Here is a 56,624-nt window from a genome sequence, read left to right as displayed (position 1 = left end):
CATCGGTGAAGTTCGAGCCGATATTGAGGTTCGAGCCGGCGATCGCGATCAGCTTGGGCCGTGCCGTGTTGTTGCCACCGACTGCGGCCGTCCAGTAGGACTGGCCGTCGCCGTCGATCGCGCCGGTGCCGGTGATCGTGACGTTGCTCAGGCCGCTGCCGGTCAACATCGCGCTGTCGGCGGACTGGTTCGGCGAGCCTTTCAGCGTGAAGCCCTTCTCCAGCTTCAGCACGATATTGCTGGCGAGCGTCACGCTCGTGATGACCGCCGTCGACACGCCGTTGTTGGCGGTCAGGTCGACCAGCCCGGGGCTGCTGCTGGTGCCGCTGGCCGAGCAGCTCTTGATGGCGGCCTGCAGGTTGCTGGTGTTGCTGCTTGCCGAACTGCTCCACTGCGGCGTGCAGGTGCCGGCCTGCGCCGGGCTCTGTGCTGCGAGCGCGGCGAAGGTGGACAGCGCCAGTGCCGCGCGCATGCTGAGTTTCCCTTTCATAACAGTTTTCCTTTTTGTAGGCATTGACGAGGGAGAAACCAGGTTCGGCCGGCCGGTGGCGGCAAATCTCGACGCATCGGCGCCGGCAAACGCTGGCCGGAGTTCGCTCCGGACTTCGGGTGCTGCTCGGTAGCACGGCTCGCGCGAATCCACGCGGATCGGCGCGGGCCGGCGGTGATGGCGCTGTCGAACGGTTCAGCAAGCGTGACTGCCGAAGCAACACGCCGCCGGCGTTCCCGGCTCAGGTCGGCCGCGGCGATGGGATGGTGGGAGGCGCCAGCGCGGCAGCGCGCCGGCATCGCGGCGCGGGCTCGCCGGCCGTGGCCGCACCCGAGCCGGAAGCGGTGGCCGCCGACACGTCGGCGCCGCCAAACCCCACGCTGGCAGTGCCATCGCCAAGGCAAGGCCGCCGGATGGTCCGAGCCGCCGTGAGCCATTCGACGACGTCGGTTTTCACACCGTGCTCAGCTGCTGTCATTGCTGACTCCGCTCTGATTTTGCTTGTGCCGAAATCGCTTAAATATCAGTTGTCATACAACACGGCGCGATGATACGCGCATGAGATTGACTCTCCTGTCGGTGTCTACCCTAGGGCAAGCTTTTCGAAATCTATCTATTCAATGCCTATTTCGTGATTTTTTTGGTTTTAATAAGATTTCCTCGATCAAGGCACCAATGCCACCGCTCCTAGAAGCATCGCGAATACCATAACTTAAAGATAGGATGTCTGATGTGAATTGCCGACGATTGCCAAGCCGCGCTCGCGGCCGCTCGCCAGATGGGGAAGACCGTGTCGGTGCGCCACGGCCCATCGAAGCGCCCGATCCCGATGTCGGCGAGCCCAGCGCACGGCGGGCCTCGTCGGGCTTCACGGCAGCCTCCGGGTTCGCGGCAATGCCGCCGCTCCCGCCGCTCTCGCTCGGCCGGGGCAGGCAGGGCATGCGTGATTCGGACGATTCGAAGCGCGCCTTCGGCGCATTCATCATGTCGAAATGACTTCGCGCCTTTGTCTCTTGTCGGCGTCAATCGGCATGCGTCGCCTGCCTGAAATGGCAAATGCCTGCGCCAGCCGGTTTCATCCGTCAGGCTGGTCGAAAACGTATCGAGGCGCTGTCGGCGCCGCGTGGCGGCTGCTCATTGGGCCTAGCGGCGGCGGCGCGCGGCTCGAAAGGCGCGCGAGGTCCGCGCCGGCCGTGGCGTTTGAGGGGAACGAGACGCGGCCGACTCCATGTGCTGGCGCCAGTCTTCGCAGCGTCGAAGATCGGGCGCGCCGCTTCTAGCCGGCGCGCCATCCGATATCGCGGCGGCCGGCCAGGCAAGCCTTGCGGCTCGCATCGGCGAGCGCCTCACGCCGCCGGCCTAGCGGCCAGCATCGATGGCGGCGGCGCTGTCTGCCGCGGCCCGGCGCGGCGGCTCAGGCGGACAGCCCCGCGTCGCCGTGCGGCTCGCCCGTCTCCGCCTCGCCGAGGCGGCCGTAGGCCGGGCCGTCGGACCCGTAATCCGCTTCGAGCGCTGCGACCAGGATCTCGTCCACGTAGCCCTGGCCCGTCCGGCGGACCGTTCCCATGTCGTCGATCTCCACCTCGTTACCCTCGTTGCCCTCGTAGTCGGGGCGCGTCGCGAAGTCGGCCTGCTCGGCGCTGTCGTAGGGGTCCATCGTCATGCTCCTTTGCGGTTGGCGGCGCCGGGACGGCTCGCGGTGGAAGAATGCATGGCGCATGCAACTCGCGTGCCATGGGCGTGAACCGCCCGCCGCGCCGTCAGCCGTGCCGCCGGCCATGGATCCGGCCCTGCGGCCAGTGCTTTCTTTCTCTCGCTTTTGAAATTTTCGCGAGGCGGCCCAGACGTCCGCCGGGCGAAGCGCGCGGTACGGGTACGCCATCAGCGGCTGCGCTGGCGTCACCCGCCCCGGGTCGCCCGAGCATCCGATAGACGGCCAGCACCCTAACGACCCTGTCGCCCATCCCGCCAATCATTACAAAAATATTTCTCTATTGTTACGCAATCCAAACCGATCTCGCCTCCGCCACGCCCGCCCCGTAGCGGTCGAGCGTGACGGCGGCGCTTCGATGCGTCCAATCGCGCCCGACGCTCGGGGCTCATCGTCGGCTGCGATGTCCACCGCCGCCTGCGGCCCGTGCAACGCCCGTCACGCGGCGCACCTCAGCGCCAGCTTGCCGTACAGGTGCCCGGCCTCGAGCCGCGCGAACGCCTCGGGCAGCGCGTCGAAGCCGAAACTGTCGACGAGCGTCATGGCGACCTCCCCCTCGTCGAGCCAGGCACCGATCTGCGCCAGCGCGGCGCCGTCCGGCCGCGTGAGGTAGCGGATCGCCCGGGCGCCATGCTGGGCCGCCCGCTCCTCGCTCGGCTGCGTCAGGGTCGAGACCAGCGTGCCGCCCTGGCGGAGCACCTTCCACGAGCGCGCCTGCGTTTCGCCTCCCAACAGGTCGTAGACGAGATCGACGTCGTGCACCACGTCCTCGAAACGCTGCCGGCGATAATCGATTACCTCGTCGGCGCCGAGCCCGCGCACGAAAGCGGCGCCGTCGCCCGACGCGGTCGCGATCACGTGCGCGCCCAGACGTCGCGCGAACTGGACCGCCAGATGGCCGACCCCGCCCGACGCCGCGTGAATCAGCACGCGCTGGCCAGGCATCAGCCGGCCATGCTCGACGAGTCCCTGCCATGCCGTCAGCGCGGCGAGCGGCAGCGCACCGGCCACCGGCAGATCCGCCTTCGCGGGACGCCGGGCCAGCGCGTCGGCGGCCACGCAGACCTGCCCGGCGAAGGTGCCCTCGCGCTGGCCGACAAAGCCCATCACCTCGTCGCCGGGCCGCCAGCCGGTGACGGCCGAGCCGACCTGGTCGACCACGCCCGCGCAATCGCGGCCAAGCGTGTGGGGCAGCGCGTCCTCCTTCACCAACGGATAGTGCCCCTTGCTGGTTTTCAGGTCGACCGGATTCAGGCCGGCCGCGCTCACGCGCACCCGCACGTCGGTCGGCATGGGCACCGGCAGTTCGACCTCGTCGCACTGCAAGGCCGCGCGGCCACCGAAACGGTGGATCCGCCATGCTTTCATCCCATCCATCGCGAACTCCTCGGAAATGACGCGTCACGCACGCGAGCGGGACGCGGGACACCGCGCCCGATAGGGCAGCCGCAAGCGACGTACCGGCGAGGCCGCTCGACGGCGGCGTGCGAGCGCTGCGGCCAGCGATGCATGACTGCACGAGCATGCAAAAAAGCGCGGCACCGGCCGCGCCGCGCAACGGCTGGAGCTGCACGGTTGCGACTCTCCCCGGCATCGGGCCGGTAGCGCCGCGCACGAAATGGCGGCCCGGCTGCGATGCCCGTTTCGCGGCATGCACCGTGCTAGGTGGACACGTACGGCGCCCACCGGGCGGCCGCCCTCTTTCCCCTTTTCCGGAGTCGTGATGAAAGCACTGGTCTACCAAGGTCCCAAGCAGGTCGAAATCCTCGACATGCCCGATGCGCGCATCGAAAAACCCACCGACGTGCTGGTCAAGATCACCACCACCAACATCTGCGGATCGGATCTGCACATGTACGAAGGCAGGACCAACATGGAACCGGGCCGCATCCTCGGCCACGAGAACCTGGGCGTGGTGGTGGAGGCCGGCCGCGGCGTCGAGCGCATCAAGGTGGGCGACCGCGTCTGCCTGCCGTTCAACATCGGCTGCGGCTTCTGCAAGAACTGCGAGCGCGGGCTGACCGGCTTTTGCCTGACGGCAAACCCCGGCACCGCCGGGGCCGCTTACGGCTTCGCCGGCATGGGCCCTTACAGCGGCGGCCAGGCGGAGCTGCTGCGCGTGCCGTTCGGCGACTTCAACTGCCTGTTGCTGCCGCCCGATGCCGAGGAAAAGGAAAACGACTACGTGATGCTCTCGGACATCTTTCCGACCGGCTATCACGCGACGCAGCTGGCGGGCCTGGAGGCCGGCGACAGCGTGGTGATCTACGGCGCCGGCCCGGTCGGGCTGATGGCGGCCATGTCGGCGCAACTGCGCGGCGCGAGCCGGATCATGGTGGTGGACACCCATGCCGACCGGCTCGCGCTGGCGGAACGGCTCGGCGCGATCGCGATCGACGACTCGGACGGCGGTGCCGTGGAGCGCGTGCTCGAACTGACCGGCGGCGAAGGCGCCGACCGCGGCTGCGAATGCGTGGGCTACCAGTGCAGCTGCCACGGCCGCGAGGTCCCGCACGCCACCATGAACGCGCTCGTGAAATCGGTACGGCCCACCGGCGGCATCGGCGTGGTGGGGGTGTTCGTCGCCGAGGACCCTCATTCACCGGACGCGCTGGCGCGCGAGGGCAAGCTCGCTTTCGACTTCGGCTCGTTCTGGATGAAGGGGCAGCGCATCGCCACCGGTCAGGCGAACGTCAAGGCCTACAACCGCAAGCTGCGCGACCTGATCGCGGCCGGGCGCGCCCGGCCTTCGCAGATCGTCTCGCACGAGCTGCCGCTGACGCGCGCGCCCGAAGGCTACCGGCACTTCGATGCGCGCGACGAAGGCTGGACCAAGGTGGTGTTGAAGGCGGCCGCCTAGCGCATCCGGGCGCGCGCTGCCGGCGCATCGCCGAGCCGGCGCGCGCGGCACGGCGCTTGCTGAAAACGGGGATCCGCGGGCCTGCAGGCCCGTCGTCCCATCCACGAAAAGGAGCTCCCCCATGCCCGGTGAATTCGATCAAACCACGATGCGTGACCCGCTCACGCAATACCCGCGTCCCGACTTCGACAAGCAGCCCCAGCCCGCTCCGGGCCTGGCCGGCCAGATGCGCCCGCGCCCCGACCACGGCGAAACCTCCTATCGCGGCATGGGCCGCCTGAGCGGCCGGCGCGCGCTGATCACCGGCGCCGACAGCGGCATCGGCCGCGCCGTGGCGATCGCCTTCGCACGCGAAGGCGCCAATCTCGCCCTGAACTATTTACACAGCGAGCAAGCCGATGCCCGCGAGGTGCTCGCCCTCGTCGAGGACGCCGGCCGCCAGGCACTCGCGCTGCCCGGCGACATCGCCGACGAATCGTTCTGCCAGCAGCTCGTCGCCGACGCCGTCGAGGGCCTCGGCGGCCTCGACATCCTCGTCAACGTCGCCGGCAAGCAGGTCTACGTCGAGCAGATCGCCGAGCTCACCACCGCGCAGCTGGAAGCCACCTTCCGCACCAACGTGTTCGCCATGTTCTGGCTTTGCAAGGCCGCGCTGCCGCACCTGCCGCCCGGCGCCAGCATCATCAACACCACCTCGATCCAGAGCTACCAGCCCAGCCCCGGCCTGCTCGACTACGCCGCCACCAAGGCCGCCATCACCGCCTTCACCCACGCCTTCGCCAAGCAGGTGGCCGGCCGCGGCGTGCGCGTGAACGCCGTGGCGCCCGGGCCGGTCTGGACGCCCCTGCAGCCCAGCGGCGGCCAGCCCCAGGAAAAGGTCGAGGTGTTCGGCTCCGAGACGCCGATGAAGCGCCCCGGCCAGCCGGCCGAACTCGCGCCCGTCTACGTGCTGCTGGCCTCCCAGGAGTCCAGCTTCGTCACCGGCGAGATCTACGGCGTCACGGGCGGCCACCACCTGCCATGAGGCGAACCGCCACCGAAGGTCGCCTGCTCGTCGTCTCTCCGCATCTGGACGACGCCGTGCTCAGTTGCGGCCACGTGCTGGCGCGGCATCCCGGCGCGACCGTCTGCACGGTCCTGAGCGCGCCGCCGGAACGGAACATGGCGACGGACTGGGATCGTGCCTCGGGGTTTGCCGACGCTTTCGAGGCCATGCGCGCGCGCAGGCAGGAGGACCGGCAGGCGCTGGCACGGCTCGGCGCGTGTGCGCTGCACCTGCCGTTCTGCGACGCCCAGTACGCGTCGCCGCCCGATCGCGAGCGGCTGCACACGGCGCTGCGCCACACGCTCGCCGCGGTCCGCCCGGATTTGCTGCTGATGCCGCTCGGGCTGTTCCATTCCGATCACACGCTGGTGGCCGACGCCATGCTCGCCTGCCTCGCCGCGCTGCGCCAGCAGGCATCCGGCGACGCGCCGGCGGCCGTCTACGCCTATGAAGACGTGCCGTATCGCATGATGGACGGCCTCGTCGAGGCGCGCCTGGCGCTGCTCGCGGCGAACCGTTGCCGAGTGGAGCGGGCCGAGCTGGCGAGCGCCAACGGCGACCCGCGGCTCGGCCGGCTGAAGCCGGCCGCGATCGCGGCCTATCGCAGCCAGCTCCACGCGTTCGGTCCCGACGGTCAGGCCAACCTGCACGCCGCCGAGCGTTACTGGCGCGTTCGCGAGGCGGCCGCCATCGCCGCGAACGGCGAGCCCGGCGCCGCGCGCCCCGCGCCGGACGCCCGCACGACTCAACCGTCATGAGACTCGGGAGGATCGAAGCAATGCAAGCGATGCCGACTGCGCAACGCATCTCCGTGGTGGTGCTGACCTGGAACCGCGCCGACGAACTGGCGGCCACCCTCGGCCGTCTGCTGGCACTGCCCGAAAGCCCGCCGATCTTCGTGGCGGACAACGGCTCCGACGACAACACGGTGGCGCTCGTCAAGGCGCGATTCCCGACGGTGTGCGTGGTGGCATGCGGCGAGAACCGCGGCGCCGCCGGACGCAACCTGGCGGCGGCCTGCGTGGCGACCGACTATGTCGCGTTCTGCGACGACGACACCTGGTGGGAGCCGGGCGCGCTCGCGCGCGCCGTGCAGGTGCTCGACGCCTGGCCGAAGGTCGGTGTGCTGAGCGCGCGCGTGGTGGTGGGCGACGCGGCCGCCGCCGATCCCACCTGCCTGGCGATGCGCGCCAGCCCGCTCGGCAGCGACGGCCTGCCCGGCCCCGCGCTGGTGGGCTACATGGCGGGCGCCTGCGTGTTCCGCACGGCCCTGTTCCGCCGCGTCGGGGGCTACGAGCCGAGGCTGTTCATCGGCGGCGAGGAGGAACTGGTCGCGCTCGACGTGCTCGCCGACGGCCACGCGATCGTCTACTGCGAGCAGCTCACCGTGCATCATCATCCGTCGGCGCAGCGCGACAGCAGCCTGCGCCGACGCATGCTGGCACGCAACGCCGCCTGGGTCGGCTGGCTGCGCCTGCCCTGGCCCGAGGCCTGCCGCGCCACGCTGCGCGCCCTCGCCACCTTCGCGCGCGAGGGCCGCCTGTTGCGCGACGGCATCGCGCTGCTGGGCGGGCTCGCGTGGATTCTGCCGCGCCGCAGGGTGGTGCCGCCGAGCCTGGTGGCGCTGCGCCGGCGCGTGGCGCAGGCCGAGCGGCGCCACGCCGCGCCCGCGCCCGCCGCGGCGGTGGCGAGGGCGAAAGCCGCGGCCGAGGCCGAAGCGGCGACACGGCAGCCGGCCGGCAAGGTCGACGTCAGTTCCTGAGCCGGTCAGCGCCTTTCGCGAGCGCGGCGATCTCGGCGATCAGCCGAGCCGGCTCCACCGGCTTGCTCAAGTGGACCGCGAACCCGGCCTGCTGCGAGCGCATGCGGTCTTGCTCGTCGAGGTGCCCGGTCAACGCGATGGCCGGCAGCCGCGCATCGGCCGGCAGCTCGCGCGCGTCCTCCAGCGCGCGCACGCGGCGCAGCACCTCGTAGCCGTCCTCGCCGGCCAGCACGATGTCGCAGAGCAGCACCTGCGGCCAATCCGCGGCGCCGGCCTGCTCGAGCCAGCCGAGCACCTCGTCGCCCGCCGCCGCCAGCTTCACGCGCGCGCCGTGGGCAAGCAGCACCGCCTCCAGCGCGTCACGCGCGGCTTCCTGGTCGTCCACGGCCAGCACGCGGCAGCCGTGCAGCAGCGGCTCGCCGGCGGCGGCCGGCCGTGATGCATCGGGCTCGCCGTCGGCCAGCGGGCGCAGCGGCAGCATCGCCACGTAGGCCAGCCTGCCGTTCAACGGGGTGAGCGTGAAATGGCCGCCCGCGGCCGTGAGCGCGCCTTCCAGCCATTGCGCGAGCGCCTGCGAAAGCTCGGCGGGCCGCTCGTCCATGCCGTGCACGCTGACCCAGGCATGGTTCTGATGGCGCGCCACGCGCAGCGTGATGCGCTCGCCGGGGCGCGCCCGCGCGAGCTCGGTACGGCACAGCTCGGCGACGAGCGGCAGCAGCACGCCCGGGTCGCCCGTCACGCGCAGGTCGCGCTCGCCGAGCTCGGCGCACATGCTCGCGCGCCGTGCCGCGAGCTCGTCATGCAGCGCGTCGATCACGCCCGCGGCCAGCGCGGCGATGCTGACCGACTGGGCGGTCAGCCTGCGCTGCGCGTGCTCGAGCTCGCCCTGCTGCCATTGCAGCGACCACATCCGCGCATACACGCCGTCGCGCGCCAGCAGTTCGCGGTGCGTGCCCTGCTCCACCACGCTGCCGTGCTCCATGACGAGAATCCAGTCGGCGTCCACCACGGTCGAGAGCCGGTGCGCGACCACGATCGAGGTGCGCCCCTCGGCCAGCCGCGCCAGCTCGGTCTGGATCGCGCGCTCGGTGCGCGTGTCGAGCGCAGAAGTTGCCTCGTCGAACACGATGATGCGCGGGTCCTTGAGGATCGCGCGCGCGATCGCGATGCGCTGCCGCTCGCCCCCCGACAGCCGCACGCCGCGCTCCCCCACGCGCGTGTCGTAGTGGTCGGGCAAGCGCTCGACGAACGCGTCGAGCTGGGCCGCGCGCGCGGCGCGCACGACGTCGGCGCGCGTGGCCGAGGCGCGCCCGTAGGCGATGTTGTAGGCGATCGTCTCGTTGAACAGCACGGTATCCTGCGGCACGATGCCGATCGCCTCGCGCAGGCTGTGCTGGGTCACGCCGCCGAGGTCCTGCCCGTCGATGCGGATCGCCCCGGCGCCGGGCTGGTAGAGCCGGAACAGCAGCTTGACGAGCGTGGACTTGCCCGAGCCGCTGCCGCCCACCACCGCCAGCGTCCGGCCCGGATAGGCGTGGAACGTGACGCCGCGCAGGATCGGCCGCGCCGGCTCGTAGCCGAACTCGACCGCGTCGAATTCGATGTGGCCGGCGCCGACCACCAGCGCGCGCGCGGCGGGATGGTCCAGGTCCTCGCCCACGCGGCCCTGCGTGTCGAGGATCGCAAACATGCGCTCGACGTTGACGAGCGCGTCGTTGGTCTCGCGAAACACGAAGCCGAGCGCGTTCAGCGGCGCGCAGGCCTGGATCAGGTAAGCGTTCACGAGGATCAGGTCGCCCACGCTCAGGGCACCGGCCACCACGCGCTGCGCGGCCAGCAGCATGATCGCCGCGATGCCGAGCGCGATCACGGCGCTCTGTCCCACGTGCAGCGCGCTCAACGCGCGCTGGTTGGCCAGCCGCGCGGCGATCCACTGGTCGAGCAGGTCGCGCAGCCGCCGCGTCTCGGTAGGTTCGGTGGCGAAATACTTGACGGTGTCGTAGTTGAGCAGGCTGTCCACCAGCCGGCCGTCCGACTGCGCCTCGATGCGGTTCACCGCGCGCTGGTACGCCACGCGCCGGCGCGTGAAGACCAGGGTCCAGGCCGCGTAGCCCGCGAAGGTCGCGACCAGCACGAACAGGAACGCGCGGGGGTAGCCGCGCACCATGATCGCCGCGATCGCGGCGATCTCGAGCAGCGTCGGCACGATCGCGAACAGCGCGGTGCCGAGCAGGAAGCCGATGCCGTCGGCGCCCTTCTGCACGTCGCGCACGATGCCGCCCGTCTCGCGCCGCGCGTGGAAACGCGCGCCCATCCGATGCAGATGCGCGAAGGTGCGCTCGGTGAAGTCGGCCACGGTGTGCTGCGCGACGCCGCTGAACACCACGTCGCGCGCCTCGTTGAGCGCGTCGCCGAGGAAGCGCAGCAGCGCGTAGGCCAGCACCAGGAACACCGGAAACAGCGCGCGGGAAGTGTCGCGGCCGAGCTCGTCGACGATCTGCTTGAGCACCAGCGGAATCAGCACGATGGCGAGCCTGGCCGCCACCAGCAGCGAGAACGCGAGCACGGTCGGCCGGCGGTGGCGCCACACGGCGCGCGCGAGCTCGCCGGCGATCCGGCCGGTCAGGCGTGAGCGTGGCGGTGCGGCGGCATTCTGCATCGGACTCCCGGCTTGGGCCCGCGCGTGGGGCGCGGTGATGAACGGCGGTCGCAAGCGGCGACGGCGAATCGGCGGCGGCGCATCGGCCCGCCGCTGCCGTCGCGCACCGCCTGCATGCGCCATCGCACGCACCTCTCAGGAGCCGAGCAAACGGCACGCCAGGCCCGGCTGCCCGCCCGAGCCGCCGCCCCGGGGCCGCCGCACGAGGCCGTTCCGGCCGTTTTCACACGCCTTCGATAGATCGGACTCCGGACGATTTCGCTGCGCTGCTGCGTTACAAGCGTTTGTAAAAAACCGTGGCAAGCCCCCCCGCCATCGCGGCCTGTCACGCCCGCCCATCAAGCGTTTCGCCAGTGTCTCGAAGCGCCTCGCGGCGCCGGTCGCCCAACTGGGCACGGCCCATGCTCGAACGGCAGTGACGCCGCCTCACCCGTGCTCCCCCCCAAGGGCAGGGATCGGCGCCGTCGCCGACCGTCCCCCCTTCATCGAACCCCGCAAAGGATCGTCATGAAAATAGCGCTCATCAGTGAACATGCCTCGCCGCTGGCCATGGCCGGCGGCGTGGACAGCGGCGGACAGAACATCTATGTCGCGAACGTGGCGCGGCAGCTCGTGGAGGCGGGTCACCGCGTGGACGTCTTCACGCGGCGCGACCGCTCGCTGCTGCCGCGCATCTCGAACATGGACGGCGCGCGCGTGATCCACGTGCCCGCAGGCCCGCCGAAGCAGCTGCCGAAGGAGCAGCTGCTGCCGTTCATGGATGAATTCGCCGCATTCCTGATCGCGTTCTTCCGGCACGAGCCCGAGCCGTATCAGGTGATGCACGCGAACTTCTTCATGTCGGGCCTGGCCGCGCTGAAGGTGAAGGCCGCGCTCGGCATCCCGCTGGTCACCACCTTCCATGCGCTCGGCCGCGTGCGCCGGCTCCATCAGGGCGCCGACGACGGCTTTCCCGACGCGCGCTTCGCGATCGAGGAGGCGCTGGTAGCCGGCTCGGACCGCGTCGTCGCCGAATGCCCGCAGGATCGGTCCGACCTGCTCGAACACTATCGCGCCGACGCGGCGCGCATCGAGATCGTGCCGTGCGGCTTCGACGCCGCCGAGTTCCATCCGCTCGAGCGCGCCGCCGCGCGCGACGCGCTCGGCTGGCGCCATGACGAATTCGTCGTGCTGCAGTTGGGCCGGCTCGTGCAGCGCAAGGGCATCGACAACGTGATCCGCGGCGTGGGCGTGCTGCGCCGGGAGCATCGCGCCGAGGCGCGGCTGATGGTGGTGGGCGGCAACTCGGATGCGCCCAACGAGCAGGCCACGCCCGAGATCGCGCGGCTGCGCGGCGTCGCGCGCGAGGCCGGCGTGGCCGACCTGACCCGCTTCCTCGGCCGCCGCGGACGCGCGGATCTGCGCTACTTCTACAGCGCCGCCGACGTGTTCGTGACCACGCCCTGGTACGAGCCGTTCGGCATCACGCCGGTGGAGGCGATGGCCTGCGCCACGCCGGTGATCGGCGCGGACGTGGGCGGCATCCGCCATTCGGTGGCCGACGGCGTGACGGGCTTCCTGGTGCCGCCGCGCGACCCCGCCGCGCTCGCCGCGCGGCTGGCGCAGTTGCGCGCCGATCGCGCGCTCGCGCGGCGCATGGGCGCGGCCGGGCTCGCCCGCGCGCGCGCGGAATTCACCTGGCGGGGCGTCGGCGACGCGCTCGCGCGGATCTACGCGCGCGTCGCCCGCCTCGCGCCGCAACAGGCGGCACCGGTGGCGCCGGCCGCGCGCGCCGCGGCCCGCGCCTCGGCCGGTTGAACGCCGTGCCGCGGCTTCCTCCCTTCCCCGACGCTCGCCACCCGACGCCCATGAACTCGACCGCCGTGTTTCTCGACAAGGACGGCACCCTGCTCGACGACGTTCCCTACAACGTCGATCCGGCGCGCATGCGCTTCGCGCCGGGCGCGCGCGCGGCGCTGACGCTGCTGGCCGCGCGCCGCGTCGCGCTGATCGTCGTCAGCAACCAGTCGGGCGTCGCGCTCGGGCGATTCGCGCCCGATGCGCTCGACGCGGTCGCCGCGCGGCTGCGCGCGATGTTCGCCGAGTGCGGCGCGACCCTGGCCGGTGCGTACTGGTGCCCGCATCACCCGCGCGGCAGCGTCGCCGCCTACGCGCGCGCCTGCGGCTGCCGCAAGCCGGCGCCCGGCATGCTGCTGCAGGCCGCGCGCGAGCATGGGCTAGACCTCGCGCGCAGCTGGTTCGTCGGCGACATCCTCGACGACGTGGAAGCGGGCAACCGCGCCGGCTGCCGCACCGTGCTGCTCGACAACGGCCACGAGACCGAGTGGCTGCCCGGCGCGTTGCGCGTGCCCACCGCCCGCGCGGCCGATCTGCACGGAGCCGCCCGCCTGATCGCGGCGCACGACGGCGGGGCGCCTGCCGGCGCAGGCTCGGCGGACGCGGAGGCGGCACGATGACCTCGCCGCTGTCGATCCTCCAGCCGACGCTGCCGCACGCACGCGTGCCCGACACGGCGCCGCTCGCCCCGTGGGGGGAGAACGTGCGCCGCATTCTCTGCGTGCGCCCCGACAATCTCGGCGACGTGCTGATGACCACGCCGGCGCTGCATGCGCTGCGCCACGCGGCTCCCGGCCGCCGCCTCACGCTGCTGGCCTCGGGCAGCGGCGCCGCGCTCGCGCCGTTTCTCGAGGATGTCGACGAGGTGATCCGCTACGACGCGCCGTGGGTCGCGCAGCCGGCCGGCGCGGTGCGCACCGGGCAGGACGATCAGCGAATGATCACGGCGCTGCGCGAGCGGCGTTTCGACGCCGCCGTGATCTTCACCGTCTACAGCCAGAGCCCGCTGCCGGCCGCCATGCTGTGCCGGCTGGCCGGCATTGCGCGGCGCCTCGCGCACTGCCGCGAGAATCCGTATGGCCTGCTGACCGACTGGGTGCGCGAATCCGAGCCGCAGCAGCACACGCGCCACGAGGTGGCGCGCCAGCTCGACCTGGTACGGCAGACCGGCGCGCTCACGGCCGACACGCGCATGCGCTTTCGGCTCGCCAGGCACGACCGCCTGGCGCTCGACGCGACCCTGGCGGCGCGCGGCGTCGCCCACCCGGCCGGCTGCATCGTGCTGCATCCCGGCGCGACGGCCGCCTCGCGGCGCTACCCGGCCGAACGCTTCGGCGAGGTGGCCGCGCGTCTCGCGCGCGAGACCGACGTGCCGCTGCTGGTCACCGGCGGCGCCAGCGAAGGCCCGCTCGCCGCGGCGGTGATCGAGGCGGCCGGGCCTGCCGCGCGCGCGCGGCTGCACGACCTGAGCGGCGCGCTCACGCTCGGGGAGCTCGGCGCGCTGCTCGAGCGTGCCGGCCTGCTGGTTTCGAACAACAGCGGGCCGGTGCATCTGGCCTCGGCGCTCGGCACGCCGGTCGTCGACCTCTACGCGCTGACCAACCCGCAGCATGCGCCGTGGCAGACGCCGCACCGCGTGCTGTTCCGCGACGTCGAATGCCGCTGGTGCCATCGCGGCGTCTGTCCGCAGCAACACCACGCCTGCCTGCTCGGCGTGACGGCCGACGAAGTCGTGGCGGCCGCGCTCGAACTGCACGCGCCGGCTGCCGCCCGCCGGCTGCAGCCGGACGCCGGCCCGGCCGTGGCCCCCTGAACCCTTCCCTTCCTGCGAACGCCCATGTACACACTCGGAATCAACGCCGTCTATCACGACAGTGCCGCGGCCCTGCTGCGCGACGGCGTGGTGCTCGCCGCCGCCGAAGACGAGCGCTTCACCCACGTCAAGCATGCCAAGCGCCCGGTGCCGTTTTCCACCTGGCAGTTGCCGTTCGACGCGATCGACTATTGCCTGAAGGCCGCGGACATCACGCTCGCGGAGGTGGACCACGTCGCCTATTCCTACGATCCGGCGCGCTTCGGCGGCATGCCCACGGATGCCGGCGCCACCATCGAGCTGCCGCTGCGGCCCGGCGCGGCGCCGCTCGCGGACCCCTCGGCCTCGCCGTGGGACCCGCTGTTCCTCAGCTACATCACCAACGCCAAGGCGCAGTTGCTCGACGGCGCGCCGCATCACCTGCGCAAGCGCTTCCAGGGCGTCGATCGCGAGCGCGGCTTCCAGTGGCACTTCGTCGAGCACCATCTGGCGCACGAGGCCAGCGCGTTCCTGGCCGCGCCGCTCGGCGACACGGCGGTGCTGACCATGGACGGCCGCGGCGAGGGCGTGACCACCAGCATGGGGCAGTTCGTCGGCGGCCGCTACGAGCGGCTCAGGCAGGTGGAGCTGCCGCACTCGCTCGGCCTGCTCTACGAGGCCGTGACCGACTGGCTCGGCTTCCTGCGCTCGTCCGACGAGTACAAGGTGATGGCGCTCGCCTCCTACGGCGAGCCGGCCTACCTCGACGCCTTCCGCGACATCGTTCGCTACCGCAACGACGGCAGCTACACGGTGGAGGCGCCGCGCCTGGTCGAACGCTTCGGGCCGCCACGCGAACGCGGCGGCCCGCTCGAGCCGCGCCATTTCGACATCGCGCACTCGCTGCAGCGCGTGCTCGAGGAGACGGTGCTGCAGCTCGCGGCCTGGCTGCACCGGCGCACCGGCCTGGACCGGCTCTGCCTGGCGGGCGGCGTCGCGCTGAACTGCGTGATGAACGCGAAACTGCGCGACGCGGGGCCGTTCTCCGAGGTCTGGGTGCAGCCGGCCGCGGGCGACGCCGGCACGGCGCTGGGCGCGGCGCTCTGGATCGATCATCGCGAGCGCGCCGCGCAGGGCGACCGCGAGCGGCGCTGGACCATGGAGCACGCCTACCTCGGGCCGCAATACGGCGAGGACGAGATCGAGCGCTTCCTGCGCTGGTCGAAGCTGCCCTACCGGCGGCTGGCCGACGTCGCCGGCGACACCGCCGCGCTGCTGGCCGACGGCAAGGTGATCGGCTGGTATCAGGGACGCACGGAGTTCGGGCCGCGCGCGCTCGGCGCGCGATCGATCCTCGCCTCGCCGATCGACCCCGGCATGCAGGCCCGGCTCAACGAGATCAAGGACCGCGAGGATTTCCGCCCGGTCGCGCCGGTGGTGATGGAGGAGCACGCGGGCGACTGGTTCGTGGGCGGCCGCGCGGCGCCGTTCATGCTGTTCGTGTTCGACGTGCGCGCCGACCAGGCCGAACGGATTCCGGCCGTGCGCCACGTGGACGGCACGGCGCGGGTGCAGACCGTCAGGCGCGCGCAGCATCCGCTCTATTACGATCTGCTGGAGGCGTTCCGCATCCGCACCGGCGTGCCGATCCTCGTCAACACCTCGTTCAACACGCGCGGCGAGCCGATGGTGAATTCGCCGCGCGACGCCGTCGAATCGTTCTGGACCTCGCCGCTCGACGCGCTCGTGATCGGCCCGTTCCTGATCGAAAAAACCGGGGCGGCGCGATGAGCACCTCGGCGTTCGACCGGTTCGAGGCAGGCCCGGTCACCGACCGCGGGCACCGCGTCGACGCGCGCGCCGCGGGCGACGCCGCGCAGGTGCCGCCCGCCGGGCTCGACGTCTCGGTGGTGGTGCCCACCTATGGCCGGCCGGACCTGCTGGCCACCTGCCTCGCGGCGCTCTGCGCGCAGGATTTCGCAGCCGGCCGTTACGAGATCATCGTCTGCGACGACGGCCCCGACGCGGCCACGCATGCCTGCGTGGCGCACGCGGCCGCGCAGCACGCCGCGCGCGGGCTCGCCGTGCGCTATCTGCCGGTGACGCGCACGCAGGGGCCGGCGGGCGCCCGCAACGCCGGCTGGCAAGCCGCCCGCGCCCCGCTGGTGGCCTTCACCGACGACGACACGCGGCCCGACCGAGGCTGGCTGGCGGCCGGCGCCGCCGCGCTGCGGCACGGCGCGGCGGCCGCGGCCGGCACCATCGTCGTGCCGCTGCCGGCCCGGCCGACCGACTACGAGGCCGACGCGAGCGGCCTGGCACGCGCCGAATTCGCCACCGCCAACGTGTTCGTGGCGCGCTGCTTCCTCGCCGCCACCGGCGGCTTCGACGAGCGCTTCACGGCCGCCTGGCGGGAAGATTCCGACCTGCAGTTCTCGCTGCTGCGCGCGGGCGGCGAGATCGTGCGCGCGCCCGATGCCGTGGTCGTGCACCCGGTGCGCCCGGCGCGCTGGGGCGTGAGCATCGCGCAGCAGCGCAAGAGCCAGTTCGACGCGCTGCTGTACCGCAAGCACCCCGTGCTGTATCGCGCGCGCATCGGCGCGCGGCCGCCGCTGCATTACTACGCGATCCTCGCGGCGGCGCTGGCGGCGGGCGGCGCGGCGCTGGCGGGTGCCGCCGCCGCGGCGCTGGCGCTGCTCGCGCTCTGGTTCGCGCTGACCGCGCGCTTCTGCCTGATGCGCCTGCGCGGCCGCGACCGCAGCTGGCGGCACATCGCCGAGATGGCCTGGACCTCGGTGCCGATCCCGTTTCTTTCCGTGTACTGGCGACTCTACGGCGCCGTCCGCTTCAAGGTGTTCTTCCTATGAGCGCATCCCCGTTCCCGATGGCCCCGGCGCCGCGCCGCATCGCCGTGTTCCGCGCCTTGCAGCTGGGCGACATGCTGTGCGCCGTGCCGGCCCTGCGCGCGTTGCGCCGTGCCGCGCCCGCGGCCCGGATCGCACTGATCGGCCTGCCGTGGGCGCAGGCGTTCGTCGAGCGCTACGCCGACCTGCTCGACGAGCTGATCGTGTTTCCCGGCGCGCCCGGCTTCCCCGAACAGCCCGAGACCGACGCCGGCCTGCCCGGCTTCTTCGCCGCCATGCGCGCGCGGCACTTCGATCTGGCGATCCAACTGCACGGCAGCGGCGGCGTGGCCAACACGCTGCTGCTCGAACTCGGCGCGCGGGCCAATGCCGGCTTCGTGCAGCCCGGCGAGGCGGCGCGGCGCGGCACCTTCGTCGACTGGCCCGATACGCTGCCCGAGCCCGAGCGCTACCTGCGGCTGATGGAGGCGCTCGGCGCGCCGGCCGTGGACCGCCGGCTCGCGTTCCCGCTGCAGCCGCGCGACCACGACGAATGCACAGCCCTGATCGCCGAGCACGGCCTCGAACCGGCGCGGCTGGTGCTGGTGCACCCGGGCGCGCAGCTGCCCTCGCGCCGCTGGCCGCCCGAGCGCTTCGCGGCGCTGGCCGACCGGCTGGCCGCCGACGGCTGGCAGATCGCGATCACCGGCACCGCCGCCGAGGCGGCGCTGGCGGACGCCGTCTGCGGCGCGATGCAGGCCCCCGCGCGGCATCTGGCCGGCGCCACCTCGCTCGGCGGCCTGGCCGCGCTGGTCGCGCGCTCGCGCCTCGTGGTCTGCAACGACACCGGCATCTCGCACGTCGCGGCGGCCCTGCGCACCGCCTCGGTGGTGGTGGCCTCGGGCAGCGACACGCGCCGCTGGGCGCCGCTCGACCGCGTGCTGCACCGCGTGCTGGCCGACTATCCGCCGTGCCGCCCCTGCCTGTTCCGCGACTGCCCCTACGGCCACGTCTGCGCGCTCAACGTCAGCGTCGAACAGGCCGCGGGCGCGGCGCGCAGGCAGCTCGAACACGTCCACGGCGCCCACCGGGCCCCGCCCGCCGGCGCCGCCGGCCCCGCCAAGGAGACCCATCATGCTGCCTGAGCGCCGCCGGCTGCGCGTGCTGACCTGGCACGTCCACGGCAACTACCTCTACTACCTGAGCCAGACGCCGCACGAGTTCCATCTGGTCACGCGGCCGGGCAATCCGCCCGGCTACGCCGGCAAGGTCGGCGTGCTGCCGTGGGGCGACAACGTCCACGAAATTCCCGCCGAGCGGGTGCGCCACGAGGATTTCGACGTGATCCTGTACCAGCACCGCACGCACTGGGAGCACGACCGCGAGCAGGTGCTGAGCGCCGCGCAGCAGCGCCTGCCGCGCGTGGTCGTCGAGCACGATCCGCCGCAGGAAAGCCCGTTCGCGCAGCGGCACTGGGTGGACGATCGCGACACGCTGCTGGTTCACGTCACGCATTTCAACCGCGTGATGTGGGATGGCGGCGCCACCCCGACCGCGGTGATCGAGCACGGCGTGGTGGTGCCGGCCGGCGTGCGCCACAGCGGCGAGCTCGAGCGCGGCATCGTGGTGGTCAATCACCTCGCGCAGCGCGGGCGCCGGCTCGGCGCCGACCTGTTCGAGGCCGCGCGCGAGCAGGTGCCGCTCGACCTGGTCGGCATGGACGCCGAACGGCTCGGCGGCCTGGGGGAGATCGGCAACCTCGAGCTGGCCGCGTTCTGCGCGCGCTACCGCTTCTTCTTCAATCCGATCCGCTGGACCAGCCTGGGCCTCGCGATCGTCGAGGCGATGACGATCGGCATGCCGATCGTGGGCCTTGCCGCCACCGAGCTTGCCACCGTGATCCGCAACGGCGAGAACGGCTTCATCCACACCGATCCCGCCGCGCTGACGGACGCCATGCGCGCCCTGCTGCGCGATCCCGCCGAGGCGCGGCGGCTCGGCGACGGCGCGCGGCGCACCGCGCTCGAACGGTTCGGCATCGGCCGCTTCGTCGACGACTGGCACCGCACGCTGCTGCAGGTTGCCGCATGACGGGCAGCAACCGGCTCCGGCGCACTCCCGCGCATCGCGCATACAACGAGGGCGAGGCACCATGAAAGAACTGACGCGCAAACGCATCCTGGTCACCGGCGGCGCCGGGTTTCTCGGCTCGCATCTGTGCGAGCGGCTGGTGGCCGACGGCCACGACGTGCTCTGCGTCGACAACTTCTACACCGGCACCAAGGACAACATCGCGCACCTGCGCGACTGCGACAACTTCGAGCTGCTGCGCCACGACGTGACCTTCCCGCTCTACGTCGAGGTCGACCAGATCTACAACCTCGCCTGCCCGGCCTCGCCGATCCACTACCAGCACGACCCGGTGCAGACCACCAAGACCAGCGTCCACGGCGCGATCAACATGCTGGGCCTGGCCAAGCGCGTGAAGGCGCGAATCTTCCAGGCCTCGACGAGCGAGGTGTACGGCGACGCGCTCGTGCATCCGCAGAAGGAGGATTACTGGGGGCACGTCAATCCGCTCGGCCCGCGCGCCTGCTACGACGAGGGCAAGCGCTGCGCCGAGACGCTGTTCATGGACTACCGGCGCCAGCACGGCCTGCAGATCCGCATCGCGCGCATCTTCAACACCTACGGGCCGCGCATGCATCCGGCCGACGGCCGCGTGGTGTCGAACTTCATGATGCAGGCCCTGCAGGGCGAGCCGCTCACGCTCTACGGCGACGGCTCGCAGACGCGCTCGTTCTGCTACGTGGACGACATGATCGACGCGTTCGTGCGTCTGATGAACCTCGACGAGGACCCCGGCGGCCCGGTCAATCTCGGCAACCCGCACGAGGTGACGATGCGCGCGACGGCCGAGCGGATCGTCGCCCTCACCGGCTCGGCCTCGCCGATCGTGCTGCACCCGCTGCCCGTGGACGACCCGTGGCACCGCCAGCCCGACATCGCGCGCGCCCAGGCGCTGCTCGGCTGGCGGCCCGGCACCTCGCTCGACGAGGGGCTGGCCGCCACCGCCCGCTATTTCCGCGACCGCATCGAAGCCGGCGGCGCAAGCGGCGGCAGCCACAACGGCCGCCGCGCGCCGCACGCCGCACGCCGGCCGGAGCCGGCCGCGCCGCGCTGAAGCGCCGGCGCCGCGGTGGGCACGGCTGCCAGGCCGCGCCAGGGCCGCAGCGAGGCCCGCCGCCCTCGTGCTTTTCTACAAGCCGGGCCGCCCGGTTGCGCGCGCCGCGGCGGCGCAACCGCGCCCGGCGCCGTGCGCAGCCGCGCCGGGCGCGGCCGACGGTGCCGGGCACGCGGCTTGCCTCTGCAGAGATTCCCACCGCCGCGCGGAGATCGCGATGACCGCCCCCCTGCTGACGATCCAGCCACTGCCCTTCGACCCGATGTTCGAGCAGATTCCCGACGACGAGGCCGACACGGTGCGCGAGCTGATCGACGCACTGCACCAGATCCAGCAGACCGCCGCGAACGACTGCGGCCACGCCCTGCGCAGCCTGCATGCCAAGAGCCACGGCCTGCTGGACGGCGAACTGACGGTGGCCGAGGGCCTGCCGCCGCCGCTCGCGCAAGGCGTGTTCGCCCGCCGCGGCAGCTATCGCGTGACGCTGCGCCTGTCCACCACTCCCGGCGACCTGCTCGACGACGCGGTGTCGACGCCGCGCGGCCTCGCGCTGAAGCTCGCCGACGTCGACGGCGAGCGGCTGCCCGGCAGCGAGGCGCTGCGCACGCAGGACTTCGTGATGGTCAATGCGCCGGCCTTCTCCGCGCCCACGCCGAAGGCCTTCGTGCGCAGCCTGAAGCTGCTCGCGCAGACCACCGGCCGCGCCCCGGGCGGCAAGCGGGCGCTGTCGGCCGTGATGCGCGGCGCCGAGCGCATGCTCGAGGCGGCGGGCGTGCCTGGCGCGGCGCTGAAGAACCTCGGCGGCCATCCGGCCAGCCACCTCCTCGGCGAGACCTTCTACACCTGCGCGCCGTGCCTGTACGGGCCGTACTTCGCCAAGCTGGCCGTGGTGCCGGTGTCGCCGGAGCTGGTCGCGCTCAAGGGCGCGCCGCTCGACCTGAAGGGCCGCCCCGACGCGCTGCGCGACGAAGTGGTGGCGTTCTTCGCGCGCCACGGCGGAGTCTGGGAGCTGCGCGTGCAGCTGGCGACCGACCTCGAGCGTATGCCGGTGGAGGATGCCTCGGCGGTCTGGCCCGAGGACGCGAGCCCCTACCTGACCGTCGCCACCCTGCGGGTGGTCGCGCAGCCGGCCTGGAGCGCCGCGCGCGCGCGGGTGGTCGACGACGGCATGTCGTTCAGCCCGTGGCACGGGCTCGCCGCGCACCGCCCGCTCGGCGGCGTGATGCGCGCGCGCCGGCCCGCCTACGCACAGTCCGCGGCGTTCCGCGAACGGTTCAACGGCTGCCCGGTTCACGGCTGAGCCGCGCGGCCACTTGCCCAGGAGCATCGATCATGCACGACAGCCCCGATCCCAGCCCGCACCACGACGGCCTCGACGCCGAACCGGAGACCCGCAACGACGCCTATCCGCATCCGGCGGGCGGATGGGGTTCGATGAAGGCGGTGGTGGCGATCCTCGCGAGCGAACACGCCGTGCGCAAGGGCGGCGCCGCGCTGATGCGGCAGAACAAGCCCGACGGCTTCATGTGCGTGAGCTGCTCATGGGCCAAGCCGGCCGGCCCGCATCCGTTCGAGTTCTGCGAGAACGGCGCGAAGGCGACCGCCTGGGACACCACCTCGAAGCGCGTCGGCGCCGACTTCTTCGCGGCGCATCCGCTCGCCGAACTCGAGACCTGGCACGACCATGATCTCGAGGCGGCCGGCCGGCTGACCGAGCCGCTGCGCTACGACGCGGCCAGCGACCGCTACCTGCCGGTGAGCTGGCAGCAGGCGTTCGACGAGATCGGCCGCGAGCTGAACGCCATCGAGCCGGCCCGCGCGGTGTTCTACTCGTCGGGCCGCGCCTCGCTGGAGACCTCCTACCTGCTGCAGCTGTTCGCGCGCCAGTACGGCACCAACAACCTGCCCGACAGCTCGAACATGTGCCACGAGAGCAGCAGCGTCGGGCTGAAGGCGTCGATCGGCGTCGGCGTCGGCACCATCGGCCTGGAGGACTTCGAGCAGACCGACCTGATGTTCTTCTTCGGCCAGAACGTCGGCACCAACAGCCCGCGCATGCTGCACCCGCTGCAGGACGCGCGCCGCCGCGGCGTGCCGATCGTCACGTTCAACCCGCTGCGCGAGCCGGGCCTGGTCGGCTTCGTCAATCCGCAGTCGCCGCGCGAGATGCTCACGCCGGGCGACACGCAGATTTCCACGCAGTACCACCAGCTGCGCATCGGCGGCGACGGCGCCGCGCTGGCCGGGCTCTGCAAGGCCGTGATCGCGGCCGACGACGCGGCGCTCGCCGCGGGCGCGCCGCGCGTGCTCGACGTGGCGTTCATCGAGGCGCACACGCGCGGCTTCGATGCGTTCGCGCAGCAGATGCGCGAGACCGGCTGGGACGCGATCGAGCGCGAGAGCGGTCTCGCGCGCGCCGACCTCGAGCGCGCCGCCGCCCTCTACGCGCGCGCGAACGCGGTGATCGTCCACTATGGCATGGGCATCACCCAGCACCGGCTCGGCGTGCAGAACGTGCGGATGATCTGCAACTTCCTGATGCTGCGCGGCAATCTCGGCAAGCCCGGCGCCGGCGTCTCGCCGATCCGCGGCCATTCGAACGTGCAGGGCCAGCGCACCGTCGGCATCACCGAGAAACCCGAACTCGCGCCGCTCGACGTGCTGGCCCGCCAGTTCCGCTTCGAGCCGCCGCGCGAGGCCGGCATGAACGTGGTGGAGGCGTTCGAGGCGATGCTCGAGGGGCGCCTCGACGCGGTGTTCAGTCTCGGCGGCAACCTGCTGCGCTCGGCGCCGGACCGCGGCCGCATCGAGCCCGCGTGGCGGCGGCTGAGGCTGACCGTGAACGTCGCCACCAAGCTGAACCGCACGCATCTGCTGCCCGGCGCGGTGTCCTACCTGCTGCCGTGCCTGAGCCGCGTCGAGATCGACCGGCAGGCGGGCGGCGCGCAGGCCGTGTCGATGGAGGACAGCACCGGCCGCATGCACGGCTCGCGCGGCGTGGTGGAGCCGGCCGGCGAGGCGCTGCGCTCCGAGCCGTTCATCGTCGCGGAACTCGCCGCGGCGACGCTAGGCGCGCGCAGCACGGTGCCGTGGAGCGCCTGGCGCAACGATTACCGGCTGATCCGCGAGGCGATCGCGCTGACCTACCCGGACATCTTCCACGACTTCGACGCGCGGATGTGGACGCCCGGCGGCTTCGCGCGGCCGCTGGCGGCGCGCGAGCGGCGCTGGCAGACACCGAGCGGCAGGGCCGAATTCGCGATGCTCGAATCGCTCGGCGCGGACCCCGACCTGGCCGCGCACGGTCCCGGCGTGCTGCGGCTGATGACGATGCGCGGCGACAGCCAGTTCAACACCACGATCTACAGCCTCGACGACCGGTTCCGCGGCATCTACGGCGACCGCATGGTGCTGCTGATGCATCGCGACGACATCGCCGCGCACGGGCTCGAGGAAGGCCGGCGCATCACGCTGCAGACCGTGGCCGACGACGGCATCGAGCGGCGCGTGGCCGGCCTGAAGCCGGTGCCCTACGACATCCCGCGCGGCTGCGTAGCCGGCTACTACCCGGAATGCAACCCCTTGCTGCCGCTCTGGCATTACGCGAAGGACAGCAAGGTGCCGGGCGCGAAGTCGATTCCGGTGCGCATCGTGGCGCCGGCCTGAGCGGCGCGCCGCGCGGCGGCACGCCGCTCATCCCTGTTGACGAGGAACCCCGCCATGACGCCGACCACTCCGGAACGTCCCCCAGCCTGCGGCCCGCACCCCATGCAGCGGCCGGCGCCCGGCGCCGCCGCGCCCGATGCGCGCGTGCCGGCCGCGCAGGCCGTCCGTCCCGACGCGCTGCTCGAGGGCCTGACGCTGCCGCTCGACGAGGCCGCGCTGGCGGTGGCCGCTCGCCGCGCGGCGGCCGCCTTGCCGCCGCCGCGCCCCGGCGGCGGCCACACACTCGCGCGCTGGCGCTTGCTGGCCGAGCTGGCCGCGCTCGACCTGCCGCTCGCGAAAATCTACGAGGCCCATGCCGACGCGCTCGCGATTCTCGACGAATTGGGCACGGCCGCCGGCGGCGCGCAAGCGGCCAGCGGCGGCGCGCTGCTGGCGGTCTGGGCCGCGCGCGCGCCGCGCGACGAGCTGCGCATCGTCGCGCGCGACCTGGCCCACGACATCTCACCCGACGCCCGTCCCGCAGGCCGCTACGTGCGGCTCACCGGCAGCAAGCCCTGGTGCTCGGGCGCGCACTTCGTGGACGCGGCGCTCGTCACCTGCGTCGGCGCCGACGGGCGCGACGAGCTGGCCCTGCTGTCGATGCGGCAGCCCGGCGTGACGGTCAGCGGGCGCGGCTGGGAGGCGCTCGGCATGCGCGCCACGCAGAGCGTCGAGATCGATCTGGTGAACGCGCGCGCGCGGCTGGTCGGCGCGAGCGGGGCCTATCTGGCGCGCCCCGGCTTCTGGCAGGGCGGCGCCGGCATCGCCGCCTGCTGGTACGGCGCCGCGGCGGCGCTGGCCGAGCGCCTGCGCGACGCCGCCGCGCGGCGCGACGACCCGCATCTGCGCGCCCACCTGGGCGCCGCCGACGTGGCGCTCTGCGCCGCGCGCGCGCTGCTGCGCGAGGCGGCGCAGCAGATCGACGCCCGCCCCCAGGCCAGCGCCATGGCGCTCGCGCTGCGCGCGCGCGGCGCGGTGGAACACGCGGCCGAGGCGGTGCTGCGCGCGAGCGCGCATGGGCTCGGCGCCGGCCCGCTGTGCCGCGACCGCTGGTTCGCGCAGATGGCGGCCGACCTGCCGGTGTTCCTGCGCCAGAGCCACGCCGAACGCGACCTGGCCGTGCTCGGCGCAACCGTGGCGACCGAGCCCGCACCGTGGCCGCTGTGAGGGCGCGCTCCATGGCCGACGCCGACGAAGACGGGGGGCCGCGCCGCGCCGCTCGCGAGCATTTCGAGGCGAAGTTCGCGCAGCAGGCGGACCCGTGGCACTACCGCACGAGCTGGTACGAGACGCGCAAGCGCGCGCTGATGCTGGCCGCGCTGCCGCGCGAACGCTATCGGCGCGGCTTCGAGCCCGGCTGCGCGAACGGCGAGCTGTCGGCCTGCCTCGCGCCGCGCTGCGAGCTGCTGCGGTGCGCCGACTTCGCGCCTAGCGCCGCCGCGCTCGCGCGCGCGCGTCTGGCCGGATTCGCGCAGGCCAGCGTCGAGCTGCGGACCATGCCCGAGGACTGGCCGGAGGGCCGTTTCGATCTGGTCGTCATCAGCGAGTTCGCCTACTACCTCGATGCCTCGCGCTGCGCGCAACTTGCGCGGCTCGCCTGCGCGGCGCTCGACGCCGACGGCACGCTGGCGTGCTGTCACTGGCGCCACGGCGCCGAGGACATGATGCTGAGCGCTGCCGCGGTCCACGCGCTGTTCGCGCAGGCCGCGCGGCAGGCCGGGCTGCATGCGCGCACGCGGGTGGACGACGCCGATTTCCTGCTCGAGGTGTGGAGCGCCGAGGCCCCGCCTGCGGCGCGGCGCTGAGCGCGCCCTCAGCGCGTCCGGGCGCGGCGCTCGGCGAGCCAGTAGCGCTCGGGCGCGTCCAGATCGGCCAGCCGCGCGTCGCCGAACGCGCGCAGCTGGCTCGCATAGGCCGCGATCGCGCGCCGCCTGACGGCGCGGGCCGGCTCGCCGCCGCGCGCGGCGCTCCAGCCGGCCCGCAGCGGCGTGAGGCGCCAGCCCGCCCGCTCCAGGCGGTGCAGGCGCGCGGCCGTCACGCCGGGAACGCCGCGATGGATCGCCTCTTCGTAGACGAGCCAGGCCCGCCGCCGCTGCCGCCGCGCCAGCAGCTGCCAGGCGTCGGCCACGCAGCGATGGTCGGGATGGTGCAGGCCGAGCGGGACCAGCGGCACGGCGCCCGGGCAGCGCGCCAGCTGCGCGGCCAGCGCGCGTGCCAGGGCTTGCTGGCCGGGCGGCGGCCCGTACTGGCCGTCCAGAAACGGCAGCCGCAGGCCGCGCGCACCGCAGATCCGCAGCGCTTCGTCATCCTCACGGATGCGCTCGCGCAGTGCCGCCGTGGAATCGGCGAAGCCGCCTGCCGCGTCCCAGGGCCGGCATTGCGGCGGCGCGGGCAGGCCCGCGAACACGGTGCAGACCACCGTGCCGGGCCGCGTGGCGAGCAGCGACGCGCAGCCGAACACGGCATCGTCCAGATGCGGCGACACCACGAACAGCGGGGCACGGGCATCCAGCGCCGCCCGCACGGCCGCGGCGCCCGTGCGGGACCAAGCGCGCCGGCCCGCAGGCATCGTGCCGGCTGCGCCGCGCGGCGGCTCGAACCCCGGGCGGCCGCGACGCGGGACGGTGCTCATGCGGGCGCATCGGCCGCCGGCACCGCCTCGCTCATCGCCACGCCGTTCTCGGCACGCAGCGTGTCGAGGCCCCTGCCCGCCCATGCCGCGAGCGTGTCGCCGAAGCCGCCGCGCGCGCGCGGGTCGGTGCGCGCGCTGGTGGTCACGCGCGGCGCGGCGCTCCAGGCGATGCGCGCGCCGGCGCCGGCCAGCCGCTCCACCAATGCGACGTCCTCGTCGCAGGCCAGCGGCGGGAAGCCGCCGGCGCGAAGGTAGGCGTCCGCGCTGACGCCGAGGTTGGCGCCATGCACGTGCCGGTGGCCGTCGGCGTCGCGGTAGCGGTGCCGCCATGCCTCGACGACGCTCGCCGGATGGCCGCGCCAGTCGCCCACGGCCACCGTGCCGCACACGGCGTCGGCGCCGAGCGCCAGCTGCGCGACGAGCCAGTCGGGCGCCACCCGGCTGTCGGCATCGGTGAACGCCAGCCAGCGCGCGCCGTGGCGCAGCAGCAGGTCGGCGCCGGCCGCGCGGGCGGTGCCGACGTTGCGCGCCTGCACCACCACCGTCTCCACGCCATGGCGCGCGGCGATGCGCGGCGACGCGTCGCTGCAACTGTCGAGCACCACCACGATGCGCACGGGCTCGCCGCGCAACGCCGGATGCCGCGCGGCCGCGCCGGCCGCCGCCAGGCATCGCGCGAGACGGCGCGCTTCGTTGTGGGCGGGAATCGCGACGCCGATCATGAAGGCTCCTTGCCATGGAAACAGCGCCGGCGCGGGCCGGCATGCTGGAGAGGCGCCGGCGCCATCACCGGAGCGGGAAGTCGAACCCGGCCGAGCCACGCGCGGGGCCGCGCCGCCGGCGTCATCGGTACGGACGCAGGTCGAGCTTCTGCGAGGCCTCGCCGGTGCGGTCGTTGTAGGCGCGCGTCTTGTCCGCGAGCTTGCGGTAGGTGGCCTCGTAATCGGCCTGGCTCGGGCCGCCCACGAACGGCCACTTGCCGCTCTTGTCGGCGTACACCACGCCCAGCGTGTCGTTGTAGTACCGGACGCAATCGGGAATGCCTTGGTCACGGTCGAGGCGCCCGCATGCCGCGACGAAGCGGTCGGCGCGCTGCGTGTCCTCGATGGCCTCGCTGCGCTGGGTGCCCGAGCTGACCATGTAGGCCATGTAGGCGACCACGCCCACCACGACCACGCCGGTGGCGATCGCGAAGCTGCTGGTCTTGCCGGGGGTCTTCGGCATCGTCGAATCCTCGTCATGAATGGTCACCCGCTCGCCACCGCAAGCTTCGTGCCGCATCCCGGGCAGCGGCCGCCCCGGCCCGCGCCGCAGGCCCGGCGGGCTTCGGCGGCGGCCGGCACGGCGCGGCGGATGTGCCGGCGCCCGGATATTTTTGCAGCGGGCAAACGCGATATTGCAAGCCTGCGGATGCAAACGGATCGCGCCGCCGCATCCTGCGTGCCGCCGCCACTGCTTGCATGCGCAACGAAGTCCGGGCCGGAATCGGCCGGAACCGGCCGGCCAGGATGCGCTGCGCGCAGGCGCAGGGGCGGGGCGGACCGTCCCCGCGGCGCGCGGCACCGCGGCCGTGCCGCCTTGCGGCCGGCTTTTGTACAAACGCTTGTAAGCCGTGCCGGCGGTGGCGCCGCCGGCCGCGCCGCGCGCCGCGATCGTGCCGCGCATGCGGATTGCTCGCCGTCTCGGCATCGGCGCCGCGCCGCGGCGCCCTGTTCCGGGAGACCCGATTTGCCGGTCCGCTGCCTTCCGTTCCCGCCCGCCCTGGGGCACGCCGCCGCGCACGAGCGGCCGGCCTGTCGCCGCTCGCCGCGCGGCGGTCCCCGCGCCGCGGGCCCGGCCGTGCCCGCCCGGCAGCGTGACGCACGGCGCAGGCCGCGCGCGGACCTGCACGCCGTCGCGCGCTATGCCGGCTGCGGTGGTCTCGCCGCCGGCCTGCCGGCGCGTGCCGCCGCAGAGGCGGCCCAAGGCGCGCGGCCGCTGGCCTATATCGCGCACGCGGCGGGGCCGGCCGCGCGGCCGGTGCTGGTGCTGGGCTGGGCCCTGATCGCGCTGGAGGCGGGCGTGTGCCTGGTGATCGCCGTGCTGCTGGCGCTGGCGATCTGGCGGCGCGGCCGGCGCGACGGGCGCGGCGGCCTGACGATGGTGGTCGGCGGCACGCTCGTCTCGACGCTGCTGCTGTTCGCGGCCACGGTGGCGATGCTGCGCGTGCTCGGCATGGTGGCCGCGCCGCCGCGCCGGCCGGCGCTGACGATCGTGGTGAGCGCCTACGACTGGTGGTGGCGCGCCGCCTATCCGGCCCAGGACGGGCACGGCGCCGCGATGGTGACCGCCAACGAGATTCACATCCCGGTCGGCGAGCCGGTGCGGATCGAGCTGCACAGCGCCGACGTGATCCACGCGTTCTGGGTGCCGCAACTGGCCGGCAAGACGCAGGCCATTCCCGGCCAGACCAACCACCAGTGGCTGCAGGCGGACCAGCCGGGCGTCTACCGCGGCCAGTGCTCGCAATACTGCGGCGTGCAGCACGCGCACATGGCCTTCGAGGTGATCGCGCAGCCGCCCGATGCCTATCGCGCATGGCTCGCCGCGCAGCGCCGGCCGGCCGAGGCGCCGCGCACGGCCCAGGCGCGGCGCGGCCAGGCCGTGTTCGCGGCGCGCTGCGCCGGATGCCATGCGATCCGCGGCAGCGAGGCGGCCGGCAGCGCCGGGCCGGATCTCACGCATCTGGGCGCGCGCCGGCTGCTCGCGGCCGGCACGTTCGCCAACACCCCCGCCAACCTGCGCCGCTGGATCGCGCAGGCGCAGCAGCTCAAGCCCGGCAGCGCGATGCCGTCGATCGCGCTCGACGCCGGCGACGCCGATGCGCTGGCCGCCTATCTCGCCACCCTGCACTGAGCCGCCGATGCCGCCCCGCCCCGCCACCGCCACCGCCACCGCCACGCGCCCGCCGCCGCTCGCCCGCCGCCCCGAACTCGACGCGATCACACCCGATTCCGCCGAGGCGAGGGCGCTCGCGCAATTATGGGAATCGCCGCCCGGCCTGCGCGGCTGGCTCGCCACCGTCGATCACAAACGCATCGGCCTGCGCTACATCGTGACCGCGTTCGCGTTCCTGCTGGCCGGCGGCGCGGAGGCGCTGGTGATGCGCGTGCAACTCGCGCGGCCCGAGGCCAGCGTGCTCACGCCGCAGCAGTACGACGCGCTGTTCACGATGCACGGCGTGACGATGATCTTTCTTTACGCCCTGCCGGTGCTGTCGGGCTTCGCGAACTATCTCTGGCCGCTGATGCTCGGCTCGCGCGACATGGCGTTCCCGCGCCTGAACGCGTTCTCGTACTGGTCGTTCCTGGGCGCCGGACTGTTCCTGTACGCGAGCTTTCCACTCGGCGCGGCGCCCGACGCGGGCTGGTTCAACTACGTCCCGCTCGCCTCGCTCGACTACAGCCGCGGCGTGAACCTCGACATCTACGCGATCGGCATGATCCTGCTCGGCATCTCGACCACCGGCGGCGCGGCGAACTTCATCGTCACGCTGCTGCGCATGCGCGCCCACGGCATGTCGGTGGACCGCCTGCCGATCATCGTGTGGGGCACGCTGACGGCCTCGGTGGCGAACCTGCTCGCCGTGCCCTCGGTGAGCCTCGCGTTCTTCCTGCTCTGGATGGACCGCAACGCCGGCACCCACTTCTTCGACGTCGCCCGCGACGGCCGGCCGCTGCTCTGGCAGCACCTGTTCTGGATGTTCGCGCATCCCTGGGTGTACGTGGTGGTGCTGCCGGCCATGGGGATCGTCTCGGACGCGCTGCCCACCTTCTGCCGGCGCCCGCTGGTGGCCTACGAGGCGGTGGCGGTCTCGACCGTCGCCACCATGCTGGTGGGCTTCGAGGTCTGGGTGCATCACATGTTCGCCACCGGCATCGCGCCGCTCGCGCTGGCGTTCTTCGGCGCGGCCAGCATGCTGATCTCGATTCCGAGCGCGGTGGCCGTGTTCGCCTGGATCGCGACGATCTGGACCGGGCGGCCGGTGTTCCGCACGCCGTTTCTCTACTTCGCCGGCTTCGTGCTGATGTTCACGGTGGGCGGCGTCTCGGGCGTGATGACGGCCGCCGTGCCGCTCGACTGGCAGCTGACCGACACCTACTTCGTGGTGGCGCACCTGCACTACGTGCTGCTCGGCATCAACGTGTTCCCGGTGCTGGGCGGCATCACCTACTGGTTCCCGAAGTTCACCGGCCGCCTGATGAACGAGCGATTCGGCCGCGCCACGTTCTGGGTGATCGCGATCGGCTTCAACCTCGGCTTCTTTCCGATGCACGTCTCCGGCTTGCTGGGCATGCCGCGCCGCATCTATACCTATCCCGCCGGGATGGGCTGGAACACCTCGAACCTGCTGTCGACGATCGGCGCGTTCGTGTTCGGCGCCGGCACCCTGATGTTCGTCGCCAACGCGCTGGTGAGCGCGCGGCGCGGCCGCCGCGCCGGCGCGAACCCGTGGCGCGCGCCCGGCCTCGAGTGGTCGGTGCCCTCGCCCGCGCCCGTCTACAACTTCGCGACGCTGCCGCTGATCGGCTCGCGCCATCCAATGTGGGAGCCGGCCGACGCGGCGCGACGCTCCAGCCTGCAGGTCGGCTATCGGCTCCACGAGGGCCGCGAGGCGCTGGCGGTCACGCCGCTGGCCGCGCGGCCGGACGCGATCCTGAAGATGCCCGCCGACAGTGCCGTGCCGTTCGTGCTGGCATCGCTGGCCACCCTGCTCGGCGCGGCCCTGCTGGTGCGCTCGCCCACGCTCGCGGCGCTGGCGGCGGCCGGCTGCGCCGCGGCGCTCGGGTTCTGGCTGTGGCCGCGCGACTCGCTCGGCCAGCGCGCGCGGGCGGGAGCGCCGGCGCGCCAGGCGGCACCGGAGTCGCGCGCCGCGGCGCGGCTGCCGCCCGCGTTCCCTGCGGGCGCCCCCGTGCCGTGCCAAACGGCGCTGCCGGTCGCCAGCGCCGGCGAGCACGCGAGCGGCTGGTGGGGCGTGGTCACGCTGATCGTCACCGAGGCCGGCCTGTTCGGCTATCTGCTGTTCTGCTATTTCTACCTGCAATCGCAGACCAGCGCCGTCTGGCCGCCGGAAGGCGCGCCGACCATCGCGCTACCGGCCATCAACACCGCGGTGCTGCTGTCGAGCAGCGGCTGCGTGTGGCTGGCCGAACGCGCCGTGCGCGCCGGCCGCCGCCGGCACGCGGTGACGATGCTGGTGCTCGCGCTCGCCCTCGGCACCGCGTTCGCGCTGGTGCAGCTGCACGAATGGCACGAGCGTGGCTACGGTCCCGCCACGCATCTGTACGGCAGCCTCTATTTCACGATCACCGGATTCCATCTGGCCCACCTCTTCGCCGGCCTGCTGATGCTGGCGCTGCTGGCCGTCTGCACCGGCCTGCGCGCGTTCGACGGCCACCGCCACGCCGCGCTGACGATCGGCGCGCTCTACTGGCATTTCGTCGACCTGGTCTGGCTGGTCATTTTCGCCGCCCTGACGCTCGCGCCCTGGTGGCAGAGGCACGCGGGATGAAGCCGTCCATCCGATGCCGTGCGCGGTGGCGGCGCTGGATGCCGGTGGCGGCCGGCCTGCTCGGCGCGCCCGCGCTCTGGAGCCTGCAGATGCTGGGCTCGCAGACGCTGGCCGCCACCGTCTGCGACGCGCACGGTCCGGGGCCGGCGCTCGCGCAGCGGCTGCCGTTCGGCGCCGCGCTGGCCGGGCTGGCCGCCGTCGCGTGGGTGCTGGCGCTCGGCTGCACCGCCTGGGTCGCGCGAGCGGTGTGGCGCGGCGAGCGCGACGGCAGCCGGCGGTTTCTCGCGCGATGCGGGCTGCTGGCCGCGCTCGGCTTCGTTGCCGGACTCGTATTTACCGGCATGGTGTCTCGCTTCGTTGCACCCTGCCTGCCATGGTGAGGCACACCCTACCCGGCACCGGGCCGCTGGCACGGATCGCGACCGCCTGGCTCGCGGCGGGCGCACTGTTCGGCTGCCATCAGCCGGCACCGCCCGCCGAGCCGGTCGAGCCGGCCGCTGCGAGCGCGCCGGCGGCCCTCATCGAGCGCGGCCGCTACCTGGCAACGGCGGCCGACTGCGCGGCCTGCCACGACGGCGCCGAGCACCAGCCGCTGGCCGGCGGCCTGCCCGTCAATTCCCCGTTCGGGCCGATCTACGCGCCCAACCTCACGCCCGACCCGGTGCACGGCATCGGCCGCTACACCTACGAGCAGTTCGATGCCGCGTTGCGACGCGGCGTGCGCGCGGACGGCGCGCGCCTCTATCCGGCCATGCCTTACGCGTCCTATGCCAAGCTCGACGACGCCGACACCCGGGCGCTGTACGCCTATCTGATGCACGGCGTGACGCCGTCGTCGAACGCGGTCCGCGCCACGCGGCTGCCGTTCCCGTTCGACCAGCGCTGGGGCCTGGCCGTCTGGAGCGCGCTGTTCGGCAATCACGCGCGGTTCGTGCCGTCGCCCGCGCACTCGGCCGCATGGAACCGCGGCGCCTATCTGGTGCAGGGTGCGGGCCATTGCGGCGCCTGCCATACGCCGCGCGGCCCGGCCTACAACGAGCGCGGCTACGACGAGCACAGCCGCGCCTATCTCACGGGCGGACTCAACGACCACTGGTTCGCGCCGAACCTGACGGGAGCGCCGCGCGACGGCCTCGGCCGCTGGTCGGCCGACGACATCGCGGGGTTCCTCGCGACGGGGCACGCTCGTGGCGGTGCCGCGTTCGGCGCGATGGCGCCGGTGGTGACCGACAGCACCTCACGCCTGACCGACGGCGATCGCCGGGCCATCGCGGTCTACCTGAAGTCGTTGCCTGCGCAACCGACTGCCGCGACCAACCCGTTCGGCATCGGCCTGCCTCGCGCGGTGCCCGCCGGCCCGGCCGGGGCCGGCGGCAGGCAACTGCCCGGCGCGGGCCTGTACGCGAGCTTCTGCGCGCGCTGCCACGGCACCGACGGCGGCGGTCGCGGCAGCCAGGTGCCGCCGCTGGCCGGCAACCCGGTCGTCGTCGCGGACGACGCGACCAGCGCGATACGCATCGTGGTCGAGGGCTACACCCCGCCGCCCGGCTCACCCGGCCCGGCGGCGGACTCGCGCGCGATGCCGGCGATGGCCGGCAAGCTCTCGTCGGACGAGATCGCCGAGGTGCTGAGCTTCGTGCGCGGGGCATGGGGGAATCGCGCCGCGCCGGTCGCCACGCGCGAGGTTCAGGCGCTGCGCGCGGCGATCCACCGCTGAAGGCACGCGCGGCTCATCCGGCCGCGCCGCCGGGCGGCTCGGCCGCGGCCGAGCTGGCATCGCGCGGCAGGCGTACCGTGAAGCGCGTGCCGCGCGCATCCGAGGCCACCTCGACCGTCCCGCCGTGCGCCGTCGAAATGCAGCGGCAGATATACAGCCCGAGCCCGATGCCCGCAGCGATGCCGGCGCGGCGCGGCACGGAATCGGCACGCGTGAGCGGATCGAACAGCGTGGGCAGCGCCTGCGCCGGGATCGGTTGGCCGGGATTCGACACCGTCAGCGTCACCCAGCCATCGCTGCCGCGTACCTCGACGCCGATCTCGCCGGTGCCGTAGCGGGCGGCATTGGACAGCAGATTGAACAGCAGCTGCCCGAGGCGCCCGCCATCCCAGGTTCCGCCCAGTTGCCCCGTGCAATTCAGGTCGATCACCGCCTCGGAAAACAGCTGGCGGATTTCGTCACACGCGTCGCGGCACAGGCGCCCCATGTCCTGCGGCGAGACGTCGATCGGCATCGCGTCGCCGAGCCGCGTGCGGGTGAAGATCAGCAGATCGTCGATCATCCGCTTGATGCGCAAGCCGCTGCGCTGCGCGTACACCGCCGCATGGCGGCTCGAGGGCACGAGCGTGTCGTCACGCAGCAGGATCTCGGCCGAAATGAGCACAACCCCGAGCGGCGAACGCAGGTCATGCGCGAGCGCGCCGGCGAACAGGTCGCGCATCCGCTCGGAACGCCGCGAGAACTGGCGCACCGACTCGGTGATGCCCTGATCGATCGCCTCGTTGAAGCGGATCATCTCCTGCAACGCCTGCGGCCCCGCCAGGGGCCCCGGCTCCCAGCGGCGCAGCACGCTCGCGCGCAGCGCGCGATATTCGGCGATCACTTCGTTGAGGTCGAAGCCCTGCGCGAGGCGGTCGTCGGCATGCAGCACCGAGACCGCATCGAGCGCCTGGTCGAGCTCGCGCTTGGCGCCGCGTGCCTTGTCTTCCTGTTGAGCGGCGGTCTGCGCCTTTCGCATGTTCGCCGCGACCTCGATCAGGATTCGCCGGGCCGAATCGCGCAATTCGGTGAACGAAAGACGGCTACGACCCTGGTGGAGACTGGCCGCATGCCGCGCCCAGTCGTCGATCAATGCTTCGATGTGCGTTTCTATGAAAGCTGACAGGCTCATACCGCTCTCTCGGTGCAAGCAGGTTCGAAACGGGCGTCCGGCCCGCGCTGAAGTCCCGGCCCGGTGCGCGGGCGTGGCCGCGCTGGGTCGAACCGGCGTGCAAACGGAGCCACGGCACGAACGCGCTCCGGCCGCCTCCCGTCCTCAAGGTTTATAGAACAATTTACGCCGCCTGCCAGCGCGCCGCGCGCGCCGCAATGCGCGCGCTCGCGCGGCCTTGCCGGCGCACGCGCCGAACCTGGCGGCCCGCGCGAGACTGCCGCCGTGCGCCAGGGGGAGCGCGGCGGCGATCGGACAGGGGTCGGTCAAGAACGAGGCGGAAAAGGCCGCGGCCCAGCTCCGATGAACGAGCTGAGCTGGGCGCGATAAGCGCGCCGGAACGGCATCAAAGGGCAGAGGCAGGCAAGGTCTCATACCGCGCGGGCCGGGTCCTGCTGCGCCCGCCGGGCGACGGTGTCGGGCCGGCCTGCTGGCCGCGCCGGACCTGCCCGGCAGCCACGCGGCTCGGGGCGCACGCTCCCGTTCAGCGGCGGCGCACGGCCGAGACGAATAGCGCCAGGCAGGCCGCCCAGCCCGCCACCGAGACGATTCGTGCCGCCATGACGGCGCCGGTCGCCACCTGATCGGCGCCGAAGCCGCGCACCGAGGCGATCGTCGCGATCAGAAAGCAGACCGCCGCCGCGCGCAGCCGCCCTCCGCCCTGCCGCTTCGCACCGCCGGCACGGGTCCGGGGCACGCCCGGTTCGCCTGTCATGGCCTCACGCCTGCGGCGCGAGCGCGGCGCACCGCCAGAGCGGGAGGGCCGTACCGGGCGGCGGGCCGTTGACGGGCAGCGACGGCACCCGCTGCGGGTCGCGCAACGGCTCGGGCGGCAGGTCGGGAAGCTCGTCCTGGCCGGGCAGATCGCCGGGGTCGGGGGTGGGCAGCGGGGGAATCTGGATTACTGCGGCTTGCCATGGCGTCATCTTTGCTCCTGTCGGGGGTGGCGTGATCGCTGCCCTTGCCGTCGCAAGGCCCATACCAGCGCACGGGGCGACCGACTCAGCGCGACCGGCTCAGCGCGGCCCGGCCGCGGGCTCCAGTTTCACCTTGATCCAGCCGGGCTCGCGCGTATCGAACATCCGATAGGCATCGATCGCGCTCATCAGCGGTTCGCGCTGCGTCAGCACCGACAGCGGATCGAAGGTGCCGCCCGCCACCAGTTCGACGAGCCGCGGCGCGATCGTGCGGTGATTGCAATTGCCCATCTTGAGCGTGAGGTTCCGGTTCATCGCCTCGCCGATCGGGAACACGCGCAACTGCGGCGGATACACGCCGATGATGCCGATCGTGCCCGCCTTCGCGACCATTCGAGTCGCCGCCGCCAGGGCCTGCGACGGCCCGTTGCCCGGGATCCAGTTGGCGCCGTCGGGACGGCGCTCGGGAGCCACGACCTCGAGCTCCGCGTCGAATGCGCCGGCTAGCGCGGGGTCCGCGGCAGCGGCCGGATAGCGCATCGCATCCACCCCCACCGCGTCGATCACGCGGTCCACGCCGATGCCGCCCGTGAGTCTGAGCACCGTCTCCACCGGATCGTCGCGATCGAAATCGATGCTTTCCGCGCCCTGCGCGCGCGCCATGTCGAGCCGCGAGGCGATGCGGTCGATCGCGATCACGCGCCCGGCGCCCTGCAGGCGCGCGCTCGCGATCGCGAACTGGCCGACCGGCCCGGCGCCGAGCACGGCCACCGTGTCGCCATTGCGTATCTCGGCGAGTTGCGCGCCGAACCAGGCGGTCGGGAAGATATCCGAGAGCAGGATGGCGCGATCGTCGTCGATCGCATCGGGCAGCCGGATCAGGCTGGCGTTGGCGTGCGGGATGCGTGCGTAATCGGCCTGCAGGCCGTCGAAGCTGCCGGCGGCTTTCGGCCCGCCGAAGAACGCCGTGCCGGCGCGCATGCCGCCGGGATGGGCCGTGTCGCACTGGGCGGTGTAGCCCGCGCGGCAGTAGGCGCAGGCGCCGCACGAGATCGTCGAGGGCACCAGCACGCGGTCGCCCGCGCGGAAGTTGCGCACGTCGCTGCCGACCGCCTCGACCACGCCCACCGCTTCGTGGCCGAGAATGGTCCCCTCGCGCATGCCGCCCAGGGTGCCGCGCACCATGTGCAGGTCTGTGCCGCAGATCGCGCTGGCGGTGATCCGCACGATCGCGTCGGTGGGCTGCCGGATGCCGGGGTCGGGAACGGTATCGAGCCGGATGTCGCCGATGCCGTGAAATACGATTGCCTTCATGCTCTCTCCCTTTCGCTGGTCGAAAATAGGCGCGTCATGCCGGGCGCCTTCGCCAGCATCAGGCAAGCGTCGTTCCAGCTGGGCAGAACACGGCGTCCCGCCGCGATGGGGGAGAGTCAGGCGGCGGAGCGCGCAGGGGGCGCGCCAGCGGCGCGCCGGGCAAGGCGCGGCGGCACAGCGATGCCGCGCCGCCGGCCTGGTCGCCAGTGGGATTTACAAAGCTTGCAGAAAGTCGCGGGCCGCGCCGGCACGTCGCGGCAAACCGGGCCGGCTCGCGCGGCGGCCCGGCGAGCGGGCCGCCTGGCCTGCTGCCGGCCTGCTGCTGGCCGGCAATCGGCGCGCCGTGCTCGGCGCGATGAGGGACACCGGCGCGCGTCGCGCGCGGTGCGCCGGAGCGCAGCGTCTACGCCGCCCCCGCGCGCGGAGCTTCGCTTTCCGCGCACGACGCAATCAGGTCCAGCAGGACGGACAGTTCGGAGGCCTTGCGGAAATAGCCGTCGAATCCGCTGGCCATGGCGTCCTCTCGTATGGCCGCCCACTCGTCGGAGGTGTAGGCGATCAGGATGGCGTCGCGCGTCGCGGCCAGCGCGCGTAGTTCCGTCGCGACGTCGAAGCCGCTCTTGCCCGGCATGTTGATGTCCAGCAGGACCACCGCCGGCGCGTGCCCCGTCGCGGCGTCGCCGGCGGCCAGCGCCGTGGTGACGTAGCGCGCCTCGTGTCCCACCACCGACAGGTACAGGGCGGTCGCCTCGGCGGCGTCGGCGTGATCGTCGACCACGAGCACCCGAAGCGCCCGATCGCCGGCGCGCCGGAACGTTCTTGACGAACAGCGTGTGGCGTTAGTGGTGTTCATACCATCCCTTCCTTCGTTGCATGCGTCCCATCATGCCGCCGAGCCGCACGGAAAGCGTGCCGAGACTGTGTATTGTGATGGCCGAAGTATGACCGGCGGCGGATGCCAGGGCGGCTGCGCGCGAGCGGCGCCGGCTCCGGCCCAGCCTGCGGCGCAGCGAGCGTGCCAGCCTTGCCGCCCCGGCAAACCGGCATGCCCGGCCGCTCCCGTGGGCCGGCGCACCAATTCGCGAGGCGATGCGTCTTTGCGACGAATCCCGCCGATCAGTCGATGGCCGGCCGTCGCCCCCCTCATCCGAAAATGGCGCAGGCTGCGGAAGACGCGGTCGTTTGGCGGCACTGCGCCGGCACGGCGGCAGCGGCGGGCCGAACCGGCCGCCTCGCCGCGACCGGGTCGTGCGGGACCGGCGGGCACGATTTCACCCGCCGGGGCGGGTCGCTTCGCCCCCATCCGGGCAGCCGCTCGCCCAAGCCGCCCCGAGCACACGGGAAACCTCCGTGGCCCCGGTTTGGCATATAAATTGCGAAAACTTTCACGGGCCGATTTCGCGAAAATCGATTTTCTCGCTCCGTGAATCGCGCGCTATATTCAAATCATTGTTTGCCGCGATAGGGAGCACGGGCGAAATCCGCCCCCATGATTAAATCAAGTCAATATTTCACTTAATAATCGACAGAGATAACCATGAAACTCATGAAATCGGCCATGGCGGCCATGACTTTACGCGGCGCGGCGGCGCGCCGTCGCGATGATCGGCACCGGCTCGCGAGCGGGCGCGGCGAGCCGAGACCGCCCGTTCCTGCCATGCCTGAATCGCGCCGCCGTGCCGCGGCCACGCGGGCCAAGGCCGCCCGCATGGCCGCCGTGGCCGGCGTGCTGGTCGGCAACGCGGCCTTCGTGGCGCCCGCCTTTTCGCAGGCCCCGGCCTGCGCCGTGTCGGCGCACGGCCGCTCGGTCACCTTGCGGGCGAAGGGCGTCAACGGCGAGCCGTTCTCGGTCGCGCGGGGCTACCATCTGTCGGTCCGGGTCAACGGCGGCGAGCCGGCCAGCGTGCTGGTGGACACCGGCTCGAACGCGCTGGTGGTTCCCGCCTGGCGCGTCAAGGGCTTCCCCGCCGACCCGGAGCACGACAGCAGCGGCCTGGTGATCTCGGGCAAGCTGCCCTACCACTACTCGAGCAGCGGCAATGCCTACTTCGGCTACCTGATCCAGGCTCCGGTCACGGTGCAGGGGGACCAGGACACCTCGCTCGAGGCCGAGAACGTGCAGGTGCTCGCCATCACCGAAGTCTGCGGCTCGCACGCGAGCTGCCAGCCCGCCACGCCCGCCAACAGCCGCACCCTGGGCATGATGGGCGTGGGCTTCCAGCCGACGCCGACGCTGCGGGTCAATACCGCCGGCGGCACCACGCCGGCCACTCGCACCAACGTCTTCGAGCAAGTGCCGCGCGTGCAAACGCAGGGCTGGATCTTCGAGCCCGACGGCCGCATCGTGGTCGGCCTCAACGCCGACACGACCAAGGAATTCACGCATTGGGCACCGATGCTTGCCGATCGCCAGGGCGGACTCTCGCCCGAAGGCTGCGTGATCGTGAAGGAGCCGGGCCAGCCGGCGTCGCAGCCGCGGTGCGGCACCATGCTGCTGGATACCGGCATGTCCACCATGAACCTGTGGGCCTATCGCGGCGACGCGGGGCAGGCGCCGCTGTGCCCGCCGAAGCCGGCCGGCGCGGGCAAGAAGTCCGGCTTCAACGGCGCGACCTTCCCGGCCAACACGCTGATCACGCTCACCTCGCCGGGCCAGGCGCTGACTGTCGACTATCAATTCAATACCAGCGCGCCACGGCAGGCGGGCACGCCGACGCAGACCTACTGCACCAACGTCGAGGGCAGCTCGCCCACCGAGAACGCATTCTTCAACACCGGGCGCATGCCGCTCGAACGCTACGGCTTCGCCCGCAACCAGAGCTGCGCAACGTTCGCCTACCGGCGCGCGCAATAAGCAGGCTTCACGCAAACGGGCACCAAGGGCGGCGCGGCGCTGCCCTTCGCCGCGGCCAACGCCCGCCCGGCCCGCGTTCGCGTAGTCAGCGCATGCCGCCCGCGGCCATCAGATGCTCGCCCGACAGCCAGCGCGCGTCGTCCGAGGCGAGGAACACGGCGATGTCGGCAATGTCTTGCGGCGTTCCGGCGCGGCCCAGCGGCGTCTTGGCAACGAATTCCTTCTCCATGTCCGAGCCGGTGATGCCGGCCGTCAAGGTGCCTTCCGTGGTCACGTAGCCAGGGTTGATCGCGTTCACGCGGATCTTGCGCGGCGCCAGCTCCAGCGCCAGCACGTTCGTGATCGCGTCCACCGCGCCCTTGGTGCCGGTATAGATCGCGCTCATCGGCGGGGTGATGCGCGTGACGGTCGAGCTGATGTTGATGATGCTGGCGCCCTCCTTCAGATGCGGCACGGCGGCCTGGCTGACCAGCAGCAGGCCGAGCACGTTGGTGTCGAACTGGCGGTGAAATTCCTGCGCCGTGATCGCCTCGAGCGGCGAAAACGCGTACACGCCGGAATTGTTGACGACGATATCGAGGCCGCCGAAGCGGTCGATCGCGGTCTTCACGAGGCCGGCCGCCTGATCGGCATCGGCCACGTTTCCGCCGGCCGCCACCGCCCGGCCGCCGGCGCTTTCGATCTCGGCCACCACGTTCTGCGCACCCTGCTTGCTGCTCGCGTACGTGACCACCACGGCGGCGCCCTGGGCGGCCAGCGCCTTGGCGATGGCCGCGCCGATGCCCTTCGATGCGCCCGTGACAAGCGCGACCTTTCCTTCGAGTTTGCTCATGGATTCCTCCAGTTCGTTGGGAGACCCGTCGGGTCCCGATGTCCGTAATCGACCTGACTACTATAGGGAGGCCAACGCAAACGAAAAAGCGGCGCGTCCTGAATAAAGAAGCGGGATTTACCGAATAATGGCGTCGCGCGGCCGACGGCTCGACGGCAGGGGTGCCGGGCCTGGCGGCATGCCCGCGCGCTGCCCGGTGCATCCGGTGCATCCGGTGCGTCCGGGTCGTGCGGCCGGCGGCCGGCATTGGGCGAGCCCGACGCCGCATTCCGTGCAGCACGGCGCGCCGCGCGTTTCTGTCGTTATCCTCAATAAATCCGCAAACGAATTCGGCCGCCGGTCGAATCCGGTGCGGCGCCACGTGACAGGCAATGGAAAGCAAGCCCGCCGCATCGCTGCGGCGGGCACGGGCTCAGTTGATGACGGTCACCTGAAGCGGCGTTTCGGCGGGCAGGACGAACGTGTCGACACGACCGGCGCGAAGCGCGATGAGCAGATGCCGATATTCGGAGATCCGGGCCTGCTTCGTGGACGACAGCGCCGTGTCGTCTTCGGTCAGTTTGTTGATTTCAGCGATCACCATCGAAATGGCACTGCGGCGGGCGACAAAGAAGTGGCTCATGACCCCTCCAAACGATACAGCGGGGCGTGTCGGCGCGAGCCCATGCTTCGCGCCAGGAAGCGCGCATGATACTGCATGTGCTGTCGGCGCGTGCGGCGCGGCTTCCCGGCGAGGCCGACAGCGCCCTCGGGCCGGCACCGCCGGCTTCTTCGGATGCGATGTCCGGCCACCTCCCGCCACCATGAGCACCGGCCATGACACGGCTATGTCACGATTGCCGGTTTCGTATCGGCCGCGATCTCGTCGAGCTGTCCTTTCAGAAAGCGGGGGTTCGGAAAGCGATACGTAAAATCGAAATCACGATGTCAGCCCCGACGGCCGAGCGGTTCCCCGATACAGGCGAATCACGTGGTCCGGCGCTGGTCCGCTTCATGCCGGCGCAGGCGGTGCAGGCCTCGGGCGCGCCAAGCGATGCGTCGCCGGCAATCAAGCTCGCGGCCCACGGCGGATCCTCGCTTTCGAGGCAACGCGCGGCCTGGAATGCGGCGAGCGATATTCGCGCCGGCCGGAACAATCGCGACAATTACCGACATATCAAAATCGATAATCGATTCATCCAAATTCCAATAAAAATAAATCTTCATATCTTTCAAACGGACGTGATACGCTGCCCACACCGCGCGCCGGCCGCATTGAAAATGAAACGCTTGCTGCAGCGGCACCGCGCGACAAAATCGGCCCAATGCGCCACGGCCCAGATAATAAAAACAAGAGATTCACTGCCTTGCCCACTATGACTCGCACCCGGTCCGGGCACGCTGAAGGCCCGGAATACTGACGTGAAAAAGCGCCGGCAATTTCGCGCTTTTCAAACACCGAGGAGTTCATATGTCAACGCTTCGCAAACGCCGCCTGACGCTCACCGCCATGGCGCTCGCCTCGATCACGGCCGCGCTGGGCGCATGCGGCGACGGCGACGGCGGCCCGGCCGCCGGCGCCGTCTTCAAGCAGGCCGCCGCCGGCCGGTTCGCCACCTCGAACACGCCGAACTTCGGCCCGAACGTGGTGGTGTTCGACCCGGGCATGTCGAGCGCATCGATCCAGTCCCGGCTCGACAATGCCTTCAATTCGCAGTTGCTCAGCCCCACCGCGCAATTCGGCTCGCAGCGCTACGCGTTCCTGTTCAAGCCGGGCAGCTACAGCAACATCAACGCGAACGTCGGCTTCTACACCTCGATCGCCGGCCTCGGACGCAACCCGGACGACACCGGGATCAGCGGCAGCATCAACGTGGACAGCGGCTGGAACTACGGCGACCAGGCGAACGCCACGCAGAACTTCTGGCGCTCGGTGGAAAACCTCGCGGTCACGCCGAATGGCGGCACCGATCGCTGGGCGGTCTCGCAGGCGGCACCGATGCGCCGCGTCCATATCCGCGGCAACCTGACGCTCGGCCCGTCGAACCAGGGCGACGGCCGAGGCTACTCGAGCGGCGGCTTCATCGCCGACAGCAAGATCGACGGCACGGTGTCGTCGGGCTCGCAGCAGCAGTGGTACACGCGCGACAGCACGATCGGCGGCTGGACCAACGGAGTCTGGAACATGGTGTTCTCGGGCGTGAGCGGCGCCCCGGCGCAGTCGTTCCCGGCCACCTGGAACGCCGCGCCGCCCTACACCACGCTCGCCACCACGCCGGTCTCGCGTGAAAAGCCGTATCTCTACATCGACGGCGCGGGCAACTACAACGTATTCCTGCCCTCGCTGCGCACCAACGCCAGCGCCATCACGTGGGGCGCGGGGCCCACGCCGGGCACCTCGATTCCGATGAGCCGGTTCTATGTCGCGCAGCCGACCGACACGGCGGCCACGCTCAACGCGGCGCTGCAGCAGGGCCTGAACCTGTTCTTCACCCCCGGCACCTACCACCTGAGCCAGGCCATCGCGATCACGCGCGCCGGCACGGTGGTGCTCGGCATCGGCTTCCCGACGCTGACGCCCGACAACGGCAGCAACGCAATGACGGTGGCCGACGTCAACGGCGTCAGGATCGCCGGCCTGCTGTTCGACGCGGGCACGGTCAACAGCGGCGCGCTGCTGACGGTGGGCACGGCCGGCTCGGCGGCCAGCCACGCGAGCGATCCGGTCAGCGTGCAGGACGTGTACTTCCGCATCGGCGGCGCGCAGGCCGGCAAGGCCACCAACAGCCTGGTGGTGAACGCCAACGACACGCTGATCGACCACATCTGGGCATGGCGCGCCGATCACGGCTCGGCGCCCACCGGCTGGACCGTCAACACGGCCGACACCGGCCTCGTCGTGAACGGTGCGAACGTGCTCGCCACGGGCCTCTTCGTCGAGCACTACCAGAAGTACAACGTGCTGTGGAACGGCCAGAACGGCAGGACCATCTTCTTCCAGAACGAGCTGCCGTATGACGTGCCGAACCAGGCGTCGTGGCTCAGCCCGGCCGGCAACGGCTACGCGGCCTACAAGGTGGCGGACGGCGTGACGAGCCACCAGACCTGGGGCATGGGCAGCTACTGCTTCTTCAACGTCAATCCGTCGGTCAACGCGCTGCATGGCTTCGAGGTGCCGCAGACCGCCGGCGTGAGGCTGCACGACACGCTCACCGTGTCGCTCGGCGGGGTCGGCAGCATCACCCATGTCGTCAACAACGCGGGCGCGCAGGCGGCCGGCGCCTCGACGATTCCGGTGAACCTGGTCAGCTATCCGTGACGGCGGCCGCCGCGCCGGGCGCGTCCTCGTGCTAGGCTGCCTCGACACCGCATCGAGGTACGCCATGGACACCCCGCGATACGAGATTTTCGAGGAAGACAACGGCCGCTGGTACTGGCAGCTGCAAGCCGCCGAAGGCGCGACGGGCAGCCCGCGCGCCCTGTATTCGCCGCTCGGCTTTGCGACGCGCGACGAAGCCGAGCGGAACCTGCACCTGTTCGACACCAGTCCCACCGACGCGCACGGCCGCAAGCTGCTGCCGCAAGCGACGCTCGACGGCCTGGTCCGGCTCGCCGCGGACGGCTGCCCCGACTGCATGGGCGTCGAAATTGCTCCGGTGCAGCGGCAGGCGCCGGACCACGGCGGCTGCAACTGGACATGGCACCCCACGGGCAGCACCGCCGGCTGCGCCGACTGCCTGCGCGAGGCCGTCCAGGCGCTGCGCGCGGTCTGCAACCTTTCCGATCCGGCCTGATCGCGCGGCGCGCCGCCGCCCGCAGCTCCGCCGCCCGGTCCGCCCGCCGGCACGCTTGCCAAGCCGTTGCTACAATCGGCGCGCTCCGTCGTGCGCCGCTCGGCCGGCCGCTCCGCTCCCGGCCCGCAGCCGGCGCACTGCATCAGGTTCCCCATTTCAAGGCAGTCGATTCCATGACCAAACGAGCATTGATCATCGGCGCGACCGGCATCGTCGGCCGCAATCTCGCTGACCATCTGGCCGGGCTCGGCGACTGGGAAGTCACCGGCCTGTCGCGCGGGCGCACGGCGATGCCCGCGCGCGTCGAGGCGCTGACGGCGGACCTGCGCTCGCCCGATGCGGTGGCCGGCGCCCTGCGCGGGCGCGCGTTCAGCCACGTGTTTTTCACCGCCTGGGCACGCCAGCCGACCGAGGCCGAGAACATCCGCGTCAACGGCGCGATGGTGCGCAACGTGCTCGATGCGCTCGGCCCGGGCGGCCAGCTCGAGCACGCGGCGCTCGTCACCGGCCTGAAGCACTATCTCGGGCCGTTCGAAGCCTACGCCCAGGGCGCCGTGCCGCTCACGCCGTTTCGCGAGGAGCAGGGGCGCCAGCCGGTCGACAACTTCTATTACGAGCAGGAGGATCGCCTGTTCGAGGCCGCCCGGCGCCACGGCTTCGGCTGGAGCGTGCATCGTCCGCACACGATCATCGGCTTCGCGCTCGGCAACGCCATGAACATGGGCGTGACGCTCGCCGTCTACGCGACGCTCTGCCGGGCGAGCGGGCAGCCGTTCGTGTTTCCCGGCTCGCCCGCGCAATGGAACGGCCTGACCGACATGACCGACGCGCGCCTGCTGGCGCGCCATCTCGAATGGGCGGCGACCTCGCCGAGCGCGCGCGACGAGGCCTTCAACGTCGTCAACGGCGACGTGTTCCGCTGGAAGTGGATGTGGCAGCGCATCGCCGATTATTTCGGCATCGAGGCCGCGCCGTTCGACGGCCAGGCGCGTCCGCTGGAAGGCCGCATGCAGCAGGCCGGCGCGCAATGGCGGTAGATCGCCGCGCGCGCGGCGCTGGCCGAGCCCGACCTCGAGCGGCTGGTCTCGTGGTGGCATACCGACGCCGATCTCGGGCGCCCGATGGAAGTGCTGACCGACATGAGCAAGAGCCGCAAGGCCGGCTTCCTCGATTACCAGAGCACCGTCGACGCGTTCTACGCGCTGTTCGATCGCCTCAAGGCCGAGCGGGTCATTCCGTCCTGAGCGGCACCCGCGCCGATCAGGCGCGGCGGCGCGCACGGCGCATGACACGGCGGCGCGCGCGGGCCGCCCCCGGTCGGCGCCGAAGGCCCGCTTGCCGGCCGGGTCGCGCTTCGCATGGCACGACATCGCTTCCCGTCGCGGGCACGGCACGGCGCCGGGCGTGCTTCACTCTAGCCGGAACCGCCGCCGGCCCTCGCATGCCGGCGCGCCCGAGAGACCCGACGCTTTCAGAAGGAGTCCGGATGCCGCCCGTGAACCGCCTGCGGACGCGCCCGCCGTCGACAGTCACGCGTGAGCCGACCGGCACGACGCCTTCCACGCCGCCGCGCCATGCGCCGGCGGCGCCGACCTCGATCCGCCATGCCGGCGACCCGCTCACGGCGCTGGCTCACCTGACGCGGCACGGCGGCCCGCCATCGCCGGCCGCACCGCAGCGGGGCAGCCCCGCGGGCGCCGGCACGCCGCCCGACCGGCCGGCCGGCGGCCGGCTTGCCGCGACGCGGCCGGCCGGATCCGGCATCGCGCCCCGCCCCGCCGCCGCGTCCGACGCCGGCGAGGCAGTGCTGGCCGACGACGAGTCCGTCCATGCGGCGGGCCGCCATGCGCATGGCGCGCCGACCGCGCGCCTGCTCGCGCCGCCCGCCGCCGCGCGGCTGCCGTTGCGCACGCGCCGGCGCCGCCATGATCCGAACGAGATTTTTTGCGACGAAGACGAGGACGAGGATCGCGCCTGGCAATGGCAGCCATCCGAGTTCGAATTCAATGCATTCTCGAAAGACCTGCTCGGCGCCTCGGGCACGGTTCACCTGTCGGCCGGCAGCGAGGCCCTGCTGCCCAACTCGGCCGCGTACCGGCCGGGCGAGACTGCGGCACGCCCGGCCGGGCCGGCCGGCGCGCGCGCCGCCGCCGACGCGGCCGGCCAGGGCGCGCCAAGCGAGCCAAGCGAGCCCGGCGAGATCCGCAGCGTCGACGACCTGAAGCGCTTCGTCATGGAAACGGGCCGCGCCGGCGTTTCCGTCGAACTGGGCCATTCGACCGTGTCGCCGCACCACGAGATGCTGTACGGCTATCACGGCCTCGTCTATCACGGCGCCGCGCACTCGCCGCGCGAGATCCGCGCGGCGGGCGGCCTCTTCAGCGGCAAGCCGCTCGACGTCGACGCGCACCTGCTCGAGGCACAGGGCCTCGCGGACCCGAAAGGCGCGACGGGCGAGGCCGGCATCTCCACCTCGAAGCTCGCCGCGGGGGCGCTGGCCCGCGCGGCCGCCGCCGCGTCCGGCAGCGGCCGCGCCTATGTCTACGTGATCGACACGCGCCGGTTCGATGCCGCCGATCACGCCTACGACCTCACCCGAATCCTCGTCGAGGCCGGCCATCTGCCGGCCGGCCAGGACCCCGACGGCCATGACGATCCGACGGGGGCCGAGGTCAACGCGACCCACATCGCCGATGCGGCGATCGTGGGCTGGGTCGCGCTCGACGACGTCCGGGCCATCGCCGAGCGGATCAGCCAGGCCACGCCGCAGGCGCGTGCGCGCCTGCTCGGCGAGCTGGTTCGCGACAACGCGGCGCGCGTGCAGCTGAACGACGGCCGCGCCACGATGGACGACTGATGCGGTGCGCCCGCAGCGGCGCGTCGAGACTGCAACGATTCGTTACAGCGGCGCCGATCCCTGCCCCGCGCGCCGTGCTCGCGCGCTGCGGCCGCAAGCGGCGTACCCGCCTGCAGGCAGCGCACGCGAGCCCCGCTCGTGAATTGACCCGGCGCCTGCGAGCCGGCGCTGCCTGGACGTTTTTGTCAAATTCTTGCAGGATGCGGCGAATGAAACACGACGTATCTTTTCGTTACAAATTACGACGAGGGCAAATTTACCGAGACGGGATACTGCGGAAACAGCACGCATCTGTCACCGAGTCAGCATCCATCACGAGGCGAGAACCGATGAAAGTCGCCATTCTCGGCGGTCCGGCGAATCAAACGAAGCAGCTTGAACTGTGGTTGAAAAGCGGCGGGCATCAGCCCGAATTCTTCAAGACCGGCAACGCCTTTTTCAACGCGCTCAGGCGCAGCGGCTACGATCTGCTGATGGTCGACGTCGCCCTGCCCGACCTGTCCGGCATCGACCTGATCGCCTGGGCGCGCCACCATTTCGAATGGCATGTGCCGGTCATCGCGATGACGGCGCGCGAGGCATGGCACCTGGCTGGCGACGCGCTGAAAGCCGGTGCCGACGATTATCTGCTCAGGCCGGTTCGCGAAGCCGAGATTCAGTCGCGTATCAACACGGTCACGCTGCGGCAGGCGCAGCAGCCCGGCGACGTGATCGAGATCGGCGATTATTCGATCGATACCAAGAGCACCAGGATCATCCTGAACGGCGAGCCGATCAATCTGACTCGCAAGGAATTCGAGCTGGCCGCGTATTTCTTCCGGCATCCCGATCAGCTGATTTCGCATGACACGCTGCTCGGCCGGATCTGGAAACTGCAGAGCGATATCGATACGCGCACGGTGGCCACCCACGTCAGCCGGATTCGCAAGAAACTGCGGCTGGACGGCTCGCACGGCTGCGAGATCCTGTCGCTCTACGGCTATGGTTATCGCTGCCTGATCGACCGGCCGGCCGAGGCGCCCGCCGCCGCCGCGAACGACCGCGCGTTCGCGCCGCCCGCCGCCGAGACGGGCGTGCCCCCGATCGAGCTGAGCCAGGCAGCATCGCATCCGGACGCTCCCGCAGCCGGCGGCCCGCTCGCAACGCCGGCGATGTCGGCGGCCGAGACGGACGCCATGGCGGGCGCCGCCGAGACGTGGCGCGACGGGGTGCGGCCCGTCGATCGCTATGTCGCGAACCTGTTGAAGGAGCGGCAGGATTTCGAGGAGCAGATCCGCCGGCTGCGCGATGCGTTCTGCGAGGCCACGCTCGAGCTGCGCGCGCTGAAGCGCCAGGGCCCGCGCCGGCATCACGAGATCGCAGCGCTCGCCGACTACAGCGAGGACCTCGCCTGAGCCCCGGCCCCGGGTCCGGGGCCGAACCGAAAAGCTTTGCCCGCGGCCCGGCACACGCGGCCGCAGCGGCCGCAGCGGCCGGCACGGCACGCCGAACGACGACGCGGCTGGCCCGACACGGATCACGCAGGCCGCGCCGTGCCGGTCGCCGCCGTCGCGCCTACTTCTTGTCCGGGTCTTCGGGCGGCGTCGGCTGCTTGAACGGGAACGAGCTGAACATCGATTTCGCCTGGCTCTGCATCTGCTCCTGCATCTGCACGAACATGTTCTTCGACTGTTCGATGTAGCTCGTCATCATGCCCTGCATCATCGGCGCCTGCATGTTCATGAACTGCGACCAGACCTCGGGATTCATCGCGTTGTTGGTGTCGTAGAGGTTCTTCGACTGGTCGGTGAGCTTGTGCTGGATGTCGATGAAGGCCTGGATGTTCTTCTCCAGGTAGGTGCCCATCATGCCCTGCATCGCATGGCCGTAGAAGCGGATGATCTGCGAAAGCATCGACGACGAGAACATCGGCACGCCGCCGCTCTCCTCCTCGAGAATGATCTGCAGCAGGATGCTGCGCGTCAGGTCCTCGCTGCTCTTGGCGTCGACGACCTTGAAATCCTCCTGCTCGAGCACGAGCTGTTTGACGTCGGTGAGCGTGATGTACGTGCTCGTTTCGGTGTCGTACAGCCGGCGATTCGGATATTTCTTGATGAGTCGTTCGGCAGTCTTCTTTGTAGTAGTCATATAACACCTTGTGGGCGCCGCTGCGGCGCGATGACGGCGCTCGCCGGCGCGACGGCGCGGGCCGGGCAAAGCGCGTTCGGAATCCGTCGGGCCCGCGCGCGGCGGCCCCACCCGGCCGGCCGCGCGCGGGCCCGGCCCCTCAGCCCATGTGCAGGCCGCCGTTCAGCGAGAAGTCGGCACCGGTGGCGAAGCCGGATTCATCCGAGGCGAGCCACGACACGATCGAGGCGATCTCGTCGGGGGAGCCGAGGCGGCGCACCGGGATCGTCGCGACGATCTTCTCGAGCACGTCGGGGCGGATCGCCTTGACCATGTCGGTGCCGATATAGCCCGGCGAGACGGTGTTGACCGTCACGCCCTTGGTGGCCACTTCCTGCGCCAGCGACATCGTGAAGCCATGGATGCCGGCCTTGGCGGTCGAGTAGTTGGTCTGGCCGAACTGCCCCTTCTGGCCGTTCACCGACGAAATATTGATGATGCGGCCCCAGCCCCGCTCGACCATGCCGTCGATCACCTGCTTGGTCACGTTGAAGAGGCTGGTCAGGTTGGTGTCGATGACGGCCTGCCAGTCCTCCAGCGTCATCTTGCGGAACACCACGTCGCGCGTGATGCCCGCGTTGTTGACGAGCACGTCGACCTCGCCCACCTCGGCCTTGACCTTGTCGAAGGCCAGCTTGGTCGACTCCCAGTCGCCGACGTTGCCCTCGGAAGCGTAGAAATCGAAACCCAGCGCCTTCTGATCCTCGAGCCACTTCACCCGGCGCGGCGAGTTCGGCCCGCAGCCGGCCACCACCTGGAAGCCGGCCTTGTGCAGGCGCTGGCAGATGCCCGTGCCGATGCCGCCCATGCCGCCGGTTACGTAAGCAATTCGCTGAGTCATACAGAACACTCCATTTATCGTTGTCGAAGCGCCGGACGGCGCTTGCGTCTGTCTCTTTCGCCTCGTTGCCCGGTGCCGCCCACCGCGCCGGGCAGCACGTCAGGGGCGCTCGACCGCCAGCGCGACCCCCATCCCGCCGCCGATACAGAGCGAGGCGAGACCGCGCTTCGCGTCACGCTTTTGCATCTCGTGCAGCAGCGTGACGAGAATCCGGCAGCCGGACGCGCCGATCGGATGGCCGATCGCGATCGCGCCACCGTTGACGTTCACCTTCGAGGTGTCCCAGCCCATCTGCTGATGCACGGCCAGCGCCTGTGCCGCGAATGCCTCGTTGATCTCCATCAGGTCGAGATCGTCGACCGACCAGCCCGCGCGTTCCAGGCAGCGGCGCGAGGCCGGCACCGGGCCCATGCCCATCACCTTCGGATCGACGCCGGCGCTCGCGTAGGCCTTGATACGCGCGAGCGGCGTGAGGCCGAGCGCTTTGGCCTTCTGCGCCGACATCACCAGCACCGCGGCCGCGCCGTCGTTGATGCCCGAGGCGTTGGCGGCCGTCACCGTGCCCTCCTTCGTGAAGGCGGGCTTGAGGCCCGCCAGCGACTCGGCCGTCACGCCGTGGCGCACGAACTCGTCGGTGGCGAAGCGCAGCGGCTCGCCCTTGCGCTGCGGGATCTCGATCGGCACGATCTCGTCGTCGAAACGGCCCGACTTCTGGGCGGCCTCGGCCTTGTTCTGCGACTGCGCGGCGAACGCGTCCTGCGCCTCGCGCGTGATGCCATATTCCTTCGCGACGTTCTCGGCCGTGATGCCCATGTGGTACTGGTTGTAGACGTCCCACAGGCCGTCCACGATCATCGTGTCGACCAGCTTCGCGTCGCCCATCCGGAAGCCGTCGCGCGAGCCCGGCAGCACGTGCGGCGCCGCGCTCATGTTTTCCTGGCCGCCCGCGATCACGATCTCGGCATCGCCGGCGATGATCGCGTTGGCCGCCAGCATCACGGCCTTCAGGCCCGAGCCGCAGACCTTGTTGATGGTCATCGCCGGCACGGCCGTGGGCAGGCCGGCCTTGATCACCGACTGACGCGCCGGGTTCTGGCCGGAGCCGGCCGCCAGCACCTGCCCGAGGATCACTTCGCTGATCTGGTCGGGCGCCACGCCGCCGCGCTCCAGCACCGCGCGGATCACGGCCGCGCCGAGTTCGGGCGCCGCGATCTTCGCCAGCGACCCACCGAACTTGCCGACCGCGGTACGCGCGGCCGATACGATCACTACCTCAGTCATGTCCTTGTCCTCCAGGCCGGCAAGCGCGACCCGCTCAGTTGAAAAATCCCCGGAAGCAGTCGGCGAGCGTGCGCCGCCCGCCGCCATCCGTCAATGTCCCGCGCACCGCGTCAACTGCGTTCCAGCACGTAGCGGCCCGGCGCCGCTTCGATCACCGGAAACCGCGCCGAGCCGAGCGCGGCGCGCGGCTTGGTCTTGCGGCCGCCGTATTGGTCGAGCCAGTCGATCCATTCGGGCCACCAGCTGCCCGGATGCTCGGTGGCCGCCTCGAGCCAGTCCTGCGCATGCTCGGGCAGCTCCTTCGCGTCGGGCGAGTCGAAGGTCCAGTAGCTGCGCTTGTTCTTCGCGGGCGGATTGATCACGCCGGCGATGTGCCCCGAGGCGCCCAGCACGAAGCGCAGCGGCCCGGTCAGCAGCGAGGTGGAGGCGTAGGCGGTCTGCCACGGCACGATGTGATCGTCGCGCGAGCCGTAGATGAAGGTCGGCACGTCGATCCGCGCGAGGTCCACGGGCTCGCCGCAGACCGTCAGCGCATCGGGCTCGCGCAGCCGGTTTTCGAGATAGGTATGGCGCAGATACCACGCGTACATCGGCCCCGGCAGGTTGGTCGAGTCGCTGTTCCAGTACAGCAGATCGAACGGCGCCGGCGTGCGGCCCTTCAGATAATTGTCGACCACGTAGTTCCAGACCAGATCGTTCGGCCGCAGGAACGAGAACGTGTTCGCGAACTCGACGCCGTGCATGAGCCCGGGCGCTGCGCCGTTCTTGCCGCCGATGGTCTGCTCGCGCATCTGCACGTGCGCCTCGTCGACGAACACGTCGAGCACGCCGGTGTCGCTGAAGTCGAGCATCGCGGTGAGCAGCGTCATCGAGGCGACCGGGTGCTGGCCGCGCGCGGCCAGCACCGCGAGCGCGGTGGCCAGCATGGTGCCGCCGACGCAGAAGCCGAGCGCGTTGACCTGCTCGCGCGCGCTGATCTGCTGCACGGCGTCGAGCGCGGCCAGCACGCCGTCGTTCATGTAGTCGTCCCAGGTCGCGCCGGCGATCGATGCGTCCGCGTTGCGCCACGAAATCAGGAACACCTGGTGGCCGCTCGCGAGCGCATGCGCGACGAGCGAATTCTCGGGCTGCAGATCGAGGATGTAGAACTTGTTGATGCAGGGCGGCACGATCAGCAACGGCCGCTCGTAGACGCTCGGCGTGACCGGTTTGTACTGGATCAGTTGCATCAGCGCGTTCTCGAACACCACCGCGCCCTCGGTGTTCGCGAGATTTTTGCCGACCACGAACTGCGATTCGTCGGTTTGCGAGATCTTGCCGCGCTGCAGATCGGCGAGCAGGTTGCTCAGGCCCTGCCGCAGGCTTTCGCCCTGCGTCTCGAGCAGGTTCTTCTGCGCTTCCGGATTGAGCGCGAGGAAGTTGCTCGGCGCGGTCGCGGCGGTCCATTGCTGCACCGCGAAACGAATTCGCTCGCGCGTTTTCGGGTCGGTCTCGACCGCGTCGGCGAGCGCATGCAGATAGCGCGCGTTGAGCAGATACCAGGCCGCCGTGAACGCATGCGCGGGCGAGGCCTTCCAGGCCTCGGCGCTGAACCGGCGGTCCTTCAGTTCGGGGGCGACCAGCTCGGCCGAGGTGGCCTGCCGGAACAGCTCCGCGCTCTCGCGCGCATAGTCGGCCTGCAGCTGCCGCAGCTTCTCCGGCGGCACCGCCGCAACCGGCAGCGCCATGCCGGCGAGCGGCGCCGCGCCGCCCTGGCCGAACAGGCCGGCGAACGGCAGGCCCGCACCGCCAGCGGCCGGCCACTCGCGCCGGGCCGGCATCGTGAAGGGAAAGGCGAACGCCGCGGACATGTCCGGCCGCGGCTGCGCCTGCTGCGCGGCCGCGCGCAGCGGCTCGGCGAGGCGGCTCCAGGCATCGAGCCACGCGCCGAACATCTGCTGCATCGGCTGGGACGCATCGGCCGCCTGGCGCCCCGGGGTGAAGTCCGCTTGTGAGGAAGTCGACGAATTTTTCGGTGCTGTCATACCTGCGTTACCGGTGATTCCTGGCGGAGCGTCTGGACATCCTGCGTCGGCCTCCGCGAGACCGCGCGACACGCTCGGCATCACGCGCTAGAGGACGGCCTCCAGATTCTGCCGCAGTGCAGTAGTTTTATCATTATCGTTTTCCCCATGTGAAGCGGCAGGCGAAAACGCTCGCGCTCGCGACCGTGCGGCAATAGGTCGCGATTTGGGTCGTCTCCATTGGCGGGACACGACGCTCGGACAAATTGGAGCGAATATGGACCCATCGGGTTCCGCAGCCGAAATCATGTCACGCGCCGCAGCAAATATACCCTCGCATTTCTGCCTGGACGGGCAAGAAATACCCGTCCAGGCCGACAGGTTTCGCCGCGCTGCGCATCGGTTCGGATCACCCTCCGCAACGAATCCCGCCGCCATCCAGCAATCCGCAACGGCGCGTCATGCTATTCGCCTCAGGCATCGATCCAGATCATCGCGGCCATCCGGCCCGTCACGCGATCGCGGCGATACGAGTAATAGCGCTCGCGCTCGGTGACGGTGCAAGCGCCGCCGCCCGCCACCTCCGTGATGCCGAGCCGCGCCGCGCGCAGTCGCGCGAGCGCGTAGAGATCGGCGTGGTATTTGCCGGGTGAACCGTCGACGGCGACGAACGCGCGCGCGCTCGCCTCGCGCTCGGCGCTCGTCGCGGCCTCGGCGAACGCGGTCCGCACGTCGGCGCCGACCTCGAACGCGGCCGGCCCGATCGCCGGCCCCAGGTAGGCCCGCAGCCGGCTCGTCTCGACACCGGCCAGCGCCGCCACCTGGCACGCCGCGGCCTCGAGGATGCCGGCCGCCAGGCCGCGCCAGCCCGCGTGCGCGGCCCCGACCGCGCGGCCGTCCGGATCGCACAGCAGCACCGGCAGGCAGTCGGCCACCATCACCACGCAGACCGCGCCCGGCAGGTCGGTCACGCTCGCGTCGGCGCGCACCCCGGCCGCGGCCGGGTCGGCGGTCGGATCGTCTGCGCGGGCCAGCACCGCGTCGGCGCGCACGACCTCGGTGCCGTGCACCTGTTCCAGCCAGGCGGCGCGCGGCTGGCCCGTCAACGCCAGCAGGCGCGCGCGGTTGGCCTCGACGGCGGCCGGCTCGTCACCGGTGTGACGGCCGAGATTCAGGCCCCCCGGCGCGTCGCCGCCGGCGGCCGACCAGCGGCCGTAGGGAGCAGCGCTGAGGCCGCCGTTGCGGGTCGACACCAGCGCGCGCACGCGCGGCGCCACGCGCCAGTCGGGCCGCAGGCAATCGTTCCAGCTCAGCTCGGGAAACAGGGAGCTCGCCATTCAGTCCTCGTCGTGATCGTCGTGCGGCATCTCGTCGTAGAAGATCTCGCCGTCGTAATCGTCATCGTCGTAATCGTCGCCATCGAAGCCGGCCTCCTCGGCGCCGAAGCCGAGCGCGGCCGCGAGTGCGGCGATGTCGTCCGGCACCGCGCAGCGCCACTGCATGCTGCGGCCCGTGACCGGATGTACGAGCCCGAGCCGCCAGGCGTGCAGCGCCTGGCGCGCGAACCCGTCCGGCAGCGCGGCCACCGAGCGCTTGCCGCGCGCCCTGCCGTAGACGGGGTCGCCGAGCAGCGGATGGCCGAGGTGCGCGCAATGGACGCGGATCTGGTGGGTGCGGCCGGTCTCGAGATCGCATTGGATCGCCGAGACGGGCTGGTTCTGCCACAGCACCGAGTCGACGGTGCGGAAGTGAGTGCGCGCCGGCTTGCCCGAGGCGCCCGTCACGACGGCCATGCGCGTGCGCTCGCGCGGATCGCGGCCGATCGGCGCGTCGATGGTGCCGCTGGCCGGCGTGCGTCCCCACACCAGCGCGAAGTAGCGGCGCTTCACGGTGCGTGCCTGCAGCTGCCGCACCAGGTCGGTCTGTGCAGCGAGCGTGCGCGCCACCACCATCAGCCCCGAGGTTTCCTTGTCGAGCCGATGCACGATGCCGGCTCGCGGCAGGCCCGCGGCCGCCTCGCCATAGCGGTGCAGCAGGCCATTGAGCAGCGTGCCGTTCCAGTTGCCGGCGGCCGGATGCACGACGAGGCCGGCCGGCTTGTCGATCACCACCAGCGCCTCGTCCTCGTAGACGATCGCGAGCGGCACCGGCTCGGGCGTGAAGGCGAGCTGCTCGGGCAGCAGGTCGGGCACCAGCTCGATCGTCGCGCCGAGCGGCACCGGCTGACGGACCTTGGCGGGCTCGCCGTCCACGCGCACGCGCTGCGCCTCGATCCAGCTTTGCAGCCGGCTGCGCGAGAACTCCGGAAACAATTGCGCGAGCGCCTTGTCGAGCCGTTCGCCGGCCAGCGCGGGCGGCACGGCGACGAGGCGCGGCGCCGCGTCGGCGGCGGTGTCGGAGGCCGGCGCGGCAAGCGTATCGCCGGACAGGTCATCGTCGAGCGAATCAGTCCCCGATGCGTCGGGCGGGGTGGAGCTTGGGCTATAATCTGCGCTATTTGCCGTGCCCGGCCGGGCACGGAACGAACTTGAACGGGTCATTTAGACTGGGTCACCGAGACTGAAAGCTAGGACATGCGAGCCCTATTCACCATGATGAATTCGACCAAACGTGTGGCAAAACCGCTAGCCGCGTGGGCTACGCTGGCTGCAGCCGCCGCACTGATCGCCGGTTGCCACGGCTTGCCGCAGAAAACCGACGAAACGGCGACCTGGTCGAACAACAAATTATACTCAGAGGCTCAGGATGCCCTGACCGGCCGCGATTGGGGCAAGTGCGCGAAGTATTTC

General features: G+C 71.5%; 47 protein-coding genes and 1 pseudogene (2 of these 48 only partly in view). 28 read left to right on the top strand and 20 right to left on the bottom strand.

Annotation, left to right across the window (positions count from 1 at the left end):
• From KS03_RS24800 to KS03_RS24790, 3 genes are all read right to left on the bottom strand, one after another.
• On the bottom strand, nt 1–490 hold the 5' end (the start) of the coding sequence (locus KS03_RS24800) for a glycoside hydrolase family 28 protein (protein WP_015875549.1). 890 nt of this gene lie to the left of the window's left edge; only the first 490 of its 1,380 coding nucleotides appear in the window; the start codon lies at nt 488–490; its stop codon lies off the left edge, out of view.
• A 1,414-nt stretch (nt 491–1,904) separates the two neighbouring features.
• A complete protein-coding gene (locus KS03_RS24795; protein WP_039203525.1) occupies nt 1,905–2,210 on the bottom strand; it encodes a hypothetical protein in 306 nt (101 codons plus the stop codon).
• A gap of 429 nt (nt 2,211–2,639) precedes the next feature.
• Entirely contained in the window at nt 2,640–3,578 is a 939-nt protein-coding gene (locus tag KS03_RS24790; protein WP_015875548.1) for an NADP-dependent oxidoreductase, read from the bottom strand.
• A 346-nt stretch (nt 3,579–3,924) separates the two neighbouring features.
• Between KS03_RS24790 and KS03_RS24785 the strand changes: the two genes are divergently transcribed.
• From KS03_RS24785 to KS03_RS24770, 4 genes are all read left to right on the top strand, one after another.
• The gene (locus tag KS03_RS24785) at nt 3,925–5,061 is read left to right on the top strand and encodes a glutathione-independent formaldehyde dehydrogenase (RefSeq protein WP_015875547.1); all 1,137 of its coding nucleotides are present in this window, start codon (nt 3,925–3,927) and stop codon (nt 5,059–5,061) included.
• A 121-nt stretch (nt 5,062–5,182) separates the two neighbouring features.
• Complete coding sequence (locus tag KS03_RS24780) at nt 5,183–6,085, top strand: SDR family oxidoreductase (protein ID WP_015875546.1); 903 nt, start codon at nt 5,183–5,185, stop codon at nt 6,083–6,085.
• Nucleotides 6,082–6,864 carry a PIG-L deacetylase family protein gene (locus tag KS03_RS24775; RefSeq protein WP_015875545.1) on the top strand — a complete coding sequence of 261 codons (783 nt, stop codon included), beginning with the start codon at nt 6,082–6,084 and terminating at the stop codon, nt 6,862–6,864. The genes KS03_RS24780 and KS03_RS24775 overlap by 4 nt, the downstream gene beginning before the upstream one ends.
• Before the next feature lie 20 nt (nt 6,865–6,884).
• Complete coding sequence (locus tag KS03_RS24770; RefSeq protein WP_015875544.1) at nt 6,885–7,868, top strand: glycosyltransferase family 2 protein; 984 nt, start codon at nt 6,885–6,887, stop codon at nt 7,866–7,868.
• Here the strand turns inward: KS03_RS24770 and KS03_RS24765 are convergent.
• Complete coding sequence (locus KS03_RS24765) at nt 7,858–10,527, bottom strand: ATP-binding cassette domain-containing protein (protein WP_015875543.1); 2,670 nt, start codon at nt 10,525–10,527, stop codon at nt 7,858–7,860. The two genes, KS03_RS24770 and KS03_RS24765, sit on opposite strands and share 11 nt — an antisense overlap.
• Before the next feature lie 507 nt (nt 10,528–11,034).
• On the opposite strand from KS03_RS24765, the gene KS03_RS24760 reads away from it, so the two are divergent.
• The 12 genes from KS03_RS24760 to KS03_RS24705 all read left to right on the top strand — a co-directional run bounded on the left by KS03_RS24760 (nt 11,035) and on the right by KS03_RS24705 (nt 25,692).
• Entirely contained in the window at nt 11,035–12,324 is a 1,290-nt protein-coding gene (locus KS03_RS24760) for a glycosyltransferase (RefSeq protein WP_015875542.1), read from the top strand.
• Between the two features lie 50 nt (nt 12,325–12,374).
• On the top strand, nt 12,375–12,983 hold the full coding sequence (locus KS03_RS24755; protein ID WP_015875541.1) for a D-glycero-alpha-D-manno-heptose-1,7-bisphosphate 7-phosphatase: 609 nt from the start codon (nt 12,375–12,377) through the stop codon (nt 12,981–12,983).
• Entirely contained in the window at nt 12,980–14,176 is a 1,197-nt protein-coding gene (locus KS03_RS24750; protein WP_015875540.1) for a glycosyltransferase family 9 protein, read from the top strand. The genes KS03_RS24755 and KS03_RS24750 overlap by 4 nt, the downstream gene beginning before the upstream one ends.
• A gap of 24 nt (nt 14,177–14,200) precedes the next feature.
• Complete coding sequence (locus tag KS03_RS24745; protein ID WP_015875539.1) at nt 14,201–15,946, top strand: carbamoyltransferase family protein; 1,746 nt, start codon at nt 14,201–14,203, stop codon at nt 15,944–15,946.
• Nucleotides 15,943–17,022: a glycosyltransferase family 2 protein gene (locus KS03_RS24740; RefSeq protein ID WP_080763606.1), complete on the top strand. Its 1,080-nt coding sequence runs from the start codon at nt 15,943–15,945 to the stop codon at nt 17,020–17,022. Before KS03_RS24745 ends, KS03_RS24740 begins: the two co-directional genes overlap by 4 nt.
• Nucleotides 17,019–18,143, top strand: coding sequence for a glycosyltransferase family 9 protein (locus tag KS03_RS24735; protein WP_039201870.1), 1,125 nt, complete (start codon nt 17,019–17,021; stop codon nt 18,141–18,143). Before KS03_RS24740 ends, KS03_RS24735 begins: the two co-directional genes overlap by 4 nt.
• Nucleotides 18,133–19,089 carry a glycosyltransferase family 4 protein gene (locus KS03_RS24730; RefSeq protein WP_015875536.1) on the top strand — a complete coding sequence of 319 codons (957 nt, stop codon included), beginning with the start codon at nt 18,133–18,135 and terminating at the stop codon, nt 19,087–19,089. The genes KS03_RS24735 and KS03_RS24730 overlap by 11 nt, the downstream gene beginning before the upstream one ends.
• A gap of 61 nt (nt 19,090–19,150) precedes the next feature.
• The gene (locus KS03_RS24725) at nt 19,151–20,182 is read left to right on the top strand and encodes a UDP-glucuronic acid decarboxylase family protein (RefSeq protein ID WP_015875535.1); all 1,032 of its coding nucleotides are present in this window, start codon (nt 19,151–19,153) and stop codon (nt 20,180–20,182) included.
• A 217-nt stretch (nt 20,183–20,399) separates the two neighbouring features.
• Nucleotides 20,400–21,482, top strand: coding sequence for a catalase family protein (locus tag KS03_RS24720; RefSeq protein WP_015875534.1), 1,083 nt, complete (start codon nt 20,400–20,402; stop codon nt 21,480–21,482).
• Nucleotides 21,483–21,514: 32 nt separating this feature from the next.
• Entirely contained in the window at nt 21,515–23,848 is a 2,334-nt protein-coding gene (locus KS03_RS24715; RefSeq protein WP_015875533.1) for an FdhF/YdeP family oxidoreductase, read from the top strand.
• Nucleotides 23,849–23,902: 54 nt separating this feature from the next.
• Complete coding sequence (locus tag KS03_RS24710; protein ID WP_127913954.1) at nt 23,903–25,054, top strand: acyl-CoA/acyl-ACP dehydrogenase; 1,152 nt, start codon at nt 23,903–23,905, stop codon at nt 25,052–25,054.
• Between the two features lie 11 nt (nt 25,055–25,065).
• Entirely contained in the window at nt 25,066–25,692 is a 627-nt protein-coding gene (locus KS03_RS24705) for an SAM-dependent methyltransferase (RefSeq protein ID WP_015875531.1), read from the top strand.
• A gap of 8 nt (nt 25,693–25,700) precedes the next feature.
• Here the strand turns inward: KS03_RS24705 and KS03_RS24700 are convergent, their stop codons facing one another.
• From KS03_RS24700 to KS03_RS24690, 3 genes are all read right to left on the bottom strand, one after another.
• A complete protein-coding gene (locus KS03_RS24700) occupies nt 25,701–26,519 on the bottom strand; it encodes a PIG-L family deacetylase (protein WP_015875530.1) in 819 nt (272 codons plus the stop codon).
• Nucleotides 26,516–27,241 carry a glycosyltransferase family 2 protein gene (locus KS03_RS24695; protein ID WP_015875529.1) on the bottom strand — a complete coding sequence of 242 codons (726 nt, stop codon included), beginning with the start codon at nt 27,239–27,241 and terminating at the stop codon, nt 26,516–26,518. The genes KS03_RS24700 and KS03_RS24695 overlap by 4 nt, the downstream gene beginning before the upstream one ends.
• A gap of 121 nt (nt 27,242–27,362) precedes the next feature.
• Complete coding sequence (locus tag KS03_RS24690) at nt 27,363–27,743, bottom strand: hypothetical protein (RefSeq protein ID WP_039202793.1); 381 nt, start codon at nt 27,741–27,743, stop codon at nt 27,363–27,365.
• Nucleotides 27,744–28,358: 615 nt separating this feature from the next.
• On the opposite strand from KS03_RS24690, the gene coxB reads away from it, so the two are divergent.
• From coxB to KS03_RS24670, 4 genes are read left to right on the top strand one after another with little or no spacing between them, the layout of a single operon-like run.
• Nucleotides 28,359–29,414, top strand: a complete 1,056-nt coding sequence (coxB, locus tag KS03_RS24685; RefSeq protein WP_088499478.1) for a cytochrome c oxidase subunit II — start codon at nt 28,359–28,361, stop codon at nt 29,412–29,414.
• Between the two features lie 7 nt (nt 29,415–29,421).
• Nucleotides 29,422–32,070 carry a cytochrome c oxidase subunit I gene (gene ctaD / locus KS03_RS24680; RefSeq protein ID WP_045678906.1) on the top strand — a complete coding sequence of 883 codons (2,649 nt, stop codon included), beginning with the start codon at nt 29,422–29,424 and terminating at the stop codon, nt 32,068–32,070.
• Nucleotides 32,067–32,450: a hypothetical protein gene (locus KS03_RS32945; protein ID WP_015875526.1), complete on the top strand. Its 384-nt coding sequence runs from the start codon at nt 32,067–32,069 to the stop codon at nt 32,448–32,450. The genes ctaD and KS03_RS32945 overlap by 4 nt, the downstream gene beginning before the upstream one ends.
• Entirely contained in the window at nt 32,444–33,787 is a 1,344-nt protein-coding gene (locus tag KS03_RS24670) for a cytochrome c (protein WP_015875525.1), read from the top strand. The genes KS03_RS32945 and KS03_RS24670 overlap by 7 nt, the downstream gene beginning before the upstream one ends.
• Nucleotides 33,788–33,800: 13 nt before the next feature.
• Here KS03_RS24670 and KS03_RS24665 read toward each other — a convergent pair whose 3' ends face one another.
• The 5 genes from KS03_RS24665 to KS03_RS24645 all read right to left on the bottom strand — a co-directional run bounded on the left by KS03_RS24665 (nt 33,801) and on the right by KS03_RS24645 (nt 38,081).
• Entirely contained in the window at nt 33,801–34,958 is a 1,158-nt protein-coding gene (locus tag KS03_RS24665) for a sensor histidine kinase (protein ID WP_015875524.1), read from the bottom strand.
• A 523-nt stretch (nt 34,959–35,481) separates the two neighbouring features.
• Complete coding sequence (locus KS03_RS24660; RefSeq protein ID WP_035980218.1) at nt 35,482–35,712, bottom strand: hypothetical protein; 231 nt, start codon at nt 35,710–35,712, stop codon at nt 35,482–35,484.
• Nucleotides 35,713–35,716: 4 nt separating this feature from the next.
• Nucleotides 35,717–35,923, bottom strand: coding sequence for a hypothetical protein (locus KS03_RS24655; RefSeq protein ID WP_017433983.1), 207 nt, complete (start codon nt 35,921–35,923; stop codon nt 35,717–35,719).
• Nucleotides 35,924–36,013: 90 nt separating this feature from the next.
• Nucleotides 36,014–37,228: a zinc-dependent alcohol dehydrogenase gene (locus KS03_RS24650; protein WP_015875523.1), complete on the bottom strand. Its 1,215-nt coding sequence runs from the start codon at nt 37,226–37,228 to the stop codon at nt 36,014–36,016.
• A 403-nt stretch (nt 37,229–37,631) separates the two neighbouring features.
• Nucleotides 37,632–38,081: a response regulator gene (locus KS03_RS24645; RefSeq protein WP_015875522.1), complete on the bottom strand. Its 450-nt coding sequence runs from the start codon at nt 38,079–38,081 to the stop codon at nt 37,632–37,634.
• 804 nt (nt 38,082–38,885) lie between these two features.
• On the opposite strand from KS03_RS24645, the gene KS03_RS24640 reads away from it, so the two are divergent.
• Nucleotides 38,886–40,082, top strand: coding sequence for a hypothetical protein (locus KS03_RS24640; RefSeq protein ID WP_230674474.1), 1,197 nt, complete (start codon nt 38,886–38,888; stop codon nt 40,080–40,082).
• Between the two features lie 85 nt (nt 40,083–40,167).
• Here the strand turns inward: KS03_RS24640 and KS03_RS24635 are convergent, their stop codons facing one another.
• A complete protein-coding gene (locus KS03_RS24635) occupies nt 40,168–40,914 on the bottom strand; it encodes an SDR family NAD(P)-dependent oxidoreductase (protein ID WP_015875519.1) in 747 nt (248 codons plus the stop codon).
• Nucleotides 40,915–41,326: 412 nt separating this feature from the next.
• A complete protein-coding gene (locus tag KS03_RS24630; protein ID WP_017433095.1) occupies nt 41,327–41,536 on the bottom strand; it encodes a hypothetical protein in 210 nt (69 codons plus the stop codon).
• 194 nt (nt 41,537–41,730) lie between these two features.
• On the opposite strand from KS03_RS24630, the gene KS03_RS31720 reads away from it, so the two are divergent.
• The 6 genes and pseudogenes from KS03_RS31720 (at nt 41,731) to KS03_RS24605 (ending at nt 48,938) form a co-directional block, all read left to right on the top strand.
• The gene (locus KS03_RS31720; protein ID WP_127913955.1) at nt 41,731–42,273 is read left to right on the top strand and encodes a hypothetical protein; all 543 of its coding nucleotides are present in this window, start codon (nt 41,731–41,733) and stop codon (nt 42,271–42,273) included.
• 91 nt (nt 42,274–42,364) lie between these two features.
• Entirely contained in the window at nt 42,365–44,212 is a 1,848-nt protein-coding gene (locus KS03_RS24625; protein WP_015875518.1) for a hypothetical protein, read from the top strand.
• A gap of 64 nt (nt 44,213–44,276) precedes the next feature.
• Nucleotides 44,277–44,687: a YegP family protein gene (locus tag KS03_RS24620; RefSeq protein WP_035977028.1), complete on the top strand. Its 411-nt coding sequence runs from the start codon at nt 44,277–44,279 to the stop codon at nt 44,685–44,687.
• Nucleotides 44,688–44,860: 173 nt separating this feature from the next.
• Nucleotides 44,861–45,931: pseudogene (locus KS03_RS24615) on the top strand (SDR family oxidoreductase).
• A 242-nt stretch (nt 45,932–46,173) separates the two neighbouring features.
• Entirely contained in the window at nt 46,174–47,544 is a 1,371-nt protein-coding gene (locus KS03_RS24610; RefSeq protein ID WP_039203033.1) for a hypothetical protein, read from the top strand.
• Between the two features lie 74 nt (nt 47,545–47,618).
• The gene (locus KS03_RS24605; protein WP_234038085.1) at nt 47,619–48,938 is read left to right on the top strand and encodes a response regulator transcription factor; all 1,320 of its coding nucleotides are present in this window, start codon (nt 47,619–47,621) and stop codon (nt 48,936–48,938) included.
• 160 nt (nt 48,939–49,098) lie between these two features.
• Here KS03_RS24605 and phaR read toward each other — a convergent pair whose 3' ends face one another.
• From phaR to KS03_RS24575, 6 genes are all read right to left on the bottom strand, one after another.
• Complete coding sequence (gene phaR / locus KS03_RS24600; protein ID WP_015875514.1) at nt 49,099–49,671, bottom strand: polyhydroxyalkanoate synthesis repressor PhaR; 573 nt, start codon at nt 49,669–49,671, stop codon at nt 49,099–49,101.
• Between the two features lie 139 nt (nt 49,672–49,810).
• Complete coding sequence (locus KS03_RS24595; protein ID WP_015875513.1) at nt 49,811–50,551, bottom strand: 3-ketoacyl-ACP reductase; 741 nt, start codon at nt 50,549–50,551, stop codon at nt 49,811–49,813.
• 99 nt (nt 50,552–50,650) lie between these two features.
• Nucleotides 50,651–51,832 (bottom strand): acetyl-CoA C-acetyltransferase, encoded by a 1,182-nt coding sequence (locus KS03_RS24590; RefSeq protein WP_015875512.1) that lies wholly within the window; start codon nt 51,830–51,832, stop codon nt 50,651–50,653.
• A 110-nt stretch (nt 51,833–51,942) separates the two neighbouring features.
• Nucleotides 51,943–53,856, bottom strand: a complete 1,914-nt coding sequence (gene phaC / locus KS03_RS24585) for a class I poly(R)-hydroxyalkanoic acid synthase (RefSeq protein ID WP_015875511.1) — start codon at nt 53,854–53,856, stop codon at nt 51,943–51,945.
• A 452-nt stretch (nt 53,857–54,308) separates the two neighbouring features.
• A complete protein-coding gene (pgeF, locus tag KS03_RS24580; protein ID WP_015875510.1) occupies nt 54,309–55,172 on the bottom strand; it encodes a peptidoglycan editing factor PgeF in 864 nt (287 codons plus the stop codon).
• Nucleotides 55,173–56,375: an RluA family pseudouridine synthase gene (locus KS03_RS24575; RefSeq protein WP_015875509.1), complete on the bottom strand. Its 1,203-nt coding sequence runs from the start codon at nt 56,373–56,375 to the stop codon at nt 55,173–55,175. It lies immediately after the preceding gene.
• 51 nt (nt 56,376–56,426) lie between these two features.
• On the opposite strand from KS03_RS24575, the gene KS03_RS24570 reads away from it, so the two are divergent.
• Nucleotides 56,427–56,624 carry the beginning of an outer membrane protein assembly factor BamD gene (locus KS03_RS24570; RefSeq protein ID WP_026051703.1) on the top strand. It continues 630 nt past the right edge of the window, so the window shows 198 of its 828 coding nt (coding positions 1–198); its start codon is at nt 56,427–56,429; its stop codon lies off the right edge, out of view.

It is taken from the genome of Burkholderia glumae LMG 2196 = ATCC 33617, assembly GCF_000960995.1.
GTDB lineage: Bacteria > Pseudomonadota > Gammaproteobacteria > Burkholderiales > Burkholderiaceae > Burkholderia > Burkholderia glumae.
This window is presented reverse-complemented; position numbering and strand designations above follow the sequence as displayed.

What these genes read in the sequence shown, in the direction of transcription:
- KS03_RS24795 (WP_039203525.1), bottom strand. Translation starts at nt 2,210, where the DNA reads ATGCGCCATGCATTCTTCCACCGCGAGCCGTCCCGGCGCCGCCAACCG.
- KS03_RS24790 (WP_015875548.1), bottom strand. Translation starts at nt 3,578, where the DNA reads ATGGATGGGATGAAAGCATGGCGGATCCACCGTTTCGGTGGCCGCGCG.
- KS03_RS24785 (WP_015875547.1), top strand. Translation starts at nt 3,925, where the DNA reads ATGAAAGCACTGGTCTACCAAGGTCCCAAGCAGGTCGAAATCCTCGAC.
- KS03_RS24780 (WP_015875546.1), top strand. Translation starts at nt 5,183, where the DNA reads ATGCCCGGTGAATTCGATCAAACCACGATGCGTGACCCGCTCACGCAA.
- KS03_RS24775 (WP_015875545.1), top strand. Translation starts at nt 6,082, where the DNA reads ATGAGGCGAACCGCCACCGAAGGTCGCCTGCTCGTCGTCTCTCCGCAT.
- KS03_RS24770 (WP_015875544.1), top strand. Translation starts at nt 6,885, where the DNA reads ATGCAAGCGATGCCGACTGCGCAACGCATCTCCGTGGTGGTGCTGACC.
- KS03_RS24765 (WP_015875543.1), bottom strand. Translation starts at nt 10,527, where the DNA reads ATGCAGAATGCCGCCGCACCGCCACGCTCACGCCTGACCGGCCGGATC.
- KS03_RS24760 (WP_015875542.1), top strand. Translation starts at nt 11,035, where the DNA reads ATGAAAATAGCGCTCATCAGTGAACATGCCTCGCCGCTGGCCATGGCC.
- KS03_RS24755 (WP_015875541.1), top strand. Translation starts at nt 12,375, where the DNA reads ATGAACTCGACCGCCGTGTTTCTCGACAAGGACGGCACCCTGCTCGAC.
- KS03_RS24750 (WP_015875540.1), top strand. Translation starts at nt 12,980, where the DNA reads ATGACCTCGCCGCTGTCGATCCTCCAGCCGACGCTGCCGCACGCACGC.
- KS03_RS24745 (WP_015875539.1), top strand. Translation starts at nt 14,201, where the DNA reads ATGTACACACTCGGAATCAACGCCGTCTATCACGACAGTGCCGCGGCC.
- KS03_RS24740 (WP_080763606.1), top strand. Translation starts at nt 15,943, where the DNA reads ATGAGCACCTCGGCGTTCGACCGGTTCGAGGCAGGCCCGGTCACCGAC.
- KS03_RS24735 (WP_039201870.1), top strand. Translation starts at nt 17,019, where the DNA reads ATGAGCGCATCCCCGTTCCCGATGGCCCCGGCGCCGCGCCGCATCGCC.
- KS03_RS24730 (WP_015875536.1), top strand. Translation starts at nt 18,133, where the DNA reads ATGCTGCCTGAGCGCCGCCGGCTGCGCGTGCTGACCTGGCACGTCCAC.
- KS03_RS24725 (WP_015875535.1), top strand. Translation starts at nt 19,151, where the DNA reads ATGAAAGAACTGACGCGCAAACGCATCCTGGTCACCGGCGGCGCCGGG.
- KS03_RS24720 (WP_015875534.1), top strand. Translation starts at nt 20,400, where the DNA reads ATGACCGCCCCCCTGCTGACGATCCAGCCACTGCCCTTCGACCCGATG.
- KS03_RS24715 (WP_015875533.1), top strand. Translation starts at nt 21,515, where the DNA reads ATGCACGACAGCCCCGATCCCAGCCCGCACCACGACGGCCTCGACGCC.
- KS03_RS24710 (WP_127913954.1), top strand. Translation starts at nt 23,903, where the DNA reads ATGACGCCGACCACTCCGGAACGTCCCCCAGCCTGCGGCCCGCACCCC.
- KS03_RS24705 (WP_015875531.1), top strand. Translation starts at nt 25,066, where the DNA reads ATGGCCGACGCCGACGAAGACGGGGGGCCGCGCCGCGCCGCTCGCGAG.
- KS03_RS24700 (WP_015875530.1), bottom strand. Translation starts at nt 26,519, where the DNA reads ATGAGCACCGTCCCGCGTCGCGGCCGCCCGGGGTTCGAGCCGCCGCGC.
- KS03_RS24695 (WP_015875529.1), bottom strand. Translation starts at nt 27,241, where the DNA reads ATGATCGGCGTCGCGATTCCCGCCCACAACGAAGCGCGCCGTCTCGCG.
- KS03_RS24690 (WP_039202793.1), bottom strand. Translation starts at nt 27,743, where the DNA reads ATGCCGAAGACCCCCGGCAAGACCAGCAGCTTCGCGATCGCCACCGGC.
- ctaD (WP_045678906.1), top strand. Translation starts at nt 29,422, where the DNA reads ATGCCGCCCCGCCCCGCCACCGCCACCGCCACCGCCACGCGCCCGCCG.
- KS03_RS32945 (WP_015875526.1), top strand. Translation starts at nt 32,067, where the DNA reads ATGAAGCCGTCCATCCGATGCCGTGCGCGGTGGCGGCGCTGGATGCCG.
- KS03_RS24670 (WP_015875525.1), top strand. Translation starts at nt 32,444, where the DNA reads ATGGTGAGGCACACCCTACCCGGCACCGGGCCGCTGGCACGGATCGCG.
- KS03_RS24665 (WP_015875524.1), bottom strand. Translation starts at nt 34,958, where the DNA reads ATGAGCCTGTCAGCTTTCATAGAAACGCACATCGAAGCATTGATCGAC.
- KS03_RS24660 (WP_035980218.1), bottom strand. Translation starts at nt 35,712, where the DNA reads ATGACAGGCGAACCGGGCGTGCCCCGGACCCGTGCCGGCGGTGCGAAG.
- KS03_RS24655 (WP_017433983.1), bottom strand. Translation starts at nt 35,923, where the DNA reads ATGACGCCATGGCAAGCCGCAGTAATCCAGATTCCCCCGCTGCCCACC.
- KS03_RS24650 (WP_015875523.1), bottom strand. Translation starts at nt 37,228, where the DNA reads ATGAAGGCAATCGTATTTCACGGCATCGGCGACATCCGGCTCGATACC.
- KS03_RS24645 (WP_015875522.1), bottom strand. Translation starts at nt 38,081, where the DNA reads ATGAACACCACTAACGCCACACGCTGTTCGTCAAGAACGTTCCGGCGC.
- KS03_RS24640 (WP_230674474.1), top strand. Translation starts at nt 38,886, where the DNA reads ATGCCTGAATCGCGCCGCCGTGCCGCGGCCACGCGGGCCAAGGCCGCC.
- KS03_RS24635 (WP_015875519.1), bottom strand. Translation starts at nt 40,914, where the DNA reads ATGAGCAAACTCGAAGGAAAGGTCGCGCTTGTCACGGGCGCATCGAAG.
- KS03_RS24630 (WP_017433095.1), bottom strand. Translation starts at nt 41,536, where the DNA reads ATGAGCCACTTCTTTGTCGCCCGCCGCAGTGCCATTTCGATGGTGATC.
- KS03_RS31720 (WP_127913955.1), top strand. Translation starts at nt 41,731, where the DNA reads ATGACACGGCTATGTCACGATTGCCGGTTTCGTATCGGCCGCGATCTC.
- KS03_RS24625 (WP_015875518.1), top strand. Translation starts at nt 42,365, where the DNA reads ATGTCAACGCTTCGCAAACGCCGCCTGACGCTCACCGCCATGGCGCTC.
- KS03_RS24620 (WP_035977028.1), top strand. Translation starts at nt 44,277, where the DNA reads ATGGACACCCCGCGATACGAGATTTTCGAGGAAGACAACGGCCGCTGG.
- KS03_RS24610 (WP_039203033.1), top strand. Translation starts at nt 46,174, where the DNA reads ATGCCGCCCGTGAACCGCCTGCGGACGCGCCCGCCGTCGACAGTCACG.
- phaR (WP_015875514.1), bottom strand. Translation starts at nt 49,671, where the DNA reads ATGACTACTACAAAGAAGACTGCCGAACGACTCATCAAGAAATATCCG.
- KS03_RS24595 (WP_015875513.1), bottom strand. Translation starts at nt 50,551, where the DNA reads ATGACTCAGCGAATTGCTTACGTAACCGGCGGCATGGGCGGCATCGGC.
- KS03_RS24590 (WP_015875512.1), bottom strand. Translation starts at nt 51,832, where the DNA reads ATGACTGAGGTAGTGATCGTATCGGCCGCGCGTACCGCGGTCGGCAAG.
- phaC (WP_015875511.1), bottom strand. Translation starts at nt 53,856, where the DNA reads ATGACAGCACCGAAAAATTCGTCGACTTCCTCACAAGCGGACTTCACC.
- pgeF (WP_015875510.1), bottom strand. Translation starts at nt 55,172, where the DNA reads ATGGCGAGCTCCCTGTTTCCCGAGCTGAGCTGGAACGATTGCCTGCGG.
- KS03_RS24575 (WP_015875509.1), bottom strand. Translation starts at nt 56,375, where the DNA reads ATGACCCGTTCAAGTTCGTTCCGTGCCCGGCCGGGCACGGCAAATAGC.